Source organism: Alteromonas infernus (genome assembly GCF_902705815.1).
Window position 1 is genome coordinate 115,344 of record NZ_CACSIG010000017.1, and the last position, 57,671, is coordinate 173,014.

Sequence of the window (57,671 nt, forward strand, 5' to 3'; positions counted from 1 at the left end):
CATAAGCTGCTCCATTCCCCACTCGCGAATAAAGCCGTGGCCACCGAACACTTGAACACCTAAGCTTGTGGTTTCAAGGCCCATATCGGTCATAAAGGCTTTACAGATTGGCGTTAAGAATTGCAGAATCTTCTCTGCATCTTCTTTTTCTTGCCCTTCACCGAGCTTCTCAACGTCCATAAACTTCGCATAAAAAAGCGAAAGGGCGCGGCAGCCTTCTATCAGAGACTTTTGAGTAAGCAGCATTCGAGCTACGTCAGGTTGAAAGACAATAGGGTCAGCTTTGCCGTCTGGATTTTGAATACCTTGAGGCGCGCGAGACTGCACACGTTCACGTGCATAAGTCAGGGCACCCTGGTAAGACGCTTCTGCAGCCCCTAAACCTTGAAGGCCCACTTGGAAGCGCGCGTCATTCATCATGGTGAACATACAGGCTAGACCTTGGTTTTCTTCACCCACCAAGTAACCTTTAGCGCCGTCAAAATTCATCACGCAAGTAGGGCTCGCTTTAATTCCCATTTTGTGTTCAATACTGCCCACGGACAGGGTGTTTGCTTCACCTGGTTCATTGTTCGCATCTGGCAGGAACTTAGGTACTAAGAAAAGACTTATTCCTTTTACCCCTTTGGGCGCATCGGGAAGGCGGGCAAGCACAAGGTGAATAACGTTCGAGCTCCAGTCTTGGTCTCCAGCCGTGATAAATATCTTGTTACCCGTGATCATATAGCTGCCGTCGCCTTGTGGCTCAGCTTTGGTACTAAGTAAACTGAGATCGGTTCCCGCATGAGGCTCGGTAAGGTTCATGGTACCTGTCCATTCACCGCTAATCAGTTTGGCAAGATAAATATCTTTAAGTTCTTTGCTAGCATGCTTGGTTACCGCAAGGGTAGCGCTTTCTGTAAGCATGGTGGTTAAACGCCAGCTTAGGTTTGCTGCATTTAGCATTTCGTGAACAGGCACAGCCATCGTGTAAGGTAGGTCTTGGCCATCATACTCGGCTACCCCTAGCATGGCGTTCCAGCCATTGGCTACGTATTCTTGATAGGCATCAGCGAAGCCTTTTGGCGTGGTTACTTTCCCGTCTTCTAACTTACAGCCTTCTTCATCGCCTTCACGGTTTAAAGGGGCAACTACATCTAATGCAAACTTGGCACCTTGAGCAATAATTTCATTCGCCAATTCGCTATCAAAATCGGCTATGCCAAGCTTTTGGTAGTGGGCATCAAGTCCAAGCCAATCTTTTAATAAAAACTGAAAATCAGTTGTTGGGGCATGGTACAGAGGCATGGATGACTCCTTTTTCAAACAAGTGTTTTAATTTTGCCTATTATAGTCACAAAAAGCGTAGTCGGAATAGCCCGTTAAAGGAAAGTTAATAATAAATTTGTATTATGTTTGTAGCAGTGAATGTAAGAGGTGTCAGGGAGAATAAAGAGGGCATACGTGCTTGCGCTAAGTTAGCTTGCATTTCTAATTGGCACTGGCATGCTTAGGCGAACTTTATTAAATGCAACAAAAAGAGCGTGGTACACAACGACATGTCATCACAAGATGTAACTTCAAGCGCGGTTGAGAGCACTGATAATGGAACGTATAAACACGCCACACGTCCTGTGTGTATTGTAACAGGCGGAAGCTTGGGGATAGGGCATGCGGTATGTAAGCTTTTTAGTGAAAATGGCTACCAGGTGATTAATCTTGATATCAGAGACTTTGAACACGCGCTACCTAACACAACGTGGAAGCCCTGCGACGTAAGCGTGGTTAGCAACGTGGAAGCGGCAATTGCCGAGGTCTTGATAACGTATAAGCGTATTGACGCACTAGTGTGCAATGCGGGAATGCACGTTTCTGCCACTATCGAAGATACTGACGAAGCCTTGCTTGATAAGGTACTCAATCTTAATGTGAAAGGCGCCTACGCCGCTATTAAGTCTTGTTTACCTACCATGAAAGACCAGCGAAACGGTGCCATTGTGGTAATGGGGTCCGATCAATCTTTTGTTGGAAAGCGTAATTCATTTGCCTATGGGTTAACAAAGTCAGCACTCGCGTCGATAGCTAAAACTACAGCACTGGATTATGCGAGCTTTAATATTCGAGCGAACGCGGTTTGCCCCGGCACAATTGAAACGCCCCCCCTTTTTCACAATGCTATCGATAACTATGTATCACGCTCTGGCGCTGATAAAAACGAGGTGGTGGCAGAAGAAGCCGCTGCGCAGCCCATCGGTCGCTTAGGTCAGCCAGAAGATGTGGCCGAGCTCACCTATTTCTTGTGTAGTGATAAAGCGTCGTTTATTACAGGAAGTTTGTACGCGGTCGATGGCGGCTACACAGCGCAATAATAACTAACAAGAGGTAAGGTAAACGTGAGCGCTGCAACACATTCTTGGATTGACCCACATGTTCATTTATTTGGTTTACAAGAAGGCGATTACCACTGGTTAAAGCCGAACAACCCGCCGTTTTGGCCAGATAAAGATGTCATCGCAAAAAGCACTTACGAGCATCATTTACGTCGCGCTTCAAAGGGCAAGCTTACAGGGTTTGTTCACATTGAAGCGGGGTTTGACAACGAACGCCCTTGGCGAGAAATCGATTTTCTAATGCGCCATTGCTCACTGCCTTTTCGTTCTATTGCGAGTATAGATTTAACCTCTATGCGCGCTGGCAGCCTCATTGATACGTTGAAAAACTACGGTTCGGTTTGCGGCCTTCGCCATATATTAGACGAAAACGCCCACGCGCTTTTGACCTCACCAAAGGTAAAGTGGGGGTTAGGGTATATGGCTGCCCAAGGGTTAAGCTTTGAAGCTCAGTTTAACTTGGCCGGTAGGGGCGCTGTAAAAGCGCTACTTGCCATACTTGAAACCTACCCTAGGTTACGGGTAGCCATTAACCATAGCGCAGTGGCGCCTGTTGAACTCAATAGCTTGGCATTTAAGCATTGGCAGCAGAATATTCACCACTTAAGTGAAACCAAGCAGGTAATATTTAAGTTCTCTGGGCTAGAAATGCAAAACCGCAACTGGCAGTGGCGGCGTGCCCAACCTCTTTTTAATTCGCTAGTTAATACGGTAGGCGTGGCGCAGTTAATGTTTGCAAGCAACTATCCACTTTGTCAGTGGCGCATGCCCTATGAAGCACTGTGGCAAGGCTTTCTTAATATGACAGCGCCGCTTTGTGAACATCAAAAGGCGGCGCTATTTTCATTAAACGCTAAGCAATGGTACGGCCTCGCTTAGCTATTAAAGGTAACACTTATTTCAGTGCGGTTACCGTCATGTAAGGCGAGCGATAAACTACCTCGTCATTAAGGTCGATACCAATTCCCGGTGTGTCAGGCGCCTCTATAAAACCGTTTACTGGCTGAGGGTCTTGAATACATAACTCTCGGTTCCAGTCTTTAATCGCGTAAGTGTGGTGTTCGTGAATTAAGAAGTTTGGAATTGCCGTTTCTAAATGAAGGCTTGCGGCCGTAGCTACCGGCCCGCCACACACGTGAGCCTGGACACGGACATCATAAATATCCGCATAGTCACACACTTTTTTCGCTTCGGTGAAACCGCCGCATAAACCAATATCCGGCTGAAGCACATCAATAGACTGGTCTTCAAGGTAAGGGCGTACATCCCAGCGATGATACAAGCGCTCACCGCCAGCGATAGGCACGTTCACGTTTTTCGCCACTTTGTCGTGAAGCTTCGAGTTAAGGTAGTTCACGGGCTCTTCGTAATATAGGCAGCCAATTTCTTCAACAATGTCACCCAGCTGAATAGCGGTGGATGCGCCTAACAAGCTGTGGCATTCAAAAATAATGTCGCCATCTTCGCCCATGGTGTCTCTTATAGCCTGAAGCCTTGCTTTAAATAGTCTCAGCTCAGGTTTTGTAAATAGCTTGGTTCTATCGAAATGGGTATTGCCGTCTTTGTCATAAACGATAGGGTCTACTTTAACAGCGTCATAGCCGTCTTTAAGAGCTTTTTCCGTCGCGCGAGCGTAGTCAGCAGGGTCGTTAAGCTTAGTGACTTCTTTATCCCAATCGAACTGAAGCTGGCTGGCGTAACTACGCAGTTTTCCGTTTGTTTTACCACCTAGTAATTCATACACAGGGAGCCCTAGCGCTTTACCTTTAATATCCCAAAGTGCCGTGTCGATAGCACTCATCGCCGCGTAAATCACCGGGCCGCCTCCAAGCCCCCAAAAGCCTTCGCGAAGCATTCTCGACCACAATAGCTCGGTATGGAACGGATTAAAGCCAATGAGCATCGCCTCGGCAATCTCTTTAATCATATGGGCGGCTGCACTGTGCCCCCAATCGTAAGCAAGACCTGCTTCGCCTACGCCAGTTATACCTTCATCGGTGTAAACCCGTACGAAAACAGGGTTCCACTGTGGGCGTTTAGGGCATTCAATATCAAATATTTCTACTTTGGTGACTTTCATAGTATTAAAACAATTCCGGTTGAAAATTAGTTGGCGCGGCGTGGCGCAGCTATGGGTGTTCCGACAAGCGAGCGGCGTTTATTCGCAAAAGCTCGGATCTAACTTGTAGGCTTTGCGCAACATGGCAGGCCACGCTTTTTGTCCGCCGGTTTCGCCGCTGTGAACCACATTAGCCTGCGCGTAAATGCCATCAATGATGGTTTGCGGTATTTCTATGACCTCTTCGTTAGACTGCATCAAGGCTAGCTGAATTTCACAGGCTCGCTGTAAATCGTAAAAGCGCATAAATGCATCACCAACACTTGGGCCTAATGTTAATCCGCCATGATTGGGCAGAAGCATGTGATTCGTATCGCCTAAGTCATCCTGCAGGCGCTTTTTCTCGCTATCGTCAACCGCCAGCCCCTCGTAACTGTGATAAGACAGCGAAGGCAAAGAGAACATAGAGTATTGACTCCAGGGCTTTAACCCTCCTTTCACAGATGCCACTGAGATAGTCGCTAACGTGTGTAAGTGAATTACACATTGAGCGTCGTGGCGCACTTCATGGATGGCGCTGTGAATAGTGAAGCCCGCTGGGTTAATGCCGTAAGGCGTGTCATCCAGAATATTGCCTGCTAAATCGACTTTAACTAAATTAGACGCAGTAACTTCGTCAAAGGTTAGGCCAAATGCATTCACCAAGTAATGGTCGGTACCTGGCACTTTAGCTGAGATATGGGTGTAAATAAGGTCGCCCCAACGCATATCTGCCACTAGGTGGTAGCAGGCGGCGAGGTCTACACGAGTTTGCCACTCTTTATCTGATACTTTGCCTTTAAGGCTTAAGGTTGGCAGTGAAAACAAGACATCTCTCCTATTTTTTGTGTGGAGACAATTTACCAATACCCATCGCAATGAACAATGCTTTGTCAGGGCTGGTTTATAACGAATTGGGTATAGCCATCGCGCAAGGGAATAAGATCATCCGCAAAGCGCATGGCGTTTTGGTCAATAACAAAGGGGTCTATTTTTGCTAACCCCGTAATTTCTACTTGCGCCCAACGAGGTGCTTCAAACTTGTCTGGTAAGCTCTCTAGGCCGGCATCTAATTGGCACCCAAATAAAACTAACCCATTTTTGGTTGTTAACAGGTATTGGGATACTTCAACGTTAAAGCCCGTTTCTTCCCATGTTTCTCTGTGTGCGGTACAGGCGAGGGATTCCCCTTCACCACGCCCACCACCGGGAAAATCAAATTTCCCTGATAACCGATGTTCAACCAGCAATACTTTTGAGTTGGCTTTAATTAGACATGCGGCAGCGATAGGAGAAGCCTGTGCTTGCTGGTCTATATTCTGTTGCACCTGCACTAGAGAATTTGAAACACGACATATGGGCGGATCAGGCGATGGATGAGTGCATGCGAAAAGCGTTAAAACAGCGAATATAGCTGATAAGCGAAATAAGATAGGCATCGAATTGGGTAAAATACTCTAAGGCTGTTAATGAAAGTTGTATAAGTAATGCAACATTAGAGACAGACTCTACGCAAAAACAAAATTAAAATAAAACAATAATGACGCAGTACACCAATGTAAGGTTAGGCTGTGCTTACTATGTCTAATAAGCCGCCGCGTTAATAAGCCATTATAGTGTGCTCGTACACCCATTGATCCCGTACCGAACACGGATATTCAGTGGGTACTTTTTACCTATAGGAAAGGTTATGTCTTCACGATTTTCTTTATCGCCCTTGTTAATTGGTGTGGTTTTGCTTGCTGGTATAGTGGTGTACTTGAATATGCCCGAAGAGCAGAGTGCGAATAAAGGTGGTCCTAGGGCTACGCCAGTCAATACCGCGATGGTTTCCTCTCAGGCATTTCCTATTACCATCGAATCGCTAGGCACAGCAATTGCCAATGAGTCGGTCAATATCACTGCTCAAGTTACCGATACAGTAAAGGCACTTCATTTTGAAGATGGCGATGAAGTGAAAAAAGGAGCGCTGCTGGTTCAGCTTAACAATACCGAGGAGCGCGCTCGAGTCGAAGAGTTAAAAGCAAACATTGAAGAGGCTAAACGTCAGTTCACCCGTATAGCGGACTTGCGCCAGTCTAACGCCACTTCCGAACAATTACTCGATGAGCAACAGGCCCGCGTGAAAGCGCTTGAAGCACAACTAGATATCGCGCAGGCTCAGCTTAATGATTTGCAAATTCGCGCGCCGTTTAGTGGGCTGTTAGGTAACCGCGAGATCAGTGTTGGCTCACTGGTGCAGCCAGGCAATACCATCACTTCTTTAGATGATATTAGCGTAATAAAGGTCGACTTTAGTGTGTCTGAAAACCACTTGGCTAGTGTGGCAAAAGGGCAGACGATCACCGCTTCGTCGGTAGCCTACCCCGGTGAAAGCTTTTCGGGAAAGATCACGAATATCGATACACGACTTGACCCTATTAGCCGCTCTATTCGAGTTAGGGCGACGCTAGATAACCAAGATAAGCGCTTGCGCCCTGGCATGTTGTTAACCGTAGTAGTAGAAAAGCGGGTGTTAAATACCTTGGTACTGCCAGAAAAAGCACTGGTACCCGTTCAAGACAAGCAATTCGTTTATGTAGTAAAGGACGATGTAGCGCACCAAACCGAAGTCGAAATAGGGGAGCGCCGTCCCGGCCTGGTACAAATAGTAAGTGGCTTAAGCGCAGGGGACGAAGTGATAACCGAAGGTACGCTTCGCGTTCGCGACCAGTCGCCGGTTAATGTATTAAACCGCTAGGGAGCTTACGCATGTTATTGTCAGATGTATCTGTAAAGCGCCCGGTTTTCGCAACCGTTATAAACTTGCTGCTCATTATCTTTGGTGTTGTCGCTTTTTCCATGTTGAGTCTGCGAGAATACCCAGACATAGACCCTCCTATCGTTTCTGTAAGTACAACCTATACAGGGGCGTCGGCCAATATTGTTGAAACCCGTATTACGCAGCTGTTGGAAGACAGAATTTCGGGCATTGAAGGCATTAAAAATGTCACGTCTACGTCTCGAAATGGCCGCTCAGACATTACCATTGAGTTCAAGCTTTCAAGAGACATAGACGCGGCAGCCAATGATGTACGCGAACGCGTTAGCCGGGCATTGAACAACTTACCGGATCAGGCCGATCCACCTGAAGTATCAAAAGCTAACTCTGATGAAAGTGCGGTGGTGTGGTACAACCTTCGCAGCACCAACTTAAATACAATGGAGCTAACCGATTACGCCGAGCGCGTGTTAGTGGACAGGTTATCAATTGTAGACGGCGTTGCTCGCGTGCAAATTGGTGGTGGTAGACGCTATGCCATGAAGGTATTTCTAGACCGTAACGCAATGGCGGCGCGCGGTATTACGGTAAGTGATGTTGAACAAGTTATTCGTGCAGAAAACGTAGAGTTGCCGGCAGGAGAGGTGGAAAGTACTGACAGAAACTTTGAAGTGCGGGTGGCAAGAACTTTTCTTTCTCCTGATGATTTTTCAGCCCTTACCGTGGCGGTAGGCGATAACGGTTACTTGGTTCGCCTTGGTGAAATTGCCCACGTTGAGTTAACCGCTGAAGATGATGAAACCGAGTTTCGCGGCGATGGTGTGAATATGATAGGGCTGGGTATTATTAAGCAGTCTAAAGCTAATACCCTTGATGTAGCGCGAGCGGCAAAAGCGCAAATAGCCAAAATAGAAGCCACGCTTCCCGATAATATTTTTATTGTGCCAAGCTACGATTCGTCTGTGTTCATCGAAGCATCCATTGACGAAGTGTACGAAACCTTAGGTATTGCCATGTTAATGGTGGTTATCGTTATCTATCTATTCTTAGGTAATATTCGCGCTACGTTAATTCCCGCCGTAACGGTACCCGTTTCCATCATTGCGGCGTTTATCGTGATGTATGCGCTGGGGTTCTCTATCAACCTACTTACTCTACTTGCTATGGTGCTCGCGATTGGACTGGTGGTTGATGATGCTATCGTAGTACTAGAGAACATTTACCGACGCATCGAAATGGGCGAGCCGCCTATTTTGGCAGCGTATCGCGGCGCTAAAGAAGTGGGTTTTGCGGTTATTGCTACCACTCTTGTACTGATTTCAGTGTTCGTACCTTTAGTATTTTTAGAAGGTAACATAGGCAGGCTATTTACCGAATTTGCCCTAGCCATTGCGGCGGCTGTGGCATTTTCAAGCTTTACTGCCCTTACACTCTCGCCCATGATGGCATCGAAGATCCTTAAAAAGCGCACTCGCTCTTCAGGCTTTGGAAGCTGGATGGATAAGCGCTTCTCGCAGTTGGAAAATGGCTATTTCACTGCGCTGGGTAAAACCTTACACCAGCCTATTTTAATGCTGCTTTTGTTGGTGATTGCGGTTGTTGCGCTGGTGCAGCTATCTGAGAAAGTGCCCAGTGAATTTGTGCCTAAAGAAGACAGGGGCAATTTCTTTATCTTGATGAATGCACAGGAAGGGGCAAGCTTTGAAAGTAACGCCAAAAACCTGGAGAAGATTGAAAGCATATTAATGCCTTACCGAGAAAACGGAAAGATAAACCGCCTGTTAGTTCGCACCCCTGGTTTCGGGGGCAATGCGGGTATTGCCATAGTTGGCTCCGCAGATTGGGACGAACGCGACTTTAGTACGTTTTCTCTCATGGATGAAATTAGCGCTAAACTAAATTCTGTGCCTGATGTACGCGCCTTCGCAATCATGCGAAGTGGGATTTCAGGGGGAGGTTTAGGCCGTCCAGTACAGTTCGTATTACAGGGCGATACCTATGAAAACCTGGTTGAATGGCGAGATATAGTGCTTGAGAAGGCAGCGCAAAACCCTGGCTTGGTTCGCATAGATTCTGATTATAAAGAAACCTCTCCTCAACTGCTGGTGAATATTAACCGCGATAGGGCTGCAGATCTTGGCGTGTCTATTAGCGATATTGGCGGCACATTAGAAGTGATGTTAGGGCAGCGCCGCGTGTCTACTTTCCTTGATAGGGGAGAGGAGTACGATGTAATTTTAGAAGGCATAGAAGAAGATTTCAGAAGCCCTAATAGTATAGAAAACTTGTATGTACGCTCAGCAAGAACCGGTGAATTAATTCCGATGGATAACTTGCTAACGTTTGAAGAGCAGGCCACATCCTCAAGGCTTAATCGCTACAATAGAATGCGGGCAGTCACTATTTCAGCAAACTTGGCAGAGGGATACACATTAGGTGAGGCACTAGCCTATCTTGAAAACATTGTCGCTACCGAATTGCCAGATAATGTGTCGATTGACTACAAAGGCGAATCTCAGCTTTACCAAGAGGCAGGGAATTCATTTATTTATGTATTCATGCTGGCGCTTGCCGTTACCTATCTCATATTAGCTGCTCAGTTCGAGAGTTGGGTACATCCGTTAGTGATCATGCTAACGGTACCGCTAGCCTTAGTGGGGGCTTATATTGGGCTGTTTTTCAGCGGCATGACGATTAATATCTACAGTCAAATTGGGCTTGTAATGCTAATTGGCTTGGCGGCTAAAAACGGCATACTCATTGTTGAGTTTGCAAATCAGCTGCGGGACGCCGGCATGGAATTCGAACATGCACTAAAACGGGCTGCCGCCCAGCGTTTGCGACCTATTGTCATGACCGGTTTTACCACTGTTTTTAGCGCTTTGCCTCTGGTGCTTGCCTCAGGCCCCGGCGCTGAAAGTCGTATGGTAATTGGTATGGTCAGTTTTTTCAGGTGTCTTAGTGTCGGCCTTTATGACGTTGTTTGTTGTTCCTACGGCCTACAGCTGGCTGGCGCGCAACACAGGATCGCCGCTTAAGCGAACCAATGAAATAGAACGATTAGAAAAAACGATCCCGTATAAAAAAGGGGAAGATTAAGTTTTTTGCAGGGCGTAAGCCCTGCGTATTTCCCCGTTATTGGGCAACATTTCAACTTATCACGGTAAGCTAGGGTATGTTTTAATATACCTAAATATGGTTGGTTATTACATTGTAATCAACTTGTTAAGCTATCAAGTAGCTGAATTTTCTTAGATATTTATGTTTATTACTTTTCCATCACTGTTTCTTATGAAACGTTATAAGTTTTACGAGTATGCATTAGACAATGGTATAGTTGTTTAACTTCTCACTTCCTCTACACTTCGCGTCAATTCCACTACCCTATATAAGCTATTAATTTATATAAGATAAATATTTCAAGCTCAAATTGGCGAATATTGAAGTTGTGATTAATACTTACACCGTTGCAATTGTTAGTACACAAGCACCTGTTTGGCCTATGTCGTTCAAATACTCAAACGTCGCTTCACGCGGCCTTAAAAAGAAAGTAGAAAACGATGAGCAGATACTTCAACAGATTCTAGAGGACAAATGATGAAAAAATGGATACTTGCAGCTGGCCTATGCTGTAACGTAGCGTTCGCTGATGTAGCAGTGATCGTGCATCCCAGTAATGGCGATACCCTAGACAAAGATAGCATTAGCCGAATTTTCTTAAATAAAGCAAAAGCTTTCCCTAGCGGTACAAACGCTGAGCCAGTGGCTTTGGCAGAAGGCCAAGCTGCAACTGACGAATTTAACGGCAAAGTATTGAACAAAACAGCAGCTCAGCTTACTGCGTTTTGGTCAAAACTAGTATTTACGGGTAAGGGGCAACCGCCTAAGGCATTAGCGAGCGACGCTGAAGTGGTTTCTGCAGTAGCAGCTAATCCTGGCGCTATTGGCTACGTTGACGCTGGCTCAGTGAACGACAGCGTGCGCGTTGTCGCCACCTTTTAACTCCCGTTTATATAAAGAATTTAAGGAACACGCATGAAAACCAAACTTGCAATCTTATCAATGGCTGGCTTGTTAGCTACCCCGGCAATGGCTGAAATTCAAATTAACGGCTTTGCTAACCTTATTGCTGGAATGACGCTAGACGACGATGAATCAGTATACGGCTATGACAGTGACTTCAATTTCGACCCTGCCAGCGTTTTTGGCTTGCAAGTTCGCGGCGATGTTAGCGATAAGTTATCTGCTACAGCGCAGTTAGTCGGTCGTGGTAGTGAAGACTATGACGCTGATTTCGAGTGGGCTTACATGACTTATATGTTGAACAATAACGTTAATATTAGTGCTGGTCGCCTGCGTATGCCGCTTTTCAAATACTCAGCATCGCTAGATATTGGTTATTCTTACCACTGGTTAACACCACCAGATTCAATCTATGGTATAGATTTCAACAACATTGACGGTGTTCGCGTTGATTACATGAATTACTCTGGTGACTGGGAGTACGGTGCGCAGCTTACTATGGGCCGAGTTGAAACCGATACCACTATTTCAGGCACACCTGCTGCACTAGAACTTAAAAACGTAGTGGCGGTTTCATTTGAAGCTACACGCGACTGGTTTAGTGCGCGTACTTTGCTAGCACGCGGTAAAACAAGTGCTGCGAATGCGGAATTCGATGGGTTTGTAGACGGTATATCGGCATTTGGCGCCGCTATTCCTAACGCATCTGAAGTTGCTGAAGGTTTTAGTGTGAATGACGATACAGGTACCTTCTTTGAAGTAGCGGTTGATATTGATAAGTATGACTGGTTCGTAGGCGCTGAATTTACGCAAACAGAAGTGGACGGCTCTATCATTGCTGATAATAAAGCATGGTATGTAACAGCCGGTATGCGTTTCGGTAAGTTCACACCTCACATTACGTACGAAGTAGAAGAAGCGGACAATGGGACCCAGCTAGGCCTAGTTGCATCATTACCACCACAGATTGCAACGGGTGACGCGGTAACCGATGCGACTTGGTCTGCAATCTATCAGGGTGCTGCAGGTATTGCTGCTCAGCAAGAGCTTGATGTTTCTGCCGTTACTGTAGGCCTGCGCTACGACGTTGAACCCGGTTTCGCGCTTAAAACAGACGTAACTTGGTACTCAGACGATTTGAATGACCTAAACGATGCTACTTTGCTAAAAGTTGGCGTTAATTACACGTTCTAAGTGTCTACTATGGCCTCGCGTGATAGTGCGAGGCCAAATTTTATTAAAGATTTTCGCTATTAAGTAGATAAATTAGAATAAGATAGTTATTCCTATTAAAACAGGTAGCTATTGCGTGAATATAATAACAGTGGGACAGCGAATGAACTTTTTAAAAAAAATGTCTATTGCGAGTAAGATATTTCTCATACCGGGGATCGCAGCGATAAGCTTTGTTATCTACTTACTTATTACTGTATACACCGCGTTAAATAACGGCGCAACCTTAGAGAAAGTTCAACAAGTCCAGTTCCCAGCGTTACAACAATCGGCATCTACCCTTGTCGATATGCAGAAGGTGCGCGATACCTTATCTAGTGCGGTTACAACCGGTGACCAAGATACGCTCATCATGGCGCAGAACCTGGCGAAAGAAGTGAAAGCTGGGCTCAACCAAATAGAGTCTATTAGTCCAGAGTTTCGCACCGAAATAGCTAAAATTTCGGCAGGGTTTGATGATTACTTTAAAGTGGCGTTTGACGTGTCTCAATCGATGGTTGATGGTACCGCTGACTTCAGTCGCTTAGGTGAACTTTCATCGCAAATGAATAGCTCTTATGACGATGCTATTGCCGCCATGTCTACATTCAGAGATGCGCAGCAGGCCGCGTTTGAAGAAGCCTTTGAAAATACCGACAGAGCAAACACTTCCCTCATTAGTACAGGCGTTATTTTAGCTATCGTTGTTACCATACTTTTGTTTGCTACCGCCGTGCCTATTGTGCGTGGAATTAAGCAGAGTATCGACGACGTGGTGCGCTCACTTAAAGATATTGCCCAAGAGAATGGCGATTTAACCGTACGCATTGAAACGAAAAGCGAAGACGAAATTGGCGAACTGGTGTATTGGTTTAACCAGTTCATGGACAAGCTTCAAGGGGTTGTCCGCGATGTGGTAGAAGCAAGCTTACCGCTTTCTAATTTGGCACAAAATTTACGCGGGGTAACGGAAGAAACCCAACGTACCATTAATGTTCAACAGCAATCTGCGACTAATGCGAAAAGTGCTGTGGATACAATGAGTGGCTCAGTAGACGGTGTAGCACACAGTGCTGCCCAGGCAGCAAGTGATGCCAACGAAGCAACCAGCGCCGCCAGTGAAGGCCGTCAAATTGTTCAGCAGACGGTAACGAGCATCCAGCAGCTTGCAGAGAACGTGCGTGAGACGGCAGACGTGATAGCGCGTTTAGAGTCTGATTCAAACAAAGTAGGCTCGGTACTTGATGTCATTAAAGGCATTGCTGAACAAACTAACTTACTGGCACTGAATGCGGCGATAGAAGCAGCGCGAGCAGGCGAACAGGGCCGTGGCTTTGCGGTAGTGGCAGATGAAGTAAGAACACTGGCATCGCGTACACAGCAATCTACAGAAGAAATTCAAAGTACTATCGAGCAGCTTCAAAGCGCAGCGCACTCTGCGGTTGAAGTGATGGCACGTGGAACCGAGCAGGCATCTAGCAGTGTAGAAACTGCTAACAAAGCCGGAAGCAGTCTTGAAACCATTACCAGTACTATCGGTCGCATTAATCAAATGAACGAGCAGATAGCGCACAACACAGAAGACCAGCGTACGGTAGCGGTAGACATAGTTCGCCATGTCGATGAGATTCACCAGCGCACAGAACAGACCTCTAGTCGCTCTGTTGAGTTAGGCACAATGTGTAATGAGCTTGCCGATTTGGCACAACATTTAGAGTCTATTGCTAAGCAGTTCAGAGTATAAGGCTAAAGGCCCCTAGAAGTGATTAGTTGGGCGTTAGCTGCGCTTTAGCGTGATATTAGCTTAGACTGTTACATGCGTAACAAGCCTCCGCAAGGGGGCTTTTTTGTGGGCAGAGTTTGGTGGTTTTAGTAAATATACGACAGTGACTATCGACAGGCATAAACAGAAAGCGCATAAAAAAATCCCCAGCAAGCTGGGGATTTTTACAAATAAAGTTAAGCCTTAACCTATTCGTCTAAGAAACTGCGTAGCTGCTCAGAACGGCTAGGGTGGCGAAGCTTGCGAAGTGCTTTAGCTTCAATCTGACGAATACGCTCACGGGTAACGTCAAACTGTTTGCCTACTTCCTCAAGCGTGTGGTCGGTATTCATATCGATACCGAAACGCATACGCAGTACTTTTGCTTCACGGGCTGTTAGACCTGCCAAAACTTCTTGTGTTGCGCCTTTTAAGCTACCGCCAGTTGCTGAATCGAGGGGCTGAATAATAGTGCTATCCTCGATAAAGTCGCCAAGATGTGAATCTTCATCATCACCGATAGGGGTTTCCATCGAAATTGGCTCTTTAGCAATCTTAAGTACCTTACGAATTTTGTCTTCAGGCATCAGCATGCGCTCGGACAACTCTTCAGGTGTAGGCTCACGACCCATTTCCTGAAGCATCTGACGAGAGATACGGTTTAGCTTGTTAATCGTCTCAATCATGTGCACAGGAATACGAATTGTGCGCGCCTGGTCTGCAATCGAGCGAGTAATAGCCTGACGAATCCACCATGTTGCATAAGTCGAGAACTTATAACCACGACGATATTCAAACTTGTCCACCGCCTTCATTAGGCCAATGTTACCCTCTTGAATAAGGTCAAGGAACTGCAGACCGCGGTTGGTGTACTTCTTCGCAATTGAGATTACAAGACGAAGGTTGGCTTCAACCATTTCTTTTTTCGCGCGACGGGCTTTCGCTTCACCAATCGACATACGACGGTTAATGTCTTTAATATCTGCGATAACCAAGCCAGTTTCTTGCTCTACTTGGTTCATCTTACTAATGCAGCGTTCAATCTCTTCTTGGTTAACTGCAAGATCAGCGGCATAAGGCGCACCTGATTTAACAGCTTCATGCAACCATGCAGTAGAGGTTTCATTGCCCGCAAATGCTTTGATAAAGTCTTTCTTAGGCATTTTTGCATTAACAACGCAGAACTTCATAACAAGACGTTCTTGGATACGCACCTTGTCCATCATCGCACGCATGTTCTTAACCATGCGGTCGAACTGCTTAGGAACTAAGCGGAACTCTTTGAAAACGTCGCTTAAAGCGTTGATTTGGGTACGGGAATCGGCGTGAGAGCGGCCTTTCTTCTCGATAACTTCACGAGTTTTGATGTACTGCTCACGAAGCTCTGAGAAGCGCTCGCGCGCTAGCTCTGGGTCTACGCCGCTATCGTCTTCTTCTTCGTCTTCATCTTCATCATCGTCGCCATCTTCGTCATCTAATTCTTCTTCAGATAACTCAGAGCCCACGTGGGTTGCTGTTGGTGCGAGATCTTGATCATCGTTAGGATCAACAAAGCCCGAGATAATATCGCTTAGGCGAATTTCTTCGGCTTCGTAAAGGTCCCACTGATCTAACAGGTAAGTGATCGCTTCTGGGTATTCAGCAACCGAACACTGTACTTGGTTTATACCGTCTTCAATTCGCTTAGCGATTTCAATTTCGCCTTCACGAGTAAGAAGTTCAACAGTACCCATTTCACGCATATACATGCGAACTGGGTCAGTTGTACGGCCAATTTCACTTTCTACGGTAGCCAGTGCTTGCGCCGCCGCTTCCGCGGCATCTTCGTCAGCATTCGCTTCTTGCATGAGAAGTTCATCTGCATCAGGAGCTGATTCAGAAACTTGAATTCCCATGTCGTTAATCATGCGGATTATGTCTTCGATTTGATCAGAATCGACAATATCTTGCGGCAGGTGGTCGTTAACTTCTGCAAAGGTTAAGTAACCTTGCTCTTTACCTTTTGCAATCAGGAGTTTAATCTGAGACTGCTTGCTTTGCGCCATATACCCTACACTTCTCACATTCAATTAGTTTGCAATAGAAAAGACAACATACACCTAGGTATGTTCCCTGATCTGCTGTAGTACTGCATTTGTATCAAGGCCGTTAATGCTCGATGCCACGTTGGTGTAAACCAATACTTTTACGATGCACATCTGCTCGGGTTCGGTTCTGCCCGTTATATTCGGCTATATCTTTGCTACTCGTGTTGCTGCATTTTTGTTCACTCTAAAGGGTGAAGCATGTTTAAACATGTCTGCAGCGAATTAGCCAGTATAGCAGATTAACCGGTGGTTTTACCAGATTGACGGCCGATTTTTTAGCCAGTAATTTCATGTTCGCTCTACACAAAACCGCGGGTAACCTTTACTAGGTAAAAAGTTGGGTGATAGGGCGAACAGAAAAATACACAGCACATCAGGTTAACCCAGCGGTCATAAAATTCGCATAAGAATTTTTGCTAACTAGGCTAACTCTTCTGTCTTTCCCTCATAAGCAGGTTCAATTCCTGTTTTTCCGCTTGAGTAAGCGGCTGAACCCGCGAGCGTGAAATTAAGGTTTCAATACGGCTATCGAAATGCCCGTCCAGTAAGCGAGCGAAGCTGTCGTTGTATACGCGCTCAGCATCCTCGTCTTTAACTAAGTGCTCTTGTAACAATAATTTCGCGATAGTAGAAGAATGGGGATGGTCGCGGAAATTTTCAACAAGCTGCGCAGTTTTAGCCTTAGGGTTAGCTAAACAATAGCGGTGTACGTCGCGTAGTAAATCCATGCCAGCGGCTTTGCTGCCGGCAAAAATATCAATTTGAACGTCTTCACACATTGATGCCAGTTCAGGCTTATCAAGTAACAAGCGAATTAGCATACGCAGTGGAGAAAGCTTGGGTTTGTTAACTTGATTACGACTAGGTGAATAGGCTTGCTTCGACCCCTGGTTGGCTTTTGTTATGTCCTGCTGAAGCTTAAAACGGTCAAACTCGCCGGTGTGCTTTGCAAGTTCTTCTAAGAGCATTTGCTTTTGATCTTCACCCAAGGTGCTTTCGATAAGCGGCATGGCCGCTTTTTTTAAGGCAATTTTACCTTCAGGGGTCCCAACGTTATGGGTCTTTAATAAGTTTTCGAAGAAAAAGCGAGACAGCGGCATAGCACTATCAAGCATTTCCATAAACGCTTCTTTACCCACTTGGCGGACCATAGTATCGGGGTCTTCGCCATCGGGTAAGAATAAAAACGAAATACGCACGCCGTCTTTTAATGCCGGTAAGGCGTTCTCTAATGCCCGCCATGCAGCCTCTCGACCGGCCCTGTCACCGTCGTAGCAACACACGATATGCGAAGTAGCACGAACCAACATTTGAATGTGTTCAGGCGTCGTCGCCGTGCCTAGCGCGGCCGTGGCAATGTTAATGTCAAACTGACTTAGCGCCACTACGTCCATGTAGCCTTCTACAATTACAACCGTATCTAAGGTACGGTTGTTCTGGCGAGCTGAGTAAAATCCAAATAGCTCGCTACCTTTGTGGAATATGCGGGTTTCTGGCGAGTTTAAATACTTTGGTCCACCGTCATCTAATACACGGCCACCAAACCCTACAACCCGCCCCCGTTTGTCCCTGATGGGAAACATAATGCGGTCGCGGAAGAAGTCGTAGGTGCGCCCCTGGTCGTTTTTATTGACTAGCTTTAAATCGACCAGCTGCTTGATGCGCTGTGGGTCTTTGCCAAAAGTGTTTAACAACGCATCCCAGCTATCAGGGGCGTAGCCAATTTCCCACTGCTTGACGATGTCGCCACTAAGCCCACGGTTTTTTAGATATTCGATGGCTTTTTTGCTGTTGCCGTTTTGGCGCAGCTGATGTTGGAAAAAGCGCGCTACTTGCTCCATAACAGCATAGTCGTCTTGCTGTTGCTGCTTTTTCTCTTCGCTCATGGCAGGGCGACTGCCTTTTTCACGAGGGACTTCTAGCCCGTGATAGCGCGCCAACTCTTCGATGGCCTCGACAAATTCAAGGCGGTCGAATTCCATAATAAACGAAATCGCATTGCCGTGAGCGCCACACCCAAAACAGTGGAAGAACTGTTTGTCTTGGCTAACGGTAAACGACGGGCTTTTCTCGTTGTGAAATGGACAGCACGCCTGGTAGTTTTTGCCAGCTTTTTTTAGTTTTACTCGGCTATCAACGACTTCTACCACATCGGTACGAGAGAGTAAGTCATCTATAAAATCGCGAGGTATTTTTCCAGCCATGGGGTATTTAAAAGGACCAGTAAAGATAAGCAGCGGCGCCTACGAATACGAGCTGCCACAACAAAATTAAAAGAGTAAAGTACTGTAACAGGGAAGTACAACAATGAGAATAACGAAGGTATGGCATTCACACCCTCGTTCGTCTTTAATCTTACAGAGTAAGACTCCTCATAAGGATGTATTACGCCTAGGCGTTTAAGCGCGCTTTAATTTTCGCGCTCAGTGCGCCCATGTCAGTGCGACCCTGAACCTTCGGCTTCAACGCGCCCATTACTTTACCCATATCCTGCATACCCGATGCGCCAGTCGCAGCCATAGTTTCGTCGATAAGGGCGTTTAGTTCATCGTCAGTCAAAGGCTGTGGCAAGAAATCTTCAATATAAGTGATTTCTTCACGCTCTTTGCTGGCTAAGTCATCGCGATTGGCGGCGTCGTATTGCGCGGCAGCGTCTTGACGTTGCTTAACCATTTTGGTTAACACCGCTAAGATTGCGCTATCGTCTAGCGTAATTTGTTCATCGATTTCTTTTTGCTTAATGGCAGCCATAGCCATACGAATAGTACCAAGACGTACTTTTTCTTTTGCACGCATCGCATCTTTCTGCGCTGCTTTTAAATCATCAATTAGTGACATGATGCTTCCTGATTTTTATTAGTAGAGTGAGTTTATACCAATCCGCATAGATCATTGCCCACTCAGAAGGCGCTGGCAAGTTTCCTAGCGAAGCGTGGGAATGCAGGAATGGTTGTTCCCTTTCAATTTCCCAGAATGAAGCTAGGAAGCTTGCCAGACCTTCCCGAAGGGCGAGTATAAAATGTCCGTACTCTTTGTTGTGTCACCTTGATGTAGAACCACTATACCTGCGGTAACACGCCGCGATTCCAAACATTTTAACTCTCGCTGAGAGGGTAATCATCTATGCGGACTGGTATTATTAAGCCCCAGGTTGAAAATCAAATGCAACCATTTGAAGGGAAACAAACGGGATATTTTAGGATAGATAAAATAGCATCCAAAAAATAAAGGCCCAGAAACGCGAAAGGTGCTGCAATTGCAACACCTTTCAGACTCGTTACTTAACCCTATATTAGTAGAGTTTTACGCGACGTGCGTTTTCACGAGCTAGCTTCTTAAGATGACGCTTCTTAGCGGCAGCTTTCTTGCGCTTGCGTTCCCAAGTTGGCTTTTCGAAGAATTCACGACGACGAACTTCAGAAAGAACACCTGCTTTTTCACAAGAACGCTTAAAACGACGCAGCGCCACATCAAACGGCTCGTTTTCTCTAACTTTAACGATAGGCATTAAACACTCACCTCAAAACTTTTACTGTGTAAATCCGGGTAAAATTGTGCGCTAAAAAGGCCACCCGGGTTAAAAATGGTGCGAAATTCTAATCATATCTACAGAGAAAGTAAAGGATGAATTGCCAAAAAATAGACAATATTGTGCAATTACCATTCATTTACCCGTTCGCCGGCATTCCATGAATGCAGGATTAAAGGTAAACTCTGCGCTCGTTAAGCACTGTGTTGTTTAACTCGGCTCACATAAGCGCCCTTATCAGAACGTGTTCACCTTGTTTTTTCTTTGATTAATACATCATTGATCAAAAATAAAACGTGGACAGATCTTATTAAGGGTAGTGTTAAGATCGCGGCCGGATCATAAAGATCATCGCGCCGGATCGCCAGAATTATTTATTTAGTTTTTGATCGTACGTTTTATCGAAGTGGCTAACTCTACTTTATCGCTGAGCGTAGTAAAAAACAGGCACCGTAGTTTGTAGTAAAAGGGTACTCCCCATGCGTATTTTAGGAATAGAAACATCTTGTGACGAAACCGGCATCGCTGTCTATGACGATGAAAAAGGTTTGTTGTCCCACGAATTATATAGCCAAGTGAAGCTACACGCCGATTATGGTGGTGTAGTGCCAGAACTTGCGTCGCGGGATCACGTAAGAAAAATTATTCCTTTGATAGAAAAAGCCATGGAAGATGCCAACACGCAACCATCAGACATCGACGGCGTTGCTTTTACGCAAGGCCCAGGTCTGGTAGGCGCATTATTGGTCGGTTCATCAGTGGGTCGTTCATTGGCCTATGCGTGGAACGTACCTGCGGTAGGTGTTCACCATATGGAAGGGCATTTATTAGCGCCTATGCTCGAAGACGACGCACCGGCATTTCCTTTTATTGCGCTTTTAGTATCTGGCGGCCACTCGATGCTGGTTAAAGTAGAAGGTATTGGTCAATACGAAGTGCTTGGGGAATCTATAGATGATGCGGCGGGCGAAGCCTTTGACAAAACCGCTAAACTCCTTGGCTTAGATTACCCCGGCGGGCCGCTTTTGGCGAAGCTGGCTGAAAAAGGCGAAGCAGGGCATTACAAGTTCCCTCGCCCTATGACAGACAGACCTGGTCTTGATTTTAGCTTCAGTGGCTTAAAGACCTTTGCGGCTAATACTATCCGCGACGCTGATTTAACAGGCGATAATGCAGAGCAAATTAAAGCCAACATTGCTTATGCGTTTCAAGAGGCAGTGGTTGATACACTGATAATAAAGTGCAAGCGGGCGTTAAAACAAACGGGAATGAAGCGCCTTGTTATAGCAGGCGGCGTAAGTGCGAACACCATGCTACGCAGTGAGATGAAAGCGCTAATGCAAGCGCTAAAAGGTGAAGTGTTTTATCCTAGCTTGGCGTATTGTACTGACAATGGAGCCATGATTGCTTATGCCGGCATGCAGCGATTAAAAGCAGGGGAAACCTTAGCGCTTTCCTCTCAAGCAAAGCCGCGCTGGCCTCTTGACACCTTATCGGCAATTTAATGGGCTTGTGGTATCGCTGCGGCTATACCCAATGAAATAGGTAACAAGGAACAATAAACGGATGGGCTCAAATACATTGGCAACGCAGAAAAACACGTTATTCGCATTTACGATGCTAATTTTTTCATTTTGCTTTATGTCGTCTGATGCCGTCGCCGCTGAGCAAGCCAGCTCAGCCCAATCAAACCCCGTGGGTTTGAAGCAATTGCCGATAGAGACAGTGCATGAAAGTGAGCAGGCAAAACGCCATGATGAACAATATGTGGTACTCATCTCCCTTGATGGTTTCCGCCATGACTATATTGAACTGCACAATGCTAAGTACTTAGGCGCGATTGCTAAAGAAGGGGTAAGAGCCGCTTCAATGATACCGGTTTACCCTTCCAACACGTTTCCTAATCACATTTCGCTGGTAACCGGGTTATTGCCTAAACACCACGGCATTGTAAACAACCGCTTTTATGATAAATCGCGCCCCGCCGAAGACGGTTATGCCAAATACAAATTAGGTTACGGGCGCATGGATAGTACCTGGATAACCGCAACACCTTTTTGGAATTTAGTGGAATATCACGGCATGAAAGCGGCCACGTTTTTCTGGCCAGAATCCGATGCACGTATTTCGGGCGCGCAGCCCAGCTATTTTTTCCACTATTCAAAATATGCGGATTATCAGCAGCGCATCGACCAAATTATACATTGGCTTAAACTTCCTGAGGGAGCTCGCCCTCGCTTTATCGCAGGCTATTTTTCTTTAACCGACACAGTGGGTCACGACGAAGGGCCCTTCTCAGAAAAAACGCACCATGCAGTGCAAAACGTCGATGCTCTTATCGGTCAGTTACACCAACGTATAAAAGCACTTAATTTGCCGGTAAATCTCGTGGTGGTCTCCGATCACGGCATGACACCGGTGGATGAAGCGCAACTAATCGAAGTGGAATCGTTATCTATTCCTGATAGCTTCATTATTGAAAATGAAGGCGCTCAAGTTCACCTGTACGCAAAAGAGAGCGTATCGAGAGAAGACATTACAGAAGAGTTCGACCGCCTTACCGCCATTGCGCAAAACCGCTACCTTGTTTTAAACGAACAGCAGCGCGCTTTGCGTCATATGGAAGCGGGAAATAGAACAGGGGATATCATTTTAGAAATTGCGCCGCCGGCGCGATTTAAAAACGCGGGTAGCATGCATACAAGCAAGGGCGGTCATGGGTATGAGAATACGCTGCCTGATATGGGCGCAACCTTCGTCGCTACGGGTCCCGCCTTTAAAATAAATAAGACATTACCGGCGTTTAGCAATTTAGAGGTTTACCCTGCACTGGCAAAAATATTGGGTATTACGCCACTAACTCCTATTGACGGTGAGCTAGACGTCTTGGCACAAGGTCTTACTCTTTAACTTTACCCTTGTCCCACACTTTACTTTCATTACCTGCCATTAGACGGGTAATGTTGTCTTTGTGACGCAGAATAATAAGCAGCGAAAGCATGGCTACCGGAATGGTATACAAAGGCTTAATCAAAAAAGTAAATAGGGGCGCGAGCGACACGGCAATAAGCGCCCCTAAAGAAGAATAACCGGTGAGAAAGACGACCACCACCCAGCTGAGAACGAGTAAGCCTGCTAGGTCGAGGCCAATAGGAAGCATAGCGCCAAACGCGGTTGCGACGGCCTTTCCGCCTTTAAAACCGAAATACAGTGGGAAAATGTGACCTAAACACGCCGCGATGGCAATGACACCCAATACAATGGGGTTTAGCCCTAAAAAATAGCTGCCGTAGACTGGGATTGTCCCTTTTAAAATATCCATAATCAGTACTAACAGCGCAGGAATGCGACCGCCTAAGCGGTAAACATTGGTGGCACCGGGATTTTTGGAACCTGCGGTTCTCGGGTCGGGTAAACCGAATAGGCGGCTTATCACTACTGCGCTGGAAAGCGAGCCAAAGAGATAGGCAACAGTAATCATCAACAGAGTTAGCGGAGTCATTTTATCATTCTAGTTATAAAAGGTTTTGTTTAAAGACCGTTGCTTTTTATCGAGACTGAAATTCATACACTACAGGTTAACAGGCTTTGCGCTTATTAAAATTATAAAACCTTGGTTGCCCCCAGTTGTCATACAGCGGTATAGTTGTGCCACACAAGCGTAAAGCTACTCCATCCAAATGCGATATACCACTGTTTACCTACAATAATGTGGGTAAAAGCGCAGTAGTAAGACCAGTATCACAGTGTTTAACTGGTTGATAACAGTACAAGATGAAAAAATCCATGGGTAAAATTTATATAACAGGGCTTGAAGTCGACACCCTGATTGGTGTTTATGATTGGGAGCGAGTACGCACAACGCAACTGCTGCTTGATGTAACACTTGACGTTGACTTGTGCGCCGCAATGCAAAGCGATGACGTAGCAGATACCGTAGATTACGCGAAAGTGGCAGAGTGTATTGTAGATGTAGGTAAACAAAGTACGTTTGAACTACTCGAAGCGTTTGGAAGCAAAGTGATGGACGCCGTATGCGAACGCTTTGCGGTATCGGCCATAACGCTTAAAATAGTAAAACCAAATATCCTTCCTAATGCGAAAACCGTGGCAGTTGAAATGAGTAAAGAGCGCGTTTGATGTCCTCACATACCGTTTTAATAAGTATTGGCTCAAACATTGAGCGCGAGCGTTACACTAAACAATCTTTAGTGGCACTAAAGCAGCACTTTTCCGATGTAACCGTGTCTTCTGTATACGAGAGCGAAGCGGTAGGATTTAACGGCAGCCCTTTTTACAATGCGGTAGCGAGGGCTACGACGTCTAAAAATATTGAACAGGTGTGCGCCACACTCAAAGGCATTGAAAAAGACAATGGTAGGGTACACACAGACAAAAAGTTCTGTGCAAGAACCCTTGATTTAGATCTGCTTACTTATGATAGTAGAGTAACAACAACACCTGTGGTTCTGCCTCGCGAAGAAATTTGCTACAACGCCTTTGTGCTCTGGCCGTTAGCTGAGCTTGTGCCAAATGACGTTCACCCTGAAACGCAAGAAACCTACGCCCAAATGTGGCAAAAATTTGATAAACAGAAACAGCAATTATGGCCAATTGACTTTACTTGGAGTTAAGCAAAGGAATGACACTTTTTGAAATCATTATTTTAGCAATTATTCAGGGCGTAACTGAATTTCTTCCTATTAGCAGTTCTGGGCACCTGCTTTTGCCTGCCGAATTGCTGGGGTGGGTAAGCCAAGGGCTAGCCTTTGACGTTGCCGTGCACGTGGGGAGCCTATTGGCCGTGATGATTTACTTCCGTCAAGAGATAGGGCAAATGACGGTTGCGTGGGTCACGCAAGGCTTCAGTAAACAGCAGTCCACCGACAGCAAGCTGGCGTGGTATGTGATCGTTGGTACGATTCCGGCTGTTATTATCGGCTTTCTTATGAAAGGCTGGATAGAAGAAAACGCTCGAACTGCCCTTGTTATTGCGGGTACGACGATTATCTTCGGGTTATTACTTTGGTATGCCGACGCGACCGCAAAACGAGAGCAAGAGCTTGAAGGCTTAACCCTAAAGCAAGCTATATATATTGGCTTAGCACAAGTATTGGCTTTAATACCGGGCACGTCTCGTTCAGGTATCACTATGACCGCGGGTCTTATGTTAGGGCTAAAACGTGAAGCGTGCGCGCGATTTTCATTTTTGCTTTCTATTCCGGTTATTCTAGGTGCCGGGCTTTTAGCAACCCTCGACCTGCTAAGTGCCAACGAAGCGGTGGATTGGTCTGCGCTTCTTTATGGTGCCGCCTTTTCATTTGTTAGCGCTTATTTGTGTATTTATTTATTCCTAAGCTGGATTGCACGCATTGGTATGCTGCCTTTTGTTATTTACCGTTTAGCGTTAGGTGCTGTGCTTTTGTGGTTTGTCTTTGCTTAAGCGTGAGCGAATAAAAGATAAAACAGCGAAAGCGTAGTAAAGAATTGGATATGAATTCGCACAGGGCATAGTGCCTAGCTTCAAAGCTATAACTGAACACTTGTACTTAAGCCCTAAAGTTTGCGAGAAACAACATTTTGATAAGGGAAGTAAGATATGGCAGAAACTATTTTCGATAAAATTATCAATAAAGAAATCCCAGCAGAGATTCTCTATGAAGACGATTTATCGCTGGCGTTTAAAGACATTAATCCTCAAGCTCCTTATCACTTTCTGGTAATTCCGAAAAAGCAGATTGCTACAGTCAATGATATTGCTGAAGAAGACAGGGAAGTGGTGGGGCACCTTTCTTTTGTAGCGGCTAAAATCGCCAAAGAAGAAGGGTTTGCCGATCAGGGTTACCGCACTGTCATGAACTGTAATGAATATGGCGGGCAAACGGTTTATCACATTCATCTTCACGTGCTAGCGGGTAAGCCTTTGGGGTGGCCTCCGTACACGGAAAATATGAAACAACACGTTGAATAGCAAGGTTTCACCCTGTCATATAAAAAGGCCGCTTTAGAAAGCGGCCTTTTTGGTATTTAAGTAAGCTAACGAAGTTACTCGCTAAGCCCTAGTACTTTTTTACCTTGGTTGAAGTGAATATCAACCGGAATACTCGCCGCCTCTAAGCGCGCTAAATCTGATGAAAGGTCAGGTTTAATCACACCCATTGTCTCAACCAATTCAGCCACGCCATCGTAATCGCCATCACCTTGTAAGGTAAGAATAAGTTCCGATAGCGCTTCTACCGCAGCGCCCATTTTCTCCATATTAACCCGGTATAGCCCGTCTTCGGTCTTTTCAAATGCGCCCTGTTGAGCAAAGAAGTTAAAGCGAATCATGTTGGCTTTGCCATGTGCAGAACTTGCACCAAAACGCACTGAACGGAAAATGCCTGCCATAAAGGTTACGTAGTAATCCTCTAATGCGCCTTCGGTAATCTCACCTTTTTCGAGAAGGCTTTGTACCATATACAGGCCAAGAATATCTGCTTTACCTTCTTCAAGGGCTGATGCATGCTCTTTTAGTGCGCCGCGCACGGTACCTGAACCGTCCAGGGTGTTTTTAATCCCTAAACCGTGGGCCACTTCGTGAAACATGGTGTTCGCGAAAAAAGCGTCGAATGTAATGTGCTTGCGCTGCTCAGGTACAATGAGCGTATCTGCGATAGGAACGAGAATGGTATCAAATTTTGCACGCATAGCGTTTTTGAGCTGCAGACGTCGGGTCCCTTTTTCTAGCTGAACCCGTTCGTCGTTAGGCAGGTTTATGGCAATGGTTTTACTGCCTGCATTAGAATGGCCCGCATAGTAAATGACGTCGTATGCGTTAAGGTCCGCGTCCGAGCCCGGCATTTCGGCTTTGTAGGCTTCAGCGACGGGCAGGCCTTGCTGTAGTTCAGGCAAGAAAGCCGCATACTTTGCGAGCTTTTCACTCCACGCTAGATCTTTAATAAGTACGTAAGCTTCAAACGCAGCGCGATAGCCAAAAAGTTGGTCTTCATAGCTTTCAATGGGGCCGATAACAAGCTCAATCGGGTTGGTTTTCATATCCATCCATGCCATGTCAGAGGCAAGGTAGTCATTGGATAAAAGTGCTTCGGCGCGAAGCTGCAGGTATTGCTTGAAGCTCTCATCTTCCGCCAGCTCTGATGCTTTTTTAAGTAAATCAGAGGCTTTCATTAACTCGCTTTTAAATGCTTCTGAATAAGGCACTGAATAAAGGTTACCTGCTTCATCACGTTTTACCATAGAGTAAAGGCCTTGTTTGTCTTCAAAGCTTGCCGTAGCGAATTCGGCTTTATCTATGTCATGGGGGTAAAATTCAGCACCGGGCGCTTTGTCATCATAGCCACTAATAAAAGGGGTATCTCCGTTTAAGCGATCCCACGGCCCGTAGTTAATGGCAGCAAAGTGGCGGACGTCTTCATCGTCTATTGATGAAAGAAATGCATCTTTATCTTCAAAAAACGCTTGTTTCCAGAATAAGTCATCCATGATTTTTGATACATCGATTAACAGCGAAAGCATTTTGTGCTGATTGTCGCTAAGGTGTGACAAATCGCTAGTAAGGTCTACACCGTGATAAATAGACAAGCGAGATTCGTCAACTAACAAGGTTTGCTCTGTTGTCGTCTCGGGGTTTGCCGTTGTTGTTTGTGTTGTGTCGGCGCTTTTACCGCACGCTGTAAGCATAAATAACCCCGCTATTGCGGCAGCAATAGGAGTGTAATGTGAAAGTGTGTTTTTCATAATGAAGGTTACCGTGTTATCTGTCGAAAAATAGCTAGTTCACTATAGCTATGCTTTTGATTTTATACAAAAGTATGAAAATTATTTGTGTAATTTGAATAGTGCTTTGCTACTGGTTGTCTATACTTCGTCTATGCGCTCGTCGCTCCACAATAGTAAATATTTCTCTCTGACGCTTTAGTTTTTTTTAGTTGGTCGAAAGTGAAAAGCTACTATAGTATGGTGATAGAAATACGATAATAAAACAATAAACCTCCTGTATTTTTGCGTAACGAATAATGCCTTATGCTAATAAAGCAGGGAGAGTAAAGCATAAACGGTCATAGTTGATGCTGGTTTACGAGTACCAACTTGATTAACTGATACAGCAACTGATTGCCTTCTGGGCTATTTGGAACTTCCTAAGGGTAGAAATATGTCTACACAGAACGCGCTTTCAACCATCTTGGTTGAAAAAATTAACAACGATACTCTCGTCCTTCCTACACTTCCTGCTATCGCATTGAAAGTTCGTAAAGCAGCTGACGACCCTGATATAAACCTAAACGCAATGGGCGAGGTTATAGGTCAGGACCCGTCATTAAGCGCAAGAATGATTAAAATTGCTAATAGTGCTTATATGGGGCGTAGCGTTAAAGTGACTTCAGTTAGTCAGGCGGTAACGCGTATTGGTCTGCGCCAAATTAAGAACATTTCTACTGCCCTGGCAATGGAACAGCTATTTGTATCGAAAAACGACGTGGTTGCTCGGTATTTACAGCAGGAATGGGCCAATACTGTGAACATAGTGGCTAGTGCCATGGCGGTTTTACAGCTTTATATCGCCCGGACTAAAAATCGTGAAATGAGCATGGATACTATGACTTTGGCAGCCCTTGTTCATAACATTGGTGTGTTGCCTATTTTAACCGAAGCAGAGCGCCACCCTGAAGTATTTGCTAACCCAACATTTCTTGAAGTTGCGATAGATCAATTGTCGGGGCGAATCGGCGCGAGCATAATGAGAGAATGGGGCTTTGGCGATAGTTTCGTTAATGTGGCTAAAAACTGGAAAGATTTAAGCTACCTGCCTGATAACCTGAGCTATATCGATTTTGTACGTGTTGGCGCGGCGGTGTCAGGGGCTGCCGGCAGTCAAAAAGATGCTATTTTAAACTTAGCGATACAGCGCGGTGTTGTAGAAGATATGGGTGAACTACACTCTGATGAATTCGAAGAGCTAACAAGCGCAGCGAAGCAAATTTTCTTATAAGCAGTTAAGCTACCCCCAGATCTACACAATAATGTTAGGCCGATACAGAAGTGAATCTTCAAAACGTATCGGCCTTTTTGTTATGTAAGTTGCTATGGGTACAGCGCTAAATAAGCAACACTAGGCGTTAGCAGGTTTCTTTTGAACATACAGCAATATTAAGCCTAGCCCCAACCCCCACACTGCTGAAGTCATAGAAAATAAGCTAAAGCCTGACGCAGTACACAGCATAGTAAGCAGTGCAGGGGCCCTGTGATGTTCTATTTCCATAGCACGAACTACCGCCCCTTGAAGCGTAGCTAACAGAGCTAGCCCAGCAAGTAGGTGAATAATGATACTGGGCATGCTAACAAATAATGCTACGACCACAGACGCTAACAGCCCCATAAATATATACACCATACCGGCTGCAATAGCCGCTTTATAGCGCTGTGACTTTTCACTATCCGCTTGTTCACCCATGCACAATGCTGCTGTGATAGCGGCTAGGTTAAAGGTAAAGCCTCCAAATGGTGCTAATAGGGCTTGAGCAATGGCGATACCTGATAAAATAGGCTTATGGTCGGGTGTATAGCCGTGGGCGTGATGAATAGCAATACCAGGTAAGTTTTGAGAAAGTGTAGTAATAAGAAAAAGGGGAAAGGCTAACCCAATAGTGGCACTTAGCGAGAAAGTGGGTGTTACCCAAATAGGCACGGGCAGGGTAAATATTGATGACAGCCCTGATGAATCGCTTGTTAAAGCAACACCACCGTCTGCACTGCTCATAAACATACTAATGCCCACCGACATAACCAGCAGTAACAGCATTAGATAACGGGGAAATAGCCGGCTTCCTATTAGATAAACCGCGAGAAATAACGCGACTAAGTGCGGCGCATCGTTCACATCACTGAATATAGCAAGACATATAGGTAAGAGAATACCGGCCAAAAGTGCCGATGAGATTGCAGGCGGAATCCGACTAATTTGTTTAAGCAGGCTACGACTTTGAGCCGTTACAAGAGAAAGCATTGCGCATATTACAAAAGCACCAATGGCTTCGCTTAAACGGTAATTACCGATACTCGTTAACAAGAAAGCGGCGCCAGGGGTAGACCAAGCGGTAACAACGGGCAGCTTGGATAGCCACGAAAATAAAATACAGGTAATACCCATGCCTAGTCCAAGCGCGAATAACCAGCTTATTACCATGTCATCGCTAGCGCCGGCCTTACGTGCCACATCAATGATAATAACGACAGAACTACTGTAACCTACCGTAACGGCGGTAAGCCCTGCGCTGATATGACTTAACTTCCATTTACTCATGAAAACCCTCGTGATGGAATTTCGATTTGGAATCGACTGAGTGATAAAAACACGCTTTTAGCGTCTATTGATGTGCTACTCTACCTTTTTGTGCGCTATAACGTACAATAGGTAACTTACCATTCGTGCGTTATAACGCACAACTGCTTTATCAACTTTAGAGACGAAGTAAAAGGCCTTCATTACATGACAAAAGCAAATGCGCAGCCTTCTGCTATTTCAAAAAGCATTGCTCAACACCTGCAATCAGTTCGTACAGGGCGAGGCCTTTCACTTGATAAAACCGCCAAATTAACAGGGGTGTCCAAAGCCATGCTTGGGCAAATAGAGCGAGGTGAGTCTAGCCCAACTATCGCTACCTTATGGAAAATAGCCACAGGTCTTGCGTGTTCTTTTTCTTCTTTCTTGTCTGGTGACGAAACAGCGCCTACGTCTCAACACGCAGATGATAAGTTCGCTAACGACCCAAACGTAACCATTAAAACGCTATTCCCGTTTAATGCAGTCACTCAGTTTGAAATGTTTGAGCTTTGCTTGAAGGACTTTCATGAGCAGCACTCTTCGGCGCACCAAATAGGTGTAACAGAACACATTCACGTATTACAAGGGAAGTTAGGGGGGTTTTGCAAGATGGTCAATGGCAAGCCTATCAAGCGCAAGAGCAATGTATATTGCACGCAGATCAGCCACACGGTTATCGAGATGAAGTAGGAGAAACGCGCTTTGTTGTGGTAATTCACTACCCTGTTTAAAGTGGCTAAGTAATGTTTTTTGAGCGGCTAGAAAGCTTTTGTAAAAAATCGCTTCTACAAAAGCAAGCTAATTAGAAACGGTACTCTAGGGATATTTATGAAAAGCCTAATTACTGTAATAGTGATTAGGCTTTGAATTAAATGCTCAATTGATATTAGAGAATAGATTGCGTTCTACTGATCGCTCGCTCACAAACTATCGTCGTTAAGATTAAGCGCACCACGAAGGAAGTTTAGCAGCGTACAAATTTCGGCTGACATCAGCGCAAATTCCGCGTCAAGGCGCGCTTCTACCTGATCTTTTGGTACGTCGTCAGTTTCTTCTTTAATGCGGTCGGTGAACTTAATGCGTTTAATGGCACCATCTTCACACATAATAGCCGTTAGCGTCTCTGCATATTCAAATGCGACTTTTTGGACCAGCTTACCTGCATCTAGGTGAATAGTAATTTCTTCGCTGTCTAGCGGCTGGTTTTTACAGCGGATAACGCTGCCTGTGTCATCAGTTGATTTAAATTCAGCTTCTTCAAGTAAGCCTACGCCTTCAGGCGTTGCCTCAGTAACCCAATGGGTAAGTTCGCTTTGAAGGCTTCTGCGCGTAAACGGCACAACAGGCAGCGAGCCTATGGCCTTTCTTACCATGGCCAAAAAGGCTTCGGCTTTGCCGTCAGAAGACGCATCAACCACCACCAAATTGTCGGCTAACGAGATAAAACCATGAGTGTAGGTGTTTTTTGTAAAGGCCTGAGGCAGCAAGCGGGTTTGAATTTCTTGCTTAAGGTCGGCTTTGGCTTTTTTGCCAACCGGCGAGCCTGTTTCCATTTCTATCTTGGCTGCCATTTCATCAAGTTCAGCATTAACCACAGCAGAAGGAAGAATCTTTTCTTGTTTCTTTAGCGTTATCCAAAAACGCTGTTGAACAACGTGAAACATGGTGCCTTGCTTACCAGCCTGAGAAAACGGGGAAGCAAACCCCATAGTTGCCATATCTTGGCTGCCGCACGGGCGGAAAGCATGCTTGTTAAGGGCACGCTCTAAATCGCCCTCATCTAGCGATAGCGGTTGAGTAATTTGATAGGCTTTTACATTTTTAAACCACATAGTGTAAGCATTCTCTTGATAAAAATAGGGCGCAAGCGTACCAATGTAAGTGGCACTGCGCAATTGAATAAAAAGGTATTAAGTCATGATTGTACGCTTAACGTGCGACCTGTCTAAAAATGAATACTAGGCGTGTCACGTACTCTTTTTGGGGAAGCGAATAGTATAATGCAAGCCTTGCTCTGGCGCACTTTGCGCTTCAATATGCCCGTTTAGTGACTGCGTCACTAAGTTATACATAATATGCGTTCCCAAGCCACTGCCGCCTTGTCCACGTTTTGTTGTGAAGAAGGCGTCAAACAGTTTTTCTAATGCCTCTTCATTTAGCCCGTTACCATTATCGGTGTAGTCGATAACCACATTGTCACCCGCGTCTTTCACCACTAAATTAATGGTGCCGGTGGTTTTACCTTCAAAGCCGTGGGTAAGCGAGTTCACAACCATATTGGTAACAATTTGTGCAATAGCGCCAGGCGCACATTTCACTACTAAGTTGTCGGGGCAAGAGACATTAATTTCATACTCGGTATGTTTAAAGCTTGGTTTAAGCGACAGAATAATCTCATTAATGTAGTCGCCAAGTACAAATTCTCGTTCTGTTTCACTTGTCTGGTCTACCGCTACTTGCTTGAAACTGGCAATGAGATCAGAAGCGCGCTCTAAATTGTTCAGTAGCAGTAGGGCGGTTTGTTCTGCTTCATCAATAAAGCTCGACATGCTTTTACTGGTTAGGCTTTTATCTTCAAAGTCGGTTTTTAGGTTATTTAGGCGCTCTTGAAGAAAGCTTGCTGCGGTAACGCTTACGCCTAACGGCGTATTCACATCATGGGCGATACCTGCAACTAAACCACCAAGCGACGCCATGCGCTCAGACTCTACAAGTTGTTCTTGAGTCTGACGAAGCGTATTCATGGAGTTAGCTAATTCTTGATTACGTTTTCTAAGCTCAGCTTCTATGTACTGACGGTTCTCGTTTTCTTGGCGCAACTCCCGCTGATGGGCGATAAGTTCGTCTTTTTGCTGCTCCAAATCCAGCATAATTTGAGAAAGAGAAGCGGTTTTCTTTGCCACCTCTTGTTCTAAAATAAGGTTTTGGTCGTCTAACTTTCTGTTGGCGAGGGTTAATTCGCTTTTGGCGTCGTTAAGATTGTTTTTCGAAACTATCAAATCGTCAATGACGCCGTTGTACGACTCTTTGAGCTGTAAAAGCTCGTTATCGTCTTCTAGCTCTATATTGATTTTGCTGTCTCTGAGGTGCTCGGGGTCGAAGTTACCCATTTGTTCGGTAATACTTTGAAGCGGCTCTGAGAGCATAGTGCGAAAGGCTGTCATGAACAGAAATACAAGAAATGTGGTTTTTACGATAGCGTTTCCGATAAGGAAAAATACGCCCACCTCTATGCGACTAAAAATAGTATCAAAACTAGAATAAAGGGTAACATCACCCACCGTTGATTCGCGTCCCGAAAACTTAAAAACGAGAGGGAAACTGTAGCTGAATACCCCGCCAGAATGGTCTTCGATAACTTCGCGATCAATGGGCGCAAGTGAACGTTTTGCACGAATACCATAGTCTGCAATGTAGTTGCCGTTTTCTCCGCGAACCTGCAGGCCTTCAACGATGGGCAGTGACATCAGCCCTTCGGAGATGGCGCGGACCTGATCGTTATTGAGCTCCCACATTGCGCGGGTAAGGCTAGAGGAAAACGTGTTCTTCAAAGTTTGAAGTTCGCTTTCTACGTGATTTTTAGTGCTGAGGTACTCTGTGAAGATCTGTCCTATTGTTACCAGAAGAGTCAGCGAGAAATACACCGATAACACTCTGGCTAAGAGCTTCCTTGATAACCCTGTCTTGACCGCAGTCATTGATAAACATACCCCTGTTACATCAGACTCTATATTCTCTATACATAGTTTCGAGCGTTGCGTTTTAGCATAGAGTGATTGGTAATTTCGACGATTCAAGAATATGCGTAAAAGAAATAATAAACAAGATTAAGCGCTTAAACTTTGGGCGAAGTTGTTTTATTACCGTATTAAACTTGACACATTAATGTAATCGTTTTAATAAAACTGTCACAGACCACATTAATAATAACGGCGTTTAATAATGAGCAGGAATATAACGATGTCTCGTACAGTGTTGGTGGTTGAGGACGAAGCGCCTATCCGTGAAATGCTTAAGTTCGTACTTGAGCAGTCGGGCTTTAATATTATTGAAGCCGAAGATTATGACATCGCGCAAGAAAAAATTTGCGAACCCTATCCGGATTTAATCTTATTAGATTGGATGCTGCCGGGAGGAAGCGGTGTACAGCTAGCGAAAAGTTTAAAGCAACATGAATTTACCCGTGATATACCGGTAATTATGCTTACCGCGCGTGGCGAAGAAGAAGACAAAATTCGCGGCCTTGACGCAGGTGCTGACGATTACGTCACCAAGCCTTTCTCTCCTAAAGAGTTAGTGGCGCGAATAAAAGCGGTCATGCGCAGAGTAACACCGACCTCAAACGAAGAGCCTATCGAATTTAACGGGCTTAAGTTAGAGCCGGTTTCCCACCGTGTTATGGCTAACGAAGAGCCCCTAGACATGGGCCCAACTGAGTTCAAGTTATTACACTTTTTTATGACGCACCCAGAGCGTGTGTACAGTCGAGAACTTTTACTTGATAACGTGTGGGGAACAAACGTGTATGTAGAAGATAGAACGGTAGACGTTCATATCCGACGCCTGCGCAAAGCTACCTCTCGTCATGGCCATGATGCTATGATCCAAACCGTACGCGGTGCGGGCTATCGTTTTTCTACTAAACTGTAATTAACGAAGATGTTAAGGGAGTGGCAATGCGCTATTCCCTCTTGCCTTTACGATTTTTGAGCGAATGTATTTTCCACCATTAACAACGCGAGTTATTTCATGTATTACCCTTTCTCTTGGTTGAGAAGTACACTGCGACTAGTGCTATTCCTTGTGGTTTTTGCGCTGGTGGGGTGGTATTTGGATGACATGTTGTTCGCAGTAGCAATAGGTGCAACCCTGCTCTTATTGTTTAATTATTGGCACCTTTATAAACTTAACCGTTGGCTATGGCATAGCCGTAAGATGTCTCCACCTACTGTGCGTGGCGTGTGGGAGCATATCTATGAAGGCATTTACTATCTTCAGCGCCGTAACCGCAATAAACGCAAGGAATTGGGCGAATTGGTTAAGCGCTTCAGAGAAGGTTCTGAAGCCCTGCCAGATGCCGCTGTGGTAGTTGATGCTAAGGCGTGTATTATTTGGTGTAACCGCCTAGCGCGACTAGATTTAGGGCTTAAGTGGCCACAGGATTCAGGCCGTCGAATAGACAACTTGCTGCGACATCCTGAGTTTATTCAGTACTTTCATGCAGGTAACTATAAATACCCGATTGAAGTACCGTCGCCAACTAATCCGAATAAAACCTTTGAATATCGCATCATGCCCTACGGGGAAGAGCACTTGCTGCTTATTGCCCGTGATATAACACGGGTTTCTCAACTTGAAGAAATGCGCAAAGATTTTGTGGCCAATGTATCTCATGAGCTTCGCACGCCGCTAACGGTGATTAATGGATATTTGGAAATTCTTCCTGTAGATGAAGAATCAGGCCCGTTTATGCATAAAGCGATGAAGGAAATGACATCGCAAACCCATCGCATGCAAAACCTGATAGAAGATTTGCTGGTATTGTCACGCATTGAGGCAAGTTCAGAACGCATTTACGAAAACGTGGTCAATATTCCTACAGTGCTAGCCCAAGTGGAAAGAGAAGCACAGGCGCTCAATAAAGAAAAGAACCACAAAATAAACTTTCATATTGATGAAGAGCTTTATGTATTTGGCGTAGAAACCGAACTTAGAAGTGCGTGCTCAAACTTGGTGTTCAATGCGGTGCACTACACACCCGCCGGCGGCGAAATTAACGTCTATTGGCAGCGAAAGGCAAACGGCGTGCAATTTTCTGTTGTGGATAATGGCGATGGTATTGAGCAAAATCATCTTAACCGCCTTACCGAACGTTTCTATCGCGTTGATAAAGCCCGCTCAAGAAAAACCGGCGGATCGGGGCTGGGCCTATCCATTGTAAAACACGTGCTAAGTCATCATAATTCTCGCCTAGAGATTACGAGTACACTTGGCGAGGGCAGTAACTTCTCGTTTGTATTAGATAAAGAACTTATTGCTGAGCAGCTGTAGTGTTTAAGGTTTTTAAAAGTGATAGTTATGCAATCAGAACACCAGGTGATTACGGGGGAGTATCAGTGAGCGTACATCGTTTTAGCCTGTTAAGCTTGGTCTTTTTTGGTTGTACTCTATTGTCGTTAAAAACGCCAGCCGTGGTTTTAGAGCAAGAGCGTGAACAGACCGTGACGAAAGCCTATCAAGTGCCGGCTTACGAACGTGTACCGGGCGTAGCGGGGAAGATATCTTCAGTAGGTTCAGACACATTGGCGAACTTAATGACCTTTTGGTCTCAAGAGTTTAAAACGCTTTATCCTCAAGTAGGCTTTCAAATTCAAGCTTCGGGTTCATCGACTGCCCCTCCAGCGCTTATCGAAGGCACCGCGACAATAGGGCCAATGAGTCGTGAACTAAAGCCTAGCGAAATAAGAGACTTCACCCGCACACACGGTTATCCACCCACAGTATTAAAAGTGGCAATGGATGCCATCGCAATTTTTGTTGATAGACGCAACCCGCTACCGGGTATGACCCTTGATCAGGTGGATGCGGTTTTTTCCGAGACCCAGTTTTGTGGTAGCGATAATGAAATTACGACGTGGTCTCAACTCGGGGTGAATGACGTAGCGTACCGTTCTCCTATCCGGCTATATGGCCGGAACTCAGTATCGGGAACCTATGGTTTATTTAAAGTCATGGCGCTGTGTGACGGCGATTTTAAAAAATACGGTGAACGAGCAGCCGGGTTCTGCATCGGTGGTGCTGTCGGTAGCCAGCGGTACTGGCGCCATCGGTTATGCTGCCTATGGTTATAAAACCGCGGGCGTGCGCGCACTGCCATTAGGTGAGTCTATGGACAACTTAATCCCCCTGTCTATCGATACTGTTCGCAATGAATCCTACCCCTTTGCTCGCTTTCTTTATTTAGTTATCAATAAAAAGCCGGGCGAACCGTTACCCACCCTAGAACGAGAGTTTTTACGGTACATATTATCTAAAGAAGGGCAGCGACAAGTATTAAGGGATGGGTATTTCCCCATTCGTGAAGATGTGCTTGTTCGTCAGCGTCGCTTGTTGAGTGAATAATTAAGCGCCAAGCTATAGTGCTTACACCGCTTTTTGCCATAGCTCGCCCTGTCATAATAGCGTCATAAAAAATGAGTCCATGCGCCCAATGGCATCTATCTTGTGCTTTTTTTAACTTGAACCGACGTTGAGTAACCTCTTTCACATCACAGCCATAAAGACGACGAGTAGTTTGCCAGCATCAAAAAAATAGTTAAAAACTAAAAGCTTGAACAGAATTAGCGGTTTTAACTTGCTTTTTTTAGCTCAAAAATGAACTTTTTCTGTGAAACTTTTGTTACAGCGCCTTAATGTAACAAATGTGTCATCTACCTTAGGTAAAGTTTCCGCGTTTTCAAAATCCATAATTATACCGTACTTGGAGAAACACATGGAACTTAAGCAACTTTTCAAAGCTTCGGCTATCGCTACAGCGCTTGTGCTAGCAGGCTGTGGCGGCGACATCAATATCAGTGAAGGCGATATTGATAACAGCGTAACTAATAACAACGGTGGCGACACTGGTGGTGATACAGGTGGCGATACAGGTTCAGATGATACAGCTCCAGGTGAATCAAGTACTTTCCTTAGCGGCGAAGTAAGCGACGCATTCGGTCAAGACGTTGAAGTTCGCGTACTTACCGGCCGTTTAACTGCAGATGACGCAGACGACCAAGGCGTAATCACACTAACTAACGACACAGTATGGGCACTTGAAGGTCCAGTATTTATCGGTAACGACAAAGCAGACAGCGTAACGCTTGCTATTGAAGAAGGTACAATAATCTTCGGTCGTACTGGTGCAGATTATCTGGTTGTAAGCCGTGATTCAAAAATTGAAGCAGAAGGTACTGCATCTGCTCCTATCATCATGACATCATTCAATGACGTGGTAGGTGATGAAGTTGGCGCAGGCCAATGGGGTGGCGTTGTTATCCTTGGTAACGGTACGTCAACTAAGTGTCCACAAGATGGTTCTGACTGTGCGCTTCAAGTAGAAGGTGCAGAAGAAGGTGCGGTATTCGGTGGTACTGACGATACAGACAACTCTGGTATCCTTAAGTACGTTGTTGTTAAGTATGCGGGCTTTGAAATTGCACCAGACAATGAACTTAACGGTATTACTTTTGGTGGTGTTGGTTCAGGTACAGAAGTTGATTACGTACAGGTTCACAGCAACGCTGATGACGGTGTTGAATTCTTCGGCGGTGCGGTTAATGCGAAACACTTAGTACTTACTGCTAACCAAGATGACTCAGTAGACTGGGACAACGGTTATAAAGGTAAGCTTCAGTATGTTTACGTGCAGCACGCTGCTGACAACTCTGACGCTAACCGCGGTATCGAAGGTGACGGTGACGGCGGTGACGGCCTTGAATTCTCTAAGCCAATGATCGCTAACATGACAGTTATCGGTAACACGTTCGACACAGCCGATGCTGACTCTGAAGGTCTTCTACTTCGCGACCAAACTGGCGCAAATCTAATGAACTTCCTTATCACTGGTCCAGAAGCAATGGGCGAGTGTTTAGAAATGGACACTGACGAAACGGTTCAAGCTAACCTTTCTGACGGTGACCTAACCATGACTTATTCAGCAATTGCATGTTCTGAGCCGTTTAACTCACCTGAAGGTGCCGTTGATCTAGAAGCGTGGTTCACAGGCCAAGACGGCAACCAGCTTATCGCGTTTGAAGACCGTGCTAACCTTGGTCTAAACCCTGACGGTACATTAACCGCAGAAAGCGCGCTTCTTACAGCGGGTGGCGACGCGTCTACATTGCTTGATACTTTCTTTGAAGCGAACACATTTGTTGGTGCGGTTGGTGAAACTGACTGGCGTGAAGGTTGGGCATTTGGTTTCGGTGGCGGTAACATCGAGCTAGTACAATCTGCTTCAGGCTGTCCATCAGGTACCACTTCAATTACACCAGTAGACGGTTCAACCACTACGTGTGAAGTGTCTGGTACTATTACATCTGACCTTACGCTTACAGAAGGTAACTTCTACGCGCTTTCAGGTGCAGTATTTGTAGGTGGAGATAAAGAGAACAGCGCAACCCTTACTGTTGAGCCAGGCGTAACCGTTTACGGCGCGTCGGGTAACGACTACCTAGTAATCAGCCGTGACTCTGAAATCAACGCAAACGGTACTGCTGAAAACCCAATTACATTCACTTCACGTGACCACGTTGTTGGCGGTCTAGAAGCGGGTGAAGCTGGTCAATGGGGCGGCATGATCGTGCTAGGTAACGGTGAATCAACTAAATGCCCTCAAGACGGTACGTCATGTTCACTTCAGGTTGAAGGTGCACAAGAAGGTGCAGTGTTTGGCGGAACTGACAACACAGATAGCTCAGGTACACTTCGCTATGTACGTGTAATGCACGGTGGTTTTGAAATCGCACCAGATAACGAACTAAACGGTATTACGTTTGGTGGTGTGGGCTCTGGTACTACTGTTGAGTATGTACAGGTTCACAAAAACGCAGATGACGGTGTTGAGTTCTTCGGTGGTGCAGTAAACGTTAAGTACCTTACGCTAACCGGTATTCAAGACGACTCTGTAGACTGGGATAACGGCTATAAAGGTAAGCTACAGTTTGTTCTTGTTAAGCACGCAGACGACAACTCTGATGCTAACCGCGCAATTGAAGGCGACGGTGACGGCGGCGACGGTACAGCGTTCTCTAACCCAATGATTGCTAACATGACGATTATTGGCAACGAGTTCGATACTGCTGACGCTGATTCAGAAGGTGTTTTACTTCGCGACCAAACTAACGCACAGCTTTACAACTTTGTTGTAACAGGCCCTGCAGGCATGGGTGAGTGTTTTGAAGCTGACCTAAGCGATGGCGACACTACGCTACTTGCTAACATGGATGGCACTAACACGCCACAGCTTACTTTTGAAACGTCAGTACTAGCTTGTGCTGAAAACATCAATAACTCTGGTGATTTCGACCAAGAAGCATGGTTTACTGCGCAAACTGGAAACACGTTGCTAGATAACACTGCGACAGTACTTAACGGTATCTACACAGTAGATGCAACAGTTGCAACAGATGTGTCTACACTAGATAGCTTCTTCTCTTCAGTAGACTTTATCGGTGCAGTAAAAGACGCTGACAACGATTGGACAGCGGGTTGGACTGTAGGTCTTGAATAAGGCCTAATCCATTAAGCCCTAGACAAGCAAGTGCGTTGCAAAAGTAGCGCACTTGCTTTTAAGTTTGTAAGACACGAATTTTATTCGTGACAGTATTCCTTTCTAAAGAGGTTCATCATGAACAGACCTGCTAACAGGTTTCTTCTAAAACCCATCAGCTTAGCCGTTGCTGCAAGCATGTTGCTTCCAACGTCTATAGCTTTCGCTCAATCAAATGAAGATGAAGTGATTGAGGAAGTTGTCGCTACTGGTACACGCCTAAAGGGTACCGCAACGGCAGTAATGGAAGAACGTAAAAACCAAGCTTTCGTAGCAGATATTATGGGTGCTGAGCAAATAGCTCGTACCGGTGATAGTGATGCAGCGGGAGCGCTTCGTCGTGTAACTGGTCTAACATTGGTAGATGGTCGATTCATCTACGTTCGTGGTCTTGGTGAGCGTTACTCATCAACACAATTAAACGGTGCCATTGTTCCAAGCCCAGACCCTACGCGTAATGTTATTCCTCTCGATTTATTCCCATCGAGTATTATTGAGAGCCTAGCGGTTCAAAAATCGTATTCACCGTCAATGCCTGCAGCATTCGGTGGTGGTAACGTAAATATCCGATTAAAATCTATACCTACACAGCGCGTGTTTAACGTATCTGCAGCCGTTGGTATCGATACGGAAAACTCTGGTGACGTGTTAGATTATGCCGGTGGCGGTCGCGATTGGACAGGTGAAGACGACGGCACACGTGCTGCGTCTGCCGCTATTCAAGAACGTTGGGATTCTAAAAACTTCTTAGACGACCTAGAGCCAGAAGAAGCACTAGAGCTGTTTAAAGGCGTGAACAGAGAATACGGGCTAGAAAGAGAGTCTGCTGATCCTGATATGCGCGTGAACGTCACTTATGGTGATAGTTACGATTATGATGACGACTGGCGCTTTGGCTTTTTGGTAACTTCACGTTATTCAGCCCAAACCCGCTCTTCTGAAGAATACGAACTACAAGACCCTGACTTAGTGGGCGATGACATTATTAATGTACGCTTCTTTGATGATATCCAAGGTACTGAGCAAACGGTTACCTGGTCTTCACTATTAACACTAGGTGTAGACTATAACCGTCAACATCGTATTGATTATAGTCTTATTGTGCTAAACGATACCCGCGATGAAATTCGTGAAATGTTTGGTAATACGGAAAACTTGAACCAAGCAGAAGGGTTGCGTATTCGCGATATCGACGTTCAATATGAAGAGCGTTCGCTTTATACCAATCAGCTTAAAGGTCAGCACACAATCCCTGAACTAAACTTCATGGGCATTGACTGGACTTACTCATTAGGTCGCTCTGTACGTCACGCACCGGGTAACTTCAACGCGCGTTTCGTAATGGAAGACGCGAATGAGGACGGTATCTTCGACGCCGAGAACGAAATCTTCTTGTCAGATGCACAAACTGCTGCACGTTATACTTTCCAAGACCTTCACGATCGCTTGGAGAACTTTGGCTATAACGTGACTTACCCAATGTCATTCGGTAAGTGGGAAACTGAGTACAAAGTGGGCGCAAGCTTTGTTACGAAAACGCGTACTGCTGAAAACCGCCGTTTCGACATCAATACACTTGGTGTTGAAGACCGCTCTATTTTAGATGGTAACGACTTTAGTGAAATCTTCAGCGACGATGTGTTAGACACGCTTTCACTGTCTAGCCGCCCACTTATTCGCGACACGACCATTGCGGGCGATGATTACGTAGCAGGTCAAAAAATCGATGCTTACTATCTAGAAGCTGATTTCTTCTACGACAACAAGTGGCGTTTCACTGGTGGTGCACGTTATGAAGACTTCCGTCAGGTAGTGGCGCCATTAGACCCGCGTACTAATCAGTTTGATTTAAGTGACGAAGCCGATCGTTCGCAGTTAGCGTTCCAAGAAGACGGGTTTTATCCAGCGCTTGCTGTAACCTACTTCCTTGAAGATGATATGCAACTGCGTGCAAGTATTGGTCAAACGGTAGTTCGCCCAGATCTTCGTGAAGTATCTTCAGCGACTTACCTAGACCCGTTAACTAACTTCCCAATCGCGGGTACGCCGGGTGTAAGTACGACTGATATTATTAACTATGACTTACGTTGGGAATGGTACCGTGAAGCAGGCAATAACCTATCGGTAGGCTTATTCTACAAAGATATGGAAGCGCCAATTGAATCGGTACAGTCTCCGGCCCAGGATGGCCCACCGCTTATTCGTATTGCTAATGCTGAATCTGGTGAAGTTTACGGGGTTGAAGTTGAGTTCCTTCAAGACTTAGCCTTTATTGGCGATGGTATTTGGGACAACCTATTTACTACCGGTAACATTACCGTGAGTGACTCTGAAATTGTACTTGACCGTCAGAACATTGTAGAGCAAACCGGTGTATCTGCGGCGATTACCAACGTTGAACGTCGTATGACGGGTCACTCTCAGTATGTGTTAAACATGCAGTTAGGTTACGACTCAGACAACGGCGAACACTCTGCGTCGTTGGTATACAACGTATTTGGTGAGCGTATTCTCATTCCGGGTATCGATGGCTTCGACGATAACTTCGAACAGCCATTCCACTCACTGGATATGGTTTACAAGTACTACCCAGACTTTAATAGCACTGTCACATTACGTGTTCAGAATATCTTAGGTGAAGATCGTGAAATTGAGTTTAACGATACGCTGCTTAGGTCTGAGACACGCGGGACAGGTATTAGATTGTCGTTTAAATACGACTTCTAAATCTGAACTTGATACAAAGGCCGCTAATCAGCGGCCTTTTTTGTTTGCCCAGCGAAGCTGGCAAACCCGTCAGGTTGAAAGAAACCTGAATCACCCTGACTGAGGGGAAGATAATCCGAATGGCAAGGGCGCTGTTGGCCAACGATAGGGTCTGAAGGAAGCCATAGGAAGTTAGAGGTACACAACGAAAGTGAACCTGATTCGGCAAGGCAGGTGGGTAAGCGTGCAAAATAGCGCGAAGCCCGATACTCAGTCAGACCTGTTTTGTGTTTGAGGGTGGAATTTCTAACAGGGAGCCAGTGCAGTAACTGGGGAAGCCTGGCATTGGATCCAATCAAATGGTTGGACGTATCGTTCAAGGAGTGATCCAAGAATGTTGCGAGTGTGAGGTGGCAGATGAACCCGTAGTAGTGAGTAAGGCTAGGCCGATGAAAGCCAGTAATGGTGTGGAGGGTAAAACCAAGCCGACTATCAGCATTGTGTTTGATAGGATCCATTTTAGCCAAAAGCTTAAATGGATTGCGAAGGGGGGAAGCAGACTTTAAGACTCTGATGAGTTGTGAGTTTTTTTATCATTGATACACAAGCCGCCTGATCAGCGGGACAAGTCGAATCGGTGCGCTAGGAATAGTGATGTCTGGTGAGACAGGCCGTATATGGGAAGTAATTGTAGTCAAATTTGGTAGATTGCCTCAGTGCTAGAACGCCAAACCCTGCAATGAAAGTTACCACAATGTTAGAAAATGAACGATGTCCATAGGGCGCACGATACTAGATTGCAAATTAGCATTGTGTCACTTAGCAAGTGATATGAAGTATGCAGGAGCCGTATACGAGGCCCGTACGTACGGTTCTGTGAGAGGGATGAGGCGCAAGCCTCACCCTACTCGATATATGCCATAGATGACACTTTTGGTTTATTTATGACAGTTCCGTAATAAAACTGTCACAGAAAACTCCTATCCTACGCCCAGAAATTTATAGTCGGATACAACCGATTTCTTTTAACTTTAAAGGTTTGAATGTATGAAGCTTATCAATGCCTTGCTTGTAGCTGGTGCGCTTAGCGCGACACCCGTGCTTGCACAAGACGATGAAGTCTTAAAACCCGTTGTCGATGAGGCAGCGAAAATAAACGAATCAGCAGCGAAGTCGCAAGAAAAAATCAACGGCATTACTGACCAGATTGACAGCAAACTTCAACAGTTCAAAACATTGATGAAAGAAATCGAAGGCCTTGAGGTTTATAACACTCAGCTTCGTAAGCAAATCAATAACCAAGAACAAGAAATGGCAGACCTAAACGCTGCTATTGATGAAGTGTCTGTTGTTGAGCGTCAAATCACGCCACTCATGATGCGTATGATTGACGGTTTAGAGCAGTTCGTTGAACTAGACGTTCCTTTTCTTCCAGAAGAGCGCGCGAATCGCGTAGCTGACCTTCGCGCCATGATGGACCGTGCCGACGTTGCTGCGTCTGAAAAATTCCGTCGCGTAATGGAAGCTTACCAAGTAGAGATGGACTACGGCCGCACAATGGAAGCGTACAGCGGTATTCATTCAATTAACGGTCAAGAGCGTGATGTTGAATTCCTACGCCTTGGTCGTACAGCGCTAATTTATCAAACACGCGATGCGAGCATGCAGGGTGTTTGGAACAAGCAAACCCGTCAGTGGGAAGAGCTTGATAGCAGCTATCGTACACAAATTACAAAAGGTCTGCGCATGGCGAAGAAGCAACTTGCACCAGACTTGCTAATGCTGCCAGTGGCAATTACAGACTAAGAGGTTGATAAGAATGTTTAACACAGTAAAACGTATCGCTGTTGGTCTAGCAGCCCTTAGCATCAGCGTTGGTGCTTTCGCACAAAGCGACCGTGCAATGGACTTAGACGCACTTCTTAAGCAACTAGAAGAAGGTCAGTTTGCACAGTCACAGCAAAATAAACAGCGCGAGCGGGACTTCCAAGCGCAACGTGCAGAGCAAGATCGCATTCTTCGCGAAACGCGTCAGCAGCGCGATCAAATGTTAGCGCAGTCTGAGCAGCTTGAAACTCAATTCGAAGAAAACGAATTTAAACTAGCAGATCTTAACGGTGCACTAGACACCCGTCTAGGTTCACTTAAAGAGCTATTCGGTGTGTTGCAGCAAATTGCTGGTGACACGAAAAATAAATTCTATAACTCAGTTATTTCGGCCCAAATCCCAGGCCGCTCTGATTTCCTAGATCAGATGGCACAGGACATGGGTTCAAGTTCTAAACTTGCTTCAATTGAAGAAATTGAGCGCGTGTGGTTCGAAATGCAGCGTGAAATGACGGAATCAGGCAAGGTGACTACTTTTACCACTGACGTTGTTGAAGCAGGCGGCGAGAAAGTGAACAAGTCTGTTGTACGTGTAGGTCCGTTTGCGCTAGTTGCCGACGGTAAATACCTAGACTACAACGGTGTAACAGGCACAGTGTCTGAACTAGTGCGCCAGCCAGCTGACCGTTACAACGATTCTGCGGCAGAACTTCAAGCATCAAATGGTGAGCTAGTCCAGTTCGGTATCGACCCAACAGGGGGTTCTATCCTAGGTCTTCTTGTTCAAGCGCCTAATCTTAAAGAGCGTGTAGAGCAGGGCGGTGTAGTAGGTTACATCATTCTTATCGTTGGTGCGTTCGGCTTATTACTTGCACTTGAGCGCCTAGTAACACTTACGCTAACGCGCATGAAAGTGAACAAGCAGCTTAAGAGCAAAGAAGTGAATACAAACAACCCGCTTGGCCGTGTACTTAAAGTGCGTGACGAGTATCCAAACGCAGACGTAGAAGCGCTTGAGCTTCACCTTACTGAAGCGATTTTGGGCGAAGTGCCTAAGCTAGGTCGCAACCTAACTATCATCAAGATTATCTCAGTAGTTGCACCGCTTATGGGTCTACTAGGTACGGTAACCGGTATGATTAACACCTTCCAAGCGATTACCTTGTTTGGTACAGGTGACCCGAAACTAATGGCTGGTGGTATTTCAACAGCACTTGTAACAACAGTACTAGGTCTTGTTGTAGCGATTCCGATGACACTGCTTTATGCAATGCTAAACACACGTTCTAAGAACATTGTGTACATCCTACAAGAACAGGCGTCTGGCGTAATTGCAGAGCGCGCTGAGCGAGGCTAATCATGATCGAGTTTCTAGAAGCAATTCGCGACTTCACAGAAACAGGTGGCCAGGTTCTCCTGGTCATCGGTCTGCTGATATTCGTTATGTGGCTTTTGATCCTCGAGCGTGCGATGTATCTGATGGTTTGGCACAAGCAGGCCAAGAAAGAAGCGATAGCAATGTGGACAGCACGTGCCGACCGCTCTTCTTGGTTCGCTGAACAAGTTCGTCAGAAAACGATTTCACAGTTAACCATGCGCCTTAACGGCAGCATCCCCATTATCCAGTCACTGGTTGCGCTTTGTCCGCTACTGGGCTTGATGGGAACGGTTACCGGTATGATTGAAGTGTTCGATGTAATGGCGATTGCGGGTTCAGGTAATGCTCGTTCAATGGCGTCAGGTGTATCGAAAGCCACTATCCCGACAATGGCGGGCATGGTTGGCGCACTCTCAGGCGTATTCGCCGCTACTTGGTTAACTCGTATGGTGAAATCAGAACGCACGCATCTTGAGGATGCATTGATTATTCAACGTTAATGCTAGTTAAGCGTTAAGGTAAGGTATTTATTATGAAGCAGCACTTTCAAAACCTAGTCGATGAGGAAGAAGCAAACATCGACATGACGCCCATGCTGGACGTTGTATTTATCATGTTGATCTTCTTTATCGTGACTGCGTCATTTGTGAAAGAAGCCGGTATTGATGTTAACCGTCCAGAAGCAGCCACGGCTGTGAAAAAGGATCGCGCCAACATTCTTATCGCTATTTCAGATAAAGGTGAAATTTGGATTAACAAACGCCGCATCGACGTTCGTGCAGTACAGGCGAACATTGAGCGTTTGCACGCTGAGAACCCTCAGGGAACTGTTGTTATTCAAGCTGATAAAAAGGCCACAACAGAAACTTTGATTAAGGTTATGGATGCGTCGCGAGCCGCCGGCGTTTACGATGTTTCGATTGCAGCCCAAGAGCCATAAATCATGCCACGATATTTAATCGCATTTGCACTATCCCTTGCGATCACGTTAGGCCTGTTCTTCTTGATGCAATCGCTGATCAAGATGGGTGGCAGCGCACTAACTGAACCGCCTAAGGGAAGCGTGCTTGACTTTGTAAGGGTCAAGCAGGATGAACAGGTTGAGAAAAAAGATCGTAAGCCGAAGAAGCCACCTAAGCCAGAAGAGCCGCCACCGCAGATGGAGCAGCCTCAAATGGACTCACCTTCTCCTGATGCAGAAGGCACGTCGATGGACTTTGGCGCTGAAGTGGGTGATGACATCTCACTGGAAGGCGGGTTGGCCCTTGAGTCTGGTGACGGTGAATACTTGCCCATTGTTAAGGTTGCGCCGGTTTATCCACGACGTGCGCTTCAGCGCGGTATCGAAGGCTTCGTTATTGTGGAATTTACAGTAACTAAGCAGGGCGCGGTGCGCGACCCCATTGTTGTTGAAGCTAACCCTTCAGGTATTTTTGAGCAAGCGGCCATTGATGCAGCAATGAAGTTCAAATATAAACCTCGTGTGGTAAATGGCGAAGCAACAGAGGTTTCTGGTGTGCAAAACCGTATTACGTTCCAAATTGACGGGTAACAGAACATGATGAGAAAACAGACGAATACATTGCTTAGTGCACTGGCGTTTGCATTTGCATCGGCCACGGTATCTGTACCTAGCATGTTGGTTGCCACCGACGCTGTTGCGCAAGCGCAAAAAGCAAGCGAAAAGAAAACCCGTCGCGTGCCTACGCTACGGGGCAAGGTGTACGAGCAGCTAGCCCGCGCACAAACGGCAGCGGATGAAGCGGGTAACGTTGAAGAAGCTATCGCTATTTTGAAAGAAGTAGAAGATAAGTCTGACTCAATGAACGCCTACGAAAAAGCCATGATGTACAACTTTTTCGGCTTCATTTATTACAATAATGAAGACTACGTTAAAGCGCTGGAATCGTTTGCCAAAGTGGTAGAGCAGCAGCCTATTCCTGAAAAGTTTGAAATGACCACACTTTTCAGTTTGGCGCAGCTTAACCTAATGCAGGGTAATTACGACGAAACCATCACCTATTTGGAGCGTTGGGAAAGTCTAAACACCGGTCCAGTACCTGTAAAAAACAAGGTGATAAAGGCCCAAGCGTACTATCAAAATAAACAGTACGACGAAGCTGCAATGTGGATTTCTGAAGCCGTTGCTGATCACGAAGCAGAAGGCATGATCCCTGATGAAGGTTGGTTAATTCTTCAACGTGCTATTTTCTATGAACTAAAGCAGCCTCAAAAGGTTAAAGACGTTCTTATTAAAATGGTGAAGTTGTTTGACGAACCTAAATATTGGATCCAACTAGCCGGTATGTACGGTGAGTTAGGTGAAGAGCGCAAGCAGTTGGCTATCATGGAAACCGCTTATCAGCGTGGTTTTGTTAATACGTCAGCTGACGTGTTCAACATGGCGCAGCTTTATTACTATCACCGTGTACCTTATAAAGGTGCTAAGTTGATGGAACAAGCGATGAACGATGGTGTGCTTGAGAAAAACTTGCGCAACCTTAAGTTCTTAGGACAAAGCTGGTCACTTGCTAAAGAGCAAGACAAAGCCATTCCAGTAATGATGCAAGCGGCTGAACTGTCTGAAGATGGCGAGCTAGACGCGCAGTTAGCGCAAATTCTTCTTAATGAAGAGCGTTTTGATGACGCAATAGCAGCGGCTGATCGAGCGGTTGAAAAAGGTGACTTAAGAAACCCTGGTTTGGTTTATTTAATCAAGGGCATGGCGCTTTACAACAAGAAGCAATACGCTCTAGCACTTAATCAACTAGCAGAAGCGGAAAAGCATCAGAAAAGCCGTGCTATGGCACAGCAGTGGAAACAGTTTGTTCAAGGCGAAAAGCGCCAAGCTGACGCACTGGCTTCCGAGCTAGGTGCAAGTTAAACCGTGAGCTAAAGCTTCACACGATAAAAAGGGTCGAGAATTCGACCCTTTTTTCTTGCCGTTGACCCGTCCTAAATAGCGTTGATACTTAATGTAAAGTTTGCTAGGTGATTAACTATCTTTCCTGTTAAAGCAAGCTGCCTATCGATATCATCGACCCCTCTGCCTCTAACGCATTCCAGTAACGTTTAGTTTCGATAATTTCTTCTTTAATTGATAAAAAACAGTCGACTAGGTCTGGGTCAAAATGGTCTCCGGCACCATTTGTTAAATGTGCAAACGCTTCATCGTCAGTCCATGCTTTCTTATAAGGGCGTTGCATGGTTAGTGCGTCGAACACATCCGCAATTGCAACAATACGCGCACTTTCGGGAATCTCTTCGCCAGTTAATCCTTCTGGATAACCTGTACCGTTCCATTTTTCATGGTGACATAGGGCTATTTCGGCGGCGAGGTTAAACAGCGGGGTTTCGCATTGAGAAAGAATTTTATGCCCTATTTGTGCGTGGGTTCGCATTACTTCCATTTCGCTGTCTGTAAGCCGGCGTGGGGCTTTCAAAATGGAATCGGGTATACCAATTTTCCCGGTGTCGTGCATGGGGGCGGCTTGCGCAAGCAGACATGCATCGTTATAAGACCACCCCGATGCAATAGCTAAACATTTACTGTAAGCCGCCATTCTCCAAATGTGGTGCCCGGTGTCCGTATCGTTGTAATGCCCTGCTGTTGCCAACATGGTAATGGCGCTCTGTTGACTTCTCGTTAGCTCTTCTGTGCGTGCGACCACAAGGTTTTCCGTGGTCTGCATTTGGTGTGCAAGGCTAATGTGAGTTTTAACTCGGGCTAGCGCAATACTGGGGGAAACGGGCTTAGTGATATAGTCGACCGCACCTAACTCAAAACCCTTTTCTTCGTTCTCGCCTTGACTTAGCGCGGTTACAAAAATGACGGGTATACGGCTCAATAGTTTATCCGACTTAAGCTGCCTACAGACTTCAAACCCGTCCATTCCCGGCATCATAATATCTAGCAGAATAAGATCGGGCGTGAACTGCTGCGTTATTTTCAGAGCGATGGCGCCAGATGGTGCTACTTTAACGTCATAAAAAGGGCCAAGAATTCCAAGTAAAATATCGATATTTGCCGGCTCGTCGTCAACAACGAGAATACTAAATCTATGTTTTGTTTTATTCTGTTCGGTCATTATTAATTTCATCTATCAGTGATTGCGCTACGACCAAAGCCCCTTCAAAATCATATATAGAGGCAAGCTTTTTCAATTGATTTAACGTATGTGAATGACCCAGCCCGAAGTGGCGAGCTGCAAGCGCTGTTATTAACTCAAGTGCCCTAGCATCGTAGGCTTCAAGGGCCTGTTTTACCTCTTTTAAAGAAGAGCGTAGTGATGCATTGTCCACATCGCTGTTTTCATTACACTCATTGCCCACGTCACTTTTATCAATAGTATGAGCAATTAAGCGAAGTGTTGCATCTAGCTCGAAGGAGATGACTGATATGTGCTTTGCGTTGATAGTATCAGGCCTCTGCTTCGCCTCCATAAAACGATGTAAACACCGTTCTAATGTTGTTGCTCCTATTTTCTGGGCGTCAGCAAGTAATTCGGTTAATAGCTGACTGGTGTGTGTCGGTTCGTGAAAAATATTGAGTAAATTAGACATTACGCTACGCTGGCTATAAGTTTCGTAAAAAGACAACAGTGAAGCGATAAATGCGTCTGTCTCGCTTGGCGGGGTAATTTCCATGTATCCGGCGTGTATGTGAATATCGATTGTGTGTACAATCTCGTCTGCGGTTGCGGGCTTTACTAAGTGATGACACATGCCGGCAGATAACGCTTTTTCAGACGCTTCATTCGTTTCATCCGCGCTCAACGCAATGATTGGGGTATAACACCCTTCTTTATGTGTAAGCGTTTCAGCGATGTCATAACCTGTTATGCCTGGAAGGTGGCAGTCCAGCAATATAGCGTCAAATGTATTCGACTTGCAGAGCGCTAGCGCTTGCTCGCCAGTCATCGCCGATACCACGTTGACGCCTAAATCTTTCAGTATCTGCTGACTTATTTCAACGCTAATTAAGTCGTCGTCGACCACTAACACGCGCTTATTCAATAGGCGCTTAGTTCGCCACTTTTTACTTTCCAGCCCTTCACTCGTTTTTTTGTTCGTCGACGCATGCAGCGGAGACAAAGCGGAAATAAGTTCACCTTCCGTGAAGGGAAGCTCGATAATCCGAATATTTTTAGAGAGGGATGTTCCGATTCGCTTTTGCACTTCTTCTTTGCTAAACGGACTTATTAGCACATTGCAGTTTAGCTCGTGGTATTCACCAAACTGGACATGACGTAAAAAGCTTTTCCAGCTGGACTCATCGACAGGTAAAAAAACAATGCTAAAGTCTGCTTGTTTAGGTAGAAGGTTCTCATTTGGGTCAGCTATGAGGCAGTGAATATTGAACCTTTGTAACGTTTGACAAAGGATTTGACAGCCTTGTTCTACGCTTTTATGTGTTTGAATACAAAGTACTTCAGAAGGGATGGACACAGGAAGAAGAGAGTCGCTTGGTTCAGTGTCTTCAATACAAATTGGCAGTGAAAATGCAAAATTAGTCCCTTCGTTAACCTTACTTTCAATGGTTAGTTCGCCACCCATTAGCTCAACGAGTCGTTTACAAATAGCAAGTCCTAACCCTGTACCGCCAAACTTTCTCGAGATTGATGCGTCTGCTTGTTCAAAAGCATTGAATAATTTGGTTTTACCTGTATCGCTAATGCCCATGCCGGTATCGCTTACGCTAAAACCGAGCTCGTTACCACGCTTATCAATTTTAAGCAAAACATGGCCTGTTTCTGTGAACTTGATGGCGTTACTCAAAAGGTTGAGCAAAACTTGGTAGATTTTCTCGCTATCACCACTGCACCGTATCTTGGTACTGCATCGAATATCGAAAAGAAGCTGAAGCTGCTTTTGTTGTGCCTTTACCTGAAATACTTGAGCCAGTTTATCTATGGTTTTCGTAAGAGTGAAAGGCTCGTCAAGAATGTCTATTTTATTGGCTTCAACTTTGGAGAAATCCAAGATGCTATTCATTAACTCAAGCAGCGCGTTAGAGCTTTTCTGGACTTTTTCTAAATATTGCTGGCGTTGGTCGTTATCCTGAGTCTCTAACGCCAAGTGCGTTAGACCGATTATTGCGTTCATCGGTGTTCTGATCTCGTGACTCATGGTAGCGAGAAAATCAGTTTTCGCTTTATTCGCACTTTGTGCTTCGTCATACGCCTTCTGTAGCTTATGCTCAATCGCTTTTTGACTGCTTATATCGTTGAAAACACCTACGTGCCCATCGGGTTTACCTTCGTTGTTAAGTAGTGGTACTGCTACAATGGAGATGGGAAACAGTCTCCCTCGTTTGTCGGTAAAAAAATCTTCGTAGGAAGTATAAGATTTCCCGTCGCGTATAGTGAGATTAACGGGGCATTGCTCTCTTTTAAGAAGGGTGCCGTCGCCTTTTTGATAGTGAACCGTATCGTGAAAACGACGGTCTTGAAGTTCTTCTAACGTCCAACCTAGTAATCGAGAAGCGGCCGGGTTGAGAAACTGGGTCTTGCCCTCTGCGTTTACGGCGTAAACCCCTTCGCCGATGCTATCGGTGATGCTGCGGTAAAATGCTCGTCCTTCAGATAAGCTTTTCTCTAAACGCTTTTGCTGGGAAATGTCGGTAGCGATTACGATAAGGTGATCGACAAGAGGGGCTTTCTTTACAACAGGTACGACGGTGGCAAACACAAACCAAGGTTCGCCCGTTTTTCTTAAGCTGTGTACTTCGCCTTGCCAAATATTCCCTAAGGCAAGAGCGCTAAAAATTGCGCTTATATCTGAATTTGAAATGTTAGTAATATCGAAGGCTGTAATGTATTTACCAACAATTTCATGTTCTGCAAACCCTGAAAGTTCGCTACACTTTTCATTAGCGCTAAGAATTTTACCTTTTACATCCATGGTGACGACCATGCCATGTTTGTCCATGGCTTGTCGCTGCAGTAGCATAGCGTTCATAGTTCGATCCCTTTAAAGGGACGTCTTATAAAGCGAGTGGTTCGGTACTTGTTGACTGAGAATGTCATAAATTGCATAAGTGCAACGAAAGTGAAAAGTGTAAGGTTAAGTTTTAGCCAGAACTAAAACTTTTTCAATAAGCTAAGCTTATTCTTTGGTAGCAATAATCTGATTTTTATGTGAAAAACGCATAGGAAGTTATCACTATGCGTTTTCTGATTGCTTCTCTCTTCTAAGCTTACGCTGAACGTAATTCTCGACGTAAAATTTTACCCACTGTGGATTTGGGAAGTTCTTCTAATACGGTGATAGATTTTGGGATTTTGTAGTTGGTTAAGTGCTTTTTGCAGAATTCGGTTACATCATCGGTGGATACTTCACTGGATAACGTAATGTAGGCGCATACCCTTTCGCCAGTTTTATCGTCGGGCTTTCCTACCACTGCAGCTTCCATAACATTGGGGTGAGAGGTTAATACGTCTTCTATTTCGTTCGGGTACACGTTAAAGCCAGACACAATGATCATGTCTTTAAGGCGATCTACTATTTTTATAGCACCAGATTCTGTGCGTATGCCGATGTCTCCGGTTTTAAAAAAGCCATCTTCGGTCATGACTTTTGCCGTCTCGTCATCACGGTTCCAATATCCCATCATTACTTGTGGCCCGCGCACCGCTATCTGCCCAGAGTCGCCTTCTTCAACTGGTTTATCTTGGCTGTCTAACAACGCGACTTCCGTGCCTTCAAGTTCGTGGCCTACGGTGCCAATTTCTTCTTTGCCTGGAATATTAAATGACACAACAGGGGCTGTTTCCGATAAGCCGTAGCCTTCAGTAATGGTGTTACCCGTCACATCTTGCCAAATAGATACCGCAGCTTGTGTAAGAGCCGTACCGCCTGACATGGTGAGATGTAAATTAGAAAAGTCTAGTTTGGCAAATTCCGGGTGACGACCAAGGCCAACAAATAACGTATTAATACCCATGAAGGCAGATATTTTATGAGGTTTTAAGGTTTGTATAAAGCCGTCAATATCGCGAGGGTTTGGAATCAGGATAATTTGTGTTCCTTTGGCGAAAAGCGCCGTCATTCCTACGGTAAAGGCATAGATATGGTATAGCGGTAATGGGCACACCAACACTTCTTCACCGTCTTTAAAGCCATCGCCAATACGGTCAAGCATTTGAATACAGTTAGCAAGTACGTTTTTGTTACTTAACGCTGCCCCTTTCGATACCCCTGTGGTACCGCCTGTGTACTGCAGCATGGCAAGATCATCTAACTGAATCTTAGGGCGTTCGAATTGCGGAAGACCTTTGCCAATTTCTACCGCTTGGCTAAGGGATACTGTGCCATCTAATGCGGGGGCCGTATTGGGGTCTAAGAGCTCTGTTGCTGATGTGGTAATAACCGTATTGATACTCGTATCATTTTTAATACTAGTAAATTTAGGAAGTAAATCGCCAAGTATGACTAAGGCTTTTGCGCCGCTGTCAGTAAATTGATGCTTCATTTCGCGCTCTGTGTAGAGCGGGTTGGTATTCACTACCACTAAACCTGCGCGTAATGCAGCATAAACGACAATGGGGTTTTGAATTAAATTAGGAAGTTGAATAGCAACTCTGGTTCCAGGGGTAAGCTTAGCTTCGTGAACAAAGTAGCGCGCTAAGGCTGATGACTTGCTATCAATTTCAGCAAAGGTAAGGGTTTGCCCAAGGGCCGTATACGCGGGCCTGTCAGCAAATCGCTGCATTACGCTTTCAATGTAGTCGGCAAGACAGGTCACATTATCAGGGTAAGTTATCATGTTGCTTGTTCCTAGTAGGGCGTAAAAATTCAATCTACGCCATACAGTAGCAAACTTAACTTTTTATTTACATCTGTGTTGGGTTATTTAATTCTATAAGTTTTAGTTATTATTTAAGCGCAAATTTATTACTTAAATAGGTGTAAACACTGCCAGCCGCCACACCAGCCAAACATTGGGCGCACAGCCCTGCGACAGAGCGCGCGCCAGCAATTAGCGTCACGTTTAAGATAGGCTGCATCGCTAGCAACATGATTAAAAAAGATAGGCCGCCGGCAGCGCCAAATAATAACAATCGGGTGCTCACAGTGGTGCGGCGCTCTAAATGTTTCTCGACTCGACGGGTAACCTTATGAGCAATTATAAAAGCTAAAAACAGAGAAAACCCTATGATAAGCCCGTAGGTAGGTAACAGCCCTACTAGGTCTTGGCTTATCATGAACCACCAATCGCGTGGCTGCAATTTAACGTGAATGAGCGAAAGGTTGATTAAAACGGCAATGGAGTGAAATATACTTGCCAGCAAGAAGCCCACGGCCCATGCAGGGATAAAGCTAAATAGAATGTGGCGAATGGCTTTGTTCATAATTTACAACCTAAAGTCTGTCGACCTTATTTATCCGGTTAAGCTAAATAGCGTGAAATAAGTGCCATCATTATGCGCGTATGAATGGGATATGCCATAGTATGCTGATTAAAAGAGGACAATAACAATGAAATCATGGCTCGCGTTAAGCGCTCTGTTATTTAGCACTGCCTTGTTAGCAAGTGAGAGTGAAAGTGTTAAAAACAGCACATTAAATAGTACATTAAACACCACGCAGCCAAGCGTCTTACAAAGTTTGGCTGAGCGCGTAGAAATCAACACGGTTATTGACGCGCTGTCCTACCCTAAGGCAATAACAACCGTCGTGGATAAAGAAAAATCAACCACGCATATAATAATAACCACCCGAGACGGTGAGCTAATTGTTGTTAACGATGAACGAAAAGTAAGCCGCTTCACTTTGCCCTTAGATAACCTTTATACGAAAGGGCAGGGCGGCGTATTAGATATACTGATCCCTTTTACTTATCCTCAAGATAAAACCGTGCTGCTGAGTTATTCGAAGGGAAGCGATGAAGCCAATCATTTAGCTGTGGTCAAAGCACAGTTCTCTCTAACCGCTGGGATCAGTGATGTGCAGCCAGTACTCGACATTGCTCAATCGAAAGATACACCCGTTCATTACGGTGGAAAACTACTTCAAATTGATAACGTGACTAAAGGAGAAAATGCTAAAGAGCATGCCTTCCTCGTGACTACCGGAGACGGTTTTGATTATCGCGAACAGGCCCAAGTTGTCACTTCCCAGCTTGGAAAAGTGCTTGGCTTTACAATTAATGGTAAGCCGCTGGCCGCACCGGCCTTTCCAGAGGCGCCTTATGTGTTTACGCTCGGTCATAGAAACCCACAAGGTTTAGTGTATGGCGCTGACGGTCAAATCTTCTTACACGAACACGGGCCTGATGGAGGCGACGAACTAAATCTTCTTCAAAAAGGGAATAATTACGGTTGGCCTGTGGTTACTTTAGGAAAAGATTACTCGGGCGCAAGAATCTCGCCCTTTTCGGAGTATGCCGGCATGACAGGACCGCTTGTAGATTGGACGCCCTCTATCGCGCCATCTTCTATGCTTTACTACATAAATTCAAAGCAGCCTCATTTCAGCAATACGCTGCTGGTTACCAGCTTAAAAGCAAAAGCCTTGTTCGCAGTATCGCATGACAAAAATGGTTATACGTCAACGAAGGTCTTTGACGCGCTAAATGAACGATTAAGGGATATTGCAGTAGATAGCGACGGTAATATTCTACTTCTTACAGATGGTGAAAGCGCGAAGGTGTTCAAACTCTCATTCAAAGAAAGCTACACTGCCAAAAACTAACGATTGATTGAAACTTTGTTTCAATATTGATGGTAATTTATACTGGTAGCACCATAAGTAAAGTGAATGTCTGTCATAAGTGCAACACTATTATTTATCGGTATTGGTATTACCAATAGAGGGTGGAAGTAGGGTGCATTTAGCTTTTATTTTTCATAAGTTGCTGTAATAGAATGTTTATTTTTGTTTGTTGCAAAGTTTCGGGTTTGCTGCCATTTTTCTCGGCGCGCAAGATAATTACACGCTAGCGAGATGTTTGCCTATCTGATTACTTTCAGTCATTACGTAACTGCTAAAAATCGGTTAAAATATCCCTCATTTTTATATGCGTATAGCTAAGACCGACTTAACACTACGCTCAAGTAAAACTAAGACCGAGAGAACTATATGAGTTTGTATTCAGAATATCTGGCAGAGATCGAAACCCGTAAAACGGAATTAGGTCTTAACCCTAAGCCAATTGACAGTGCAGAACTGCTGTCTGAAATTATTGCTCAAATTAAAGATACAACAAACGAGCACCGCGAAGACTCTCTAAAATTCTTTATCTATAACACCTTGCCGGGTACTACACCTGCTGCCGGTGTT

Annotated in this window: 44 protein-coding genes and 3 pseudogenes (2 of these 47 cut by a window edge); 29 read left to right on the plus strand and 18 right to left on the minus strand. The window is 45.4% G+C overall.

Annotated elements, in window-relative coordinates:
* Positions 1–1,287, minus strand: partial view of an acyl-CoA dehydrogenase family protein gene (locus ACX5J7_RS04335; protein WP_012518236.1) — the 5' portion only. The gene continues 474 nt to the left of window position 1, outside the view; the window shows 1,287 of its 1,761 coding nt (coding positions 1–1,287); the start codon lies at positions 1,285–1,287; the stop codon falls past the left edge of the window.
* Positions 1,288–1,538: 251 nt separating this feature from the next.
* Here ACX5J7_RS04335 and ACX5J7_RS04340 point away from each other — a divergent pair, with 251 nt between their 5' ends.
* Positions 1,539–2,348, plus strand: coding sequence for an SDR family NAD(P)-dependent oxidoreductase (locus tag ACX5J7_RS04340; RefSeq protein WP_498706229.1), 810 nt, complete (start codon positions 1,539–1,541; stop codon positions 2,346–2,348).
* A gap of 24 nt (positions 2,349–2,372) precedes the next feature.
* Positions 2,373–3,248 (plus strand): amidohydrolase family protein, encoded by an 876-nt coding sequence (locus ACX5J7_RS04345; RefSeq protein WP_015066212.1) that lies wholly within the window; start codon positions 2,373–2,375, stop codon positions 3,246–3,248.
* 16 nt (positions 3,249–3,264) lie between these two features.
* On the opposite strand, the gene ACX5J7_RS04350 is transcribed toward ACX5J7_RS04345, so the two are convergent.
* From ACX5J7_RS04350 to ACX5J7_RS04360, 3 genes are all read right to left on the minus strand, one after another.
* Positions 3,265–4,449 carry a mandelate racemase/muconate lactonizing enzyme family protein gene (locus ACX5J7_RS04350; RefSeq protein ID WP_498706231.1) on the minus strand — a complete coding sequence of 395 codons (1,185 nt, stop codon included), beginning with the start codon at positions 4,447–4,449 and terminating at the stop codon, positions 3,265–3,267.
* Between the two features lie 78 nt (positions 4,450–4,527).
* Positions 4,528–5,295, minus strand: a complete 768-nt coding sequence (locus ACX5J7_RS04355; RefSeq protein WP_498706232.1) for a class II aldolase/adducin family protein — start codon at positions 5,293–5,295, stop codon at positions 4,528–4,530.
* 65 nt (positions 5,296–5,360) lie between these two features.
* On the minus strand, positions 5,361–5,795 hold the full coding sequence (locus tag ACX5J7_RS04360; RefSeq protein ID WP_232362903.1) for an NUDIX hydrolase: 435 nt from the start codon (positions 5,793–5,795) through the stop codon (positions 5,361–5,363).
* Between the two features lie 362 nt (positions 5,796–6,157).
* On the opposite strand from ACX5J7_RS04360, the gene ACX5J7_RS04365 reads away from it, so the two are divergent.
* The 5 genes and pseudogenes from ACX5J7_RS04365 (at position 6,158) to ACX5J7_RS04385 (ending at position 14,207) form a co-directional block, all read left to right on the plus strand.
* Positions 6,158–7,207 (plus strand): efflux RND transporter periplasmic adaptor subunit, encoded by a 1,050-nt coding sequence (locus tag ACX5J7_RS04365; RefSeq protein WP_020742880.1) that lies wholly within the window; start codon positions 6,158–6,160, stop codon positions 7,205–7,207.
* An 11-nt stretch (positions 7,208–7,218) separates the two neighbouring features.
* Positions 7,219–10,327: pseudogene (locus ACX5J7_RS04370) on the plus strand (efflux RND transporter permease subunit).
* A gap of 498 nt (positions 10,328–10,825) precedes the next feature.
* Positions 10,826–11,230: a substrate-binding domain-containing protein gene (locus ACX5J7_RS04375; RefSeq protein ID WP_015066216.1), complete on the plus strand. Its 405-nt coding sequence runs from the start codon at positions 10,826–10,828 to the stop codon at positions 11,228–11,230.
* 33 nt (positions 11,231–11,263) lie between these two features.
* Complete coding sequence (locus ACX5J7_RS04380) at positions 11,264–12,445, plus strand: topoisomerase IV subunit B (RefSeq protein ID WP_020742882.1); 1,182 nt, start codon at positions 11,264–11,266, stop codon at positions 12,443–12,445.
* Positions 12,446–12,587: 142 nt separating this feature from the next.
* On the plus strand, positions 12,588–14,207 hold the full coding sequence (locus ACX5J7_RS04385) for a methyl-accepting chemotaxis protein (RefSeq protein WP_020742883.1): 1,620 nt from the start codon (positions 12,588–12,590) through the stop codon (positions 14,205–14,207).
* Positions 14,208–14,434: 227 nt separating this feature from the next.
* Here ACX5J7_RS04385 and rpoD read toward each other — a convergent pair whose 3' ends face one another.
* The 4 genes from rpoD to rpsU all read right to left on the minus strand — a co-directional run bounded on the left by rpoD (position 14,435) and on the right by rpsU (position 19,820).
* Positions 14,435–16,270 carry an RNA polymerase sigma factor RpoD gene (rpoD, locus tag ACX5J7_RS04390; protein ID WP_015066219.1) on the minus strand — a complete coding sequence of 612 codons (1,836 nt, stop codon included), beginning with the start codon at positions 16,268–16,270 and terminating at the stop codon, positions 14,435–14,437.
* 467 nt (positions 16,271–16,737) lie between these two features.
* Positions 16,738–18,516 carry a DNA primase gene (gene dnaG / locus ACX5J7_RS04395; protein WP_015066220.1) on the minus strand — a complete coding sequence of 593 codons (1,779 nt, stop codon included), beginning with the start codon at positions 18,514–18,516 and terminating at the stop codon, positions 16,738–16,740.
* 187 nt (positions 18,517–18,703) lie between these two features.
* Complete coding sequence (locus tag ACX5J7_RS04400; RefSeq protein ID WP_498706235.1) at positions 18,704–19,150, minus strand: GatB/YqeY domain-containing protein; 447 nt, start codon at positions 19,148–19,150, stop codon at positions 18,704–18,706.
* Between the two features lie 454 nt (positions 19,151–19,604).
* Entirely contained in the window at positions 19,605–19,820 is a 216-nt protein-coding gene (gene rpsU / locus ACX5J7_RS04405; protein ID WP_012517258.1) for a 30S ribosomal protein S21, read from the minus strand.
* Positions 19,821–20,320: 500 nt separating this feature from the next.
* Between rpsU and tsaD the strand changes: the two genes are divergently transcribed.
* Positions 20,321–21,346, plus strand: a complete 1,026-nt coding sequence (gene tsaD, locus ACX5J7_RS04410; protein WP_012517259.1) for a tRNA (adenosine(37)-N6)-threonylcarbamoyltransferase complex transferase subunit TsaD — start codon at positions 20,321–20,323, stop codon at positions 21,344–21,346.
* Between the two features lie 61 nt (positions 21,347–21,407).
* The gene (locus tag ACX5J7_RS04415; RefSeq protein ID WP_015066221.1) at positions 21,408–22,751 is read left to right on the plus strand and encodes an alkaline phosphatase family protein; all 1,344 of its coding nucleotides are present in this window, start codon (positions 21,408–21,410) and stop codon (positions 22,749–22,751) included.
* Here ACX5J7_RS04415 and plsY read toward each other — a convergent pair.
* A complete protein-coding gene (plsY, locus tag ACX5J7_RS04420; RefSeq protein WP_012517261.1) occupies positions 22,741–23,343 on the minus strand; it encodes a glycerol-3-phosphate 1-O-acyltransferase PlsY in 603 nt (200 codons plus the stop codon). The genes ACX5J7_RS04415 and plsY overlap by 11 nt on opposite strands.
* Positions 23,344–23,627: 284 nt before the next feature.
* On the opposite strand from plsY, the gene folB reads away from it, so the two are divergent.
* From folB to ACX5J7_RS04440, 4 genes are all read left to right on the plus strand, one after another.
* On the plus strand, positions 23,628–23,981 hold the full coding sequence (folB, locus tag ACX5J7_RS04425; protein WP_474376731.1) for a dihydroneopterin aldolase: 354 nt from the start codon (positions 23,628–23,630) through the stop codon (positions 23,979–23,981).
* The gene (gene folK, locus ACX5J7_RS04430) at positions 23,981–24,475 is read left to right on the plus strand and encodes a 2-amino-4-hydroxy-6-hydroxymethyldihydropteridine diphosphokinase (RefSeq protein WP_020742887.1); all 495 of its coding nucleotides are present in this window, start codon (positions 23,981–23,983) and stop codon (positions 24,473–24,475) included. The genes folB and folK overlap by 1 nt, the downstream gene beginning before the upstream one ends.
* Before the next feature lie 8 nt (positions 24,476–24,483).
* Positions 24,484–25,284 carry an undecaprenyl-diphosphate phosphatase gene (locus ACX5J7_RS04435; RefSeq protein WP_015066224.1) on the plus strand — a complete coding sequence of 267 codons (801 nt, stop codon included), beginning with the start codon at positions 24,484–24,486 and terminating at the stop codon, positions 25,282–25,284.
* 156 nt (positions 25,285–25,440) lie between these two features.
* The gene (locus tag ACX5J7_RS04440; RefSeq protein ID WP_012517265.1) at positions 25,441–25,812 is read left to right on the plus strand and encodes a histidine triad nucleotide-binding protein; all 372 of its coding nucleotides are present in this window, start codon (positions 25,441–25,443) and stop codon (positions 25,810–25,812) included.
* 74 nt (positions 25,813–25,886) lie between these two features.
* Here the strand turns inward: ACX5J7_RS04440 and ACX5J7_RS04445 are convergent, their stop codons facing one another.
* A complete protein-coding gene (locus ACX5J7_RS04445) occupies positions 25,887–27,581 on the minus strand; it encodes a dipeptidyl-peptidase 3 family protein (RefSeq protein ID WP_474372502.1) in 1,695 nt (564 codons plus the stop codon).
* Positions 27,582–27,996: 415 nt separating this feature from the next.
* On the opposite strand from ACX5J7_RS04445, the gene ACX5J7_RS04450 reads away from it, so the two are divergent.
* Complete coding sequence (locus ACX5J7_RS04450; protein ID WP_015066226.1) at positions 27,997–28,833, plus strand: HDOD domain-containing protein; 837 nt, start codon at positions 27,997–27,999, stop codon at positions 28,831–28,833.
* A 120-nt stretch (positions 28,834–28,953) separates the two neighbouring features.
* Here the strand turns inward: ACX5J7_RS04450 and ACX5J7_RS04455 are convergent, their stop codons facing one another.
* Positions 28,954–30,144 carry a benzoate/H(+) symporter BenE family transporter gene (locus ACX5J7_RS04455; protein ID WP_498706241.1) on the minus strand — a complete coding sequence of 397 codons (1,191 nt, stop codon included), beginning with the start codon at positions 30,142–30,144 and terminating at the stop codon, positions 28,954–28,956.
* 186 nt (positions 30,145–30,330) lie between these two features.
* On the opposite strand from ACX5J7_RS04455, the pseudogene ACX5J7_RS04460 reads away from it, so the two are divergent.
* Positions 30,331–30,896 (plus strand): annotated as a pseudogene (locus ACX5J7_RS04460) (helix-turn-helix domain-containing protein).
* Positions 30,897–31,085: 189 nt separating this feature from the next.
* Here ACX5J7_RS04460 and rdgC read toward each other — a convergent pair.
* Both rdgC and ACX5J7_RS04470 read right to left on the minus strand, forming a co-directional pair.
* Positions 31,086–31,997 carry a recombination-associated protein RdgC gene (gene rdgC, locus ACX5J7_RS04465; protein ID WP_015066228.1) on the minus strand — a complete coding sequence of 304 codons (912 nt, stop codon included), beginning with the start codon at positions 31,995–31,997 and terminating at the stop codon, positions 31,086–31,088.
* 135 nt (positions 31,998–32,132) lie between these two features.
* Positions 32,133–33,863: a sensor histidine kinase gene (locus tag ACX5J7_RS04470; RefSeq protein WP_020742893.1), complete on the minus strand. Its 1,731-nt coding sequence runs from the start codon at positions 33,861–33,863 to the stop codon at positions 32,133–32,135.
* 262 nt (positions 33,864–34,125) lie between these two features.
* Between ACX5J7_RS04470 and phoB the strand changes: the two genes are divergently transcribed.
* From phoB to ACX5J7_RS04495, 5 genes and pseudogenes are all read left to right on the plus strand, one after another.
* On the plus strand, positions 34,126–34,815 hold the full coding sequence (gene phoB / locus ACX5J7_RS04475) for a phosphate regulon transcriptional regulator PhoB (protein ID WP_474372503.1): 690 nt from the start codon (positions 34,126–34,128) through the stop codon (positions 34,813–34,815).
* Between the two features lie 99 nt (positions 34,816–34,914).
* Complete coding sequence (gene phoR, locus ACX5J7_RS04480; RefSeq protein ID WP_498706248.1) at positions 34,915–36,216, plus strand: phosphate regulon sensor histidine kinase PhoR; 1,302 nt, start codon at positions 34,915–34,917, stop codon at positions 36,214–36,216.
* A gap of 140 nt (positions 36,217–36,356) precedes the next feature.
* Positions 36,357–37,287 (plus strand): annotated as a pseudogene (locus tag ACX5J7_RS04485) (PstS family phosphate ABC transporter substrate-binding protein).
* Positions 37,288–37,657: 370 nt separating this feature from the next.
* Positions 37,658–40,438, plus strand: coding sequence for a beta-helix domain-containing protein (locus tag ACX5J7_RS04490; protein ID WP_015066232.1), 2,781 nt, complete (start codon positions 37,658–37,660; stop codon positions 40,436–40,438).
* Positions 40,439–40,555: 117 nt separating this feature from the next.
* Positions 40,556–43,204: a TonB-dependent receptor domain-containing protein gene (locus tag ACX5J7_RS04495; RefSeq protein ID WP_071958573.1), complete on the plus strand. Its 2,649-nt coding sequence runs from the start codon at positions 40,556–40,558 to the stop codon at positions 43,202–43,204.
* A 23-nt stretch (positions 43,205–43,227) separates the two neighbouring features.
* On the opposite strand, the gene ACX5J7_RS04500 is transcribed toward ACX5J7_RS04495, so the two are convergent.
* On the minus strand, positions 43,228–43,542 hold the full coding sequence (locus ACX5J7_RS04500) for a hypothetical protein (RefSeq protein ID WP_498706250.1): 315 nt from the start codon (positions 43,540–43,542) through the stop codon (positions 43,228–43,230).
* Here ACX5J7_RS04500 and ACX5J7_RS04505 point away from each other — a divergent pair, their 5' ends adjacent.
* The 7 genes from ACX5J7_RS04505 (at position 43,543) to ACX5J7_RS04535 (ending at position 49,272) form a co-directional block, all read left to right on the plus strand.
* Entirely contained in the window at positions 43,543–43,749 is a 207-nt protein-coding gene (locus ACX5J7_RS04505; RefSeq protein ID WP_012517740.1) for a hypothetical protein, read from the plus strand.
* A 481-nt stretch (positions 43,750–44,230) separates the two neighbouring features.
* Positions 44,231–44,989, plus strand: a complete 759-nt coding sequence (locus tag ACX5J7_RS04510) for a DUF3450 domain-containing protein (RefSeq protein ID WP_012517277.1) — start codon at positions 44,231–44,233, stop codon at positions 44,987–44,989.
* Positions 44,990–45,002: 13 nt separating this feature from the next.
* Complete coding sequence (locus ACX5J7_RS04515; protein ID WP_015066234.1) at positions 45,003–46,367, plus strand: MotA/TolQ/ExbB proton channel family protein; 1,365 nt, start codon at positions 45,003–45,005, stop codon at positions 46,365–46,367.
* 2 nt (positions 46,368–46,369) lie between these two features.
* Positions 46,370–46,888, plus strand: coding sequence for a MotA/TolQ/ExbB proton channel family protein (locus tag ACX5J7_RS04520; protein ID WP_012517279.1), 519 nt, complete (start codon positions 46,370–46,372; stop codon positions 46,886–46,888).
* Positions 46,889–46,920: 32 nt separating this feature from the next.
* Positions 46,921–47,328, plus strand: coding sequence for an ExbD/TolR family protein (locus tag ACX5J7_RS04525; protein WP_015066235.1), 408 nt, complete (start codon positions 46,921–46,923; stop codon positions 47,326–47,328).
* A 3-nt stretch (positions 47,329–47,331) separates the two neighbouring features.
* On the plus strand, positions 47,332–47,940 hold the full coding sequence (locus ACX5J7_RS04530; RefSeq protein WP_015066236.1) for an energy transducer TonB: 609 nt from the start codon (positions 47,332–47,334) through the stop codon (positions 47,938–47,940).
* Positions 47,941–47,946: 6 nt separating this feature from the next.
* Entirely contained in the window at positions 47,947–49,272 is a 1,326-nt protein-coding gene (locus ACX5J7_RS04535) for a tetratricopeptide repeat protein (RefSeq protein WP_462835108.1), read from the plus strand.
* Positions 49,273–49,399: 127 nt separating this feature from the next.
* On the opposite strand, the gene ACX5J7_RS04540 is transcribed toward ACX5J7_RS04535, so the two are convergent.
* The 4 genes from ACX5J7_RS04540 to ACX5J7_RS04555 all read right to left on the minus strand — a co-directional run bounded on the left by ACX5J7_RS04540 (position 49,400) and on the right by ACX5J7_RS04555 (position 55,741).
* Complete coding sequence (locus ACX5J7_RS04540) at positions 49,400–50,476, minus strand: response regulator (RefSeq protein ID WP_462835109.1); 1,077 nt, start codon at positions 50,474–50,476, stop codon at positions 49,400–49,402.
* Complete coding sequence (locus ACX5J7_RS04545) at positions 50,460–53,348, minus strand: ATP-binding protein (protein WP_498706258.1); 2,889 nt, start codon at positions 53,346–53,348, stop codon at positions 50,460–50,462. The genes ACX5J7_RS04540 and ACX5J7_RS04545 overlap by 17 nt, the downstream gene beginning before the upstream one ends.
* Positions 53,349–53,586: 238 nt before the next feature.
* Entirely contained in the window at positions 53,587–55,155 is a 1,569-nt protein-coding gene (locus tag ACX5J7_RS04550; protein ID WP_462835111.1) for an AMP-binding protein, read from the minus strand.
* Positions 55,156–55,264: 109 nt separating this feature from the next.
* On the minus strand, positions 55,265–55,741 hold the full coding sequence (locus tag ACX5J7_RS04555; RefSeq protein WP_012517286.1) for a hypothetical protein: 477 nt from the start codon (positions 55,739–55,741) through the stop codon (positions 55,265–55,267).
* 127 nt (positions 55,742–55,868) lie between these two features.
* On the opposite strand from ACX5J7_RS04555, the gene ACX5J7_RS04560 reads away from it, so the two are divergent.
* Positions 55,869–57,083 carry a PQQ-dependent sugar dehydrogenase gene (locus ACX5J7_RS04560; RefSeq protein ID WP_015066241.1) on the plus strand — a complete coding sequence of 405 codons (1,215 nt, stop codon included), beginning with the start codon at positions 55,869–55,871 and terminating at the stop codon, positions 57,081–57,083.
* 387 nt (positions 57,084–57,470) lie between these two features.
* Positions 57,471–57,671 carry the 5' end (the start) of a bifunctional aconitate hydratase 2/2-methylisocitrate dehydratase gene (locus ACX5J7_RS04565; protein ID WP_498706262.1) on the plus strand. The gene runs 2,610 nt beyond the window's last position, so only the first 201 of its 2,811 coding nucleotides appear in the window; its start codon is at positions 57,471–57,473; the stop codon falls past the right edge of the window.

Excerpts from the sequence above, each read along its gene's own strand:
- ACX5J7_RS04385 (WP_020742883.1), top strand. The coding sequence starts at position 12,588 with ATGAACTTTTTAAAAAAAATGTCTATTGCGAGTAAGATATTTCTCATA.
- ACX5J7_RS04365 (WP_020742880.1), top strand. The coding sequence starts at position 6,158 with ATGTCTTCACGATTTTCTTTATCGCCCTTGTTAATTGGTGTGGTTTTG.
- ACX5J7_RS04520 (WP_012517279.1), top strand. The coding sequence starts at position 46,370 with ATGATCGAGTTTCTAGAAGCAATTCGCGACTTCACAGAAACAGGTGGC.
- ACX5J7_RS04495 (WP_071958573.1), top strand. The coding sequence starts at position 40,556 with ATGAACAGACCTGCTAACAGGTTTCTTCTAAAACCCATCAGCTTAGCC.
- ACX5J7_RS04375 (WP_015066216.1), top strand. The coding sequence starts at position 10,826 with ATGAAAAAATGGATACTTGCAGCTGGCCTATGCTGTAACGTAGCGTTC.
- ACX5J7_RS04510 (WP_012517277.1), top strand. The coding sequence starts at position 44,231 with ATGAAGCTTATCAATGCCTTGCTTGTAGCTGGTGCGCTTAGCGCGACA.
- ACX5J7_RS04525 (WP_015066235.1), top strand. The coding sequence starts at position 46,921 with ATGAAGCAGCACTTTCAAAACCTAGTCGATGAGGAAGAAGCAAACATC.
- ACX5J7_RS04555 (WP_012517286.1), bottom strand. The coding sequence starts at position 55,741 with ATGAACAAAGCCATTCGCCACATTCTATTTAGCTTTATCCCTGCATGG.
- ACX5J7_RS04490 (WP_015066232.1), top strand. The coding sequence starts at position 37,658 with ATGGAACTTAAGCAACTTTTCAAAGCTTCGGCTATCGCTACAGCGCTT.
- ACX5J7_RS04530 (WP_015066236.1), top strand. The coding sequence starts at position 47,332 with ATGCCACGATATTTAATCGCATTTGCACTATCCCTTGCGATCACGTTA.
- ACX5J7_RS04380 (WP_020742882.1), top strand. The coding sequence starts at position 11,264 with ATGAAAACCAAACTTGCAATCTTATCAATGGCTGGCTTGTTAGCTACC.
- ACX5J7_RS04455 (WP_498706241.1), bottom strand. The coding sequence starts at position 30,144 with ATGAGTAAATGGAAGTTAAGTCATATCAGCGCAGGGCTTACCGCCGTT.
- folK (WP_020742887.1), top strand. The coding sequence starts at position 23,981 with ATGTCCTCACATACCGTTTTAATAAGTATTGGCTCAAACATTGAGCGC.
- folB (WP_474376731.1), top strand. The coding sequence starts at position 23,628 with ATGGGTAAAATTTATATAACAGGGCTTGAAGTCGACACCCTGATTGGT.
- ACX5J7_RS04400 (WP_498706235.1), bottom strand. The coding sequence starts at position 19,150 with ATGTCACTAATTGATGATTTAAAAGCAGCGCAGAAAGATGCGATGCGT.
- dnaG (WP_015066220.1), bottom strand. The coding sequence starts at position 18,516 with ATGGCTGGAAAAATACCTCGCGATTTTATAGATGACTTACTCTCTCGT.
- phoR (WP_498706248.1), top strand. The coding sequence starts at position 34,915 with ATGTATTACCCTTTCTCTTGGTTGAGAAGTACACTGCGACTAGTGCTA.
- tsaD (WP_012517259.1), top strand. The coding sequence starts at position 20,321 with ATGCGTATTTTAGGAATAGAAACATCTTGTGACGAAACCGGCATCGCT.
- ACX5J7_RS04540 (WP_462835109.1), bottom strand. The coding sequence starts at position 50,476 with ATGACCGAACAGAATAAAACAAAACATAGATTTAGTATTCTCGTTGTT.
- ACX5J7_RS04415 (WP_015066221.1), top strand. The coding sequence starts at position 21,408 with ATGGGCTCAAATACATTGGCAACGCAGAAAAACACGTTATTCGCATTT.
- ACX5J7_RS04560 (WP_015066241.1), top strand. The coding sequence starts at position 55,869 with ATGAAATCATGGCTCGCGTTAAGCGCTCTGTTATTTAGCACTGCCTTG.
- ACX5J7_RS04450 (WP_015066226.1), top strand. The coding sequence starts at position 27,997 with ATGTCTACACAGAACGCGCTTTCAACCATCTTGGTTGAAAAAATTAAC.
- ACX5J7_RS04515 (WP_015066234.1), top strand. The coding sequence starts at position 45,003 with ATGTTTAACACAGTAAAACGTATCGCTGTTGGTCTAGCAGCCCTTAGC.
- ACX5J7_RS04435 (WP_015066224.1), top strand. The coding sequence starts at position 24,484 with ATGACACTTTTTGAAATCATTATTTTAGCAATTATTCAGGGCGTAACT.
- ACX5J7_RS04350 (WP_498706231.1), bottom strand. The coding sequence starts at position 4,449 with ATGAAAGTCACCAAAGTAGAAATATTTGATATTGAATGCCCTAAACGC.
- plsY (WP_012517261.1), bottom strand. The coding sequence starts at position 23,343 with ATGACTCCGCTAACTCTGTTGATGATTACTGTTGCCTATCTCTTTGGC.
- ACX5J7_RS04470 (WP_020742893.1), bottom strand. The coding sequence starts at position 33,863 with ATGACTGCGGTCAAGACAGGGTTATCAAGGAAGCTCTTAGCCAGAGTG.
- ACX5J7_RS04445 (WP_474372502.1), bottom strand. The coding sequence starts at position 27,581 with ATGAAAAACACACTTTCACATTACACTCCTATTGCTGCCGCAATAGCG.
- ACX5J7_RS04340 (WP_498706229.1), top strand. The coding sequence starts at position 1,539 with ATGTCATCACAAGATGTAACTTCAAGCGCGGTTGAGAGCACTGATAAT.
- rdgC (WP_015066228.1), bottom strand. The coding sequence starts at position 31,997 with ATGTGGTTTAAAAATGTAAAAGCCTATCAAATTACTCAACCGCTATCG.
- ACX5J7_RS04535 (WP_462835108.1), top strand. The coding sequence starts at position 47,947 with ATGATGAGAAAACAGACGAATACATTGCTTAGTGCACTGGCGTTTGCA.
- ACX5J7_RS04505 (WP_012517740.1), top strand. The coding sequence starts at position 43,543 with ATGGTTGGACGTATCGTTCAAGGAGTGATCCAAGAATGTTGCGAGTGT.
- phoB (WP_474372503.1), top strand. The coding sequence starts at position 34,126 with ATGTCTCGTACAGTGTTGGTGGTTGAGGACGAAGCGCCTATCCGTGAA.
- ACX5J7_RS04550 (WP_462835111.1), bottom strand. The coding sequence starts at position 55,155 with ATGATAACTTACCCTGATAATGTGACCTGTCTTGCCGACTACATTGAA.
- rpoD (WP_015066219.1), bottom strand. The coding sequence starts at position 16,270 with ATGGCGCAAAGCAAGCAGTCTCAGATTAAACTCCTGATTGCAAAAGGT.
- ACX5J7_RS04440 (WP_012517265.1), top strand. The coding sequence starts at position 25,441 with ATGGCAGAAACTATTTTCGATAAAATTATCAATAAAGAAATCCCAGCA.
- rpsU (WP_012517258.1), bottom strand. The coding sequence starts at position 19,820 with ATGCCTATCGTTAAAGTTAGAGAAAACGAGCCGTTTGATGTGGCGCTG.
- ACX5J7_RS04545 (WP_498706258.1), bottom strand. The coding sequence starts at position 53,348 with ATGAACGCTATGCTACTGCAGCGACAAGCCATGGACAAACATGGCATG.